Source organism: Bacillus cereus group sp. N24, from assembly GCF_016483345.1.
Taxonomy (GTDB): Bacteria; Bacillota; Bacilli; order Bacillales; family Bacillaceae_G; genus Bacillus_A; species Bacillus_A toyonensis.
In genome coordinates this window covers 1-57671 of sequence record NZ_JAEHCA010000021.1, presented here as the reverse complement: position 1 = coordinate 57671, position 57671 = coordinate 1, and the positions used below count along the sequence as shown (strand labels likewise).

Genomic DNA, 57671 nt, shown 5'->3' with positions numbered 1-57671 from the left:
CGTTATTAAAATGTATTTTTCGAATGTAAGACTTACTCTTTTATCAATAAAAATATCCCCTCCCTCTTTGTACACTTGACTTTTATTCCAAAAAATGTCCTTGAAACTAACCAGAAAAAACGCTAGATTTTTGTCAAGAGAAAAATGAATTCCCTAAATTCAATCCTATCATTTTGCTATTCAAAAATAGAAAATAAGTCTCTTCTCTCTAAACTAAAAATTCATTTCTTTGTCATTTTTTCAAACGAAATAAAGTGAAACTTTAATCAGTGGGGGATTTGTTCATCCCCCACTGATTATTAGCCCTCGCCAATCAAGCGTTTATGGACGATGTAACCTCTTTGCTTCAGCCTAATTTTGAGGTGGGATTTTTTACTTCCCGCTAATAGCGAGATAAATACAGAAAAAATACCGAGAATCCAATGGATTCTCGGTATTTTTAAATTATTTCGCTGTATGTTTTCTAACAGCTGGTAAAATTTCAGTAGCAATTAATTCAATGTTTTTCTCAATTTTATCAAATGGTACACCGCCGAAATCAATTTGTGCCATAAAACGTTGCTGTCCGAACAAATCATATTGATAAAGCATTTTTTCAATGATTTGCTGCGGGCTACCAATCATTAACGCATCACGGTAATCTAACGCATTTGTAAATTGTTGCTTCGGATACCCACCACCACGCAATGCAATCATTCCAGCATTAATATGGGGATAATATTCACTAAGCGCATCTTGTGAATTTTCTGCTGTATAGAATAAACTCGTTGTTGCAATCGGTAAACTCGCTGGATCAAATCCATTTTGCGCAGCCGCCTCACGATAAGCATCTACTGAAACTTTAAAATTAATAGCTGGTCCGCCAAGTGTTGTTATCATCATTGGAACACCTGCGCGTCCTGCTTTAATCGCACTTGCTGGCGGACCACCTACAGCACGCCAAATTGGTAAGTTATTATTTTTAGCTCTTGGAATAATCGAAGCGTGCTCAAGTGGTGCTCTGAACTGCCCATTCCATGTGACATGTTCCTCTTTATTAATCTTTAATAAAAGATCCATCTTCTCCTCAAATAGCTCTTCATAATCATTTACATCATAACCAAGTAAACTATATCCTCCAATACGAGATCCTCGACCAGCTACGACTTCAGCACGGCCATTAGAAATTAAATCAATTGTTGCAAAGTCTTCATATACTCGAACTGGATCTGATGTACTTAATATCGTTGCTGAACTTGCAATTTTTATATTTTTCGTTGCTTGCGCAATAGCTCCTAAAATAACTGTATGTGCTTGCGTTGTAAAATGCGTTTGATGGCTTTCACCGACAGCAAACACATCAAGTCCGGCTTCATCTGCTAACTTAGCTGTTTCAATTAGTTCATGAATTCTTTTCTCTGGAGTAATTTTCTCTCCATTATGTGGATTTAAAATATGATCCCCAATTGAATATAATCCAAACTCAATTCCTTTACTTGTATCCATACGATATTTTTCCATAGTTGCTCTCTCCCTTAATCAAGTGGTATTAACTTCTCTTCTATCTCTTGTCTTCTCTCTTCTAAAAATGGTGGTAAATCAAGTTCTTTTCCTAATTCTTCAACTGCTGAATCTATAGTAAAACCTGGTCCGTCAGTCGCAATTTCAAATAAAATCCCATTCGGTTCACGGAAATATAAACTTTTAAAGTAAAAACGATCAATAATCCCCGTCGTTTCAAAACCTTTTTCTTTCACTGCTTCATTCCAATAGTTTAGCTCTTCATCATTTTTCACACGAATTGCTACATGATGAATACTTCCCTTTCCAGGTCTTTCATTTTCTCCCTCTTGCTCTTTCACTAAAATTTCTCCGAAAGACTGACCTAAGACAGATTGATATATCCCTTCACCCTCAGAGAGAGATACTTCTTTATACCCAAACAAATCTGTTAACGTTTTTGATAATTTATTTAAGTCCCTTACAGTCATTTCAACTGTACCCATGCCTAAAATACGATGATTTTGCTTTACAGAAGATTCATTCCATGCAGTCCAATATTCTGGTACTTCTTCACCGTTATTATTTAACAGTACTAAGCGGAGACCGTCTGGATCTTCAAAATGCAGTGCATCTCGCTTGGCATATGTTGTAATTTCTCCATGTGTCACTTGAAGTGATTTAAAACGCTCCTGCCAAAATGTAAGGCTCTCTATTGAAGGTACGAGTAATCCTATTTGTGTTATCGCATTCGTACCATGAATTGTTCTCCCAACATTCGGCATTTCAAAAAATGATAGTTCAGTCCCTGCACTACCTGTCAAATCCCCGTAAAACAAATGATACATAAAAGGATTATCTTGATTGACTGTCTTTTTCACTCGTCGTAGTCCTAAAACATCTCGATAAAAATCATTATTCGTTTTCGCATTTTTTGTCACCATAGAAATGTGGTGGTGTCCTGGAATTGTATACATAAAGCTTCCTCCTTTTATCACTTGATTAGTCAATTGATTCTGTAAAAAAAATTACTCTTGCGGTAATTCTTTTTTTTCACTATGCTTATGAACTTTTGTCATTAACTCGTATAGTATTTTCTGTTCTTCCTCGTTCAATACATCATCAAAAAATGATGATTGAAATGCAAGTTGCTCTGGCAATGCTTTTTCTAAAGCTGCTTCCCCTTGCTCTGTAAGACTAATGGTTTTCGTTTTCCAATCTTGCTTTCGTACAATATATCCTTCTTTTTCAAGACGAGTTAACATTCGAGAAATACCGCCTTGCGTAACAGTAACCTTTTCAGCTAACTCCATTTGTGTCAACGGCTGGTATGTCCGTATTTGCAAAAGGACATCAAATTGGGCTGTCGTTAAATCAAACCGTTTTAAAAATTCATTTGACATTTGATTACTTTGATTCGTAAATCGTATTAAACGTAACCATATTAACGATCCTATCGTATTATCACGCATGTTTTATCACTTCCTAGCGTTTATCTTATTATCACTTTACTACGCAAGTGATAATAAAGCAAGGGGTAAAGTTAAAAAACATCTCACTATATTATCGTTACTGTTAGCTTTCCATTTGATTTATTTTTCTTAATTTAACATTCAACAAAATATCATCGTGAAATGTGTAGAATTTCATAAATAGTAACATTGTCCATTACATCTATTTCAGGCTTTTCATTATAAAAACTAAATTGACTATATCCCCACTTATCCAGATTATATACGATTACATTGCCTAAACATTTTTCTATGTTTTGCACATTTTTATTTAATCGCGTCTCAATCAGCGATTTATTTTGAGAAATACTCCCTACATATTCAACAACATATCTACTTTTTCTAAAGTCATTACTTACATTAACAACGAATGGAACACCTATATTTATTTGTTGCCACCCGAACGATTGTAAAATATTATCGTAATACCCTTCAAAGATAAATTTATTCATCCCTTCATGACCATTCCAAATATATAAAGGTGCATAGCAATTATAGAAATTCCCGTCCTTACCTGCCTCAGCAATTAAATAAGCCTTAAAATTCAACTCTTGAAAACCATCTGTTTTATGACCATTCTTTTTTACCCTTTCTCTAATAATCCTCATATCATAATCCTTTGGCAAAATGACCTTATATTGCATTCCAATCATGTTTATCACTCACTTTCAATCTTATATACATAATGATAAACCGATGGCTAACTAACGTAAAATAGGTATAAATTATGTTTGGTATCATTTATAATGATACCGTATAAGGGGCTGAAATGAATGGAAATAAATGATCTTATCATATTTAAAACTGTAGCGAATGAAGGCTCTATTAGTAAAGCTGCTAAAGAGCTAGGTTATGTGCAACCGAATGTAACGGAGCGAATAAAAAAATTAGAACAAGAGTTAGAAACGCCATTACTACATAGAGATAACAAAGGTGTTTCATTGTTACCTTCTGGTGACATTTTATTAGACTACACGAATAAAATATTAACTCTGTTAGAAGAAGCTAAAAATGAAATTAAAACGAGTGGTTCTTCTTATGTAATTGCGACATCACAATCTATTTTGACAAATTATTTAAGTATGCGCATTAAAGAAAATTTTAGGAGTTACCAACTATACATTGAAAGTAGTAGCCACTTACAAACACTATTACAGCACCAAAAAGTTGATATGGTCATAACTTATGAGGATTATCCTGACGCAGCGTTTAAAAAAGTATTCACCACTTCAATTTCTGTAGGTTTATTAAAAGCGAAAGAAAAGTGTACCATTGACTATTCAAAAGAACTTTTCTTCGTTAGTAATGACAAGAAGTGCCCTTTTAGAAATAAGACAATACAATTTTTAAAAGAAAACAATCTATCTCAGCGCCAACTTCAACAGTTAGATTCTTATTCGCTTATGGAAGAATTTATCGTTGAGGGAAATGGGATAGCTTTTTTACCGATTAAAAATGATAAGTTAGTAACAATTGAAAATGTTCCAATAGAGAAATTAGCTGTTCATTTTTTTACGAATCGAAACTTTATTAAGCATACCCCTGATGAACTATTTGAGTAATAGAATGACTTTGTTTACAAACTTTTTTCAAAATAAAAATCCCTCTTGAACGTATATAAAAGAGGGATTTTTTTTATATACAATTGATTTTTCACACGTTCTGCTCCACACCTGCGCTTTTCTCCTTCTTACTCCTTTTAACACTCTTCAACTGCTTAACCGTTCCAACTAACCCTTTCGGAAAAACTAGTAACACGATTATATACAATAACCCTAGAATAATCGTCCATCTTTCAAAAATCGGATACTCCGTCGCTAATTCTGATAAATAATATTTTAGTGATTCAATGATACCAGCTCCTGCAATGGCTCCGATTAACGTTCCAACTCCTCCAATCATTGTCATCAATAATGCATTTAACGTCATTTCAATTGAAAATACAGTCGTATTTACAAAGCGTAATGTGATGACGAATAGACCACCGCTAATCGCTGCAACTATTCCTGCCACTACACTTGCGATAATTTTATAATGAAGAACTTTATACCCAAGTGCTTCAACTCGTTGTTCATTTTGTGAAATTGCCTTTAATACTTTCCCAATTGAAGATTTTGTGAAAAGACGTAGCAAAATGAAAATATTGATTAAACATATAAACGTTACATAATAAAATGTAAAACGATCACGGAATATTTCTGGTACTCCAAATGTAAATCCATCTCCTCCGTGAGTTAGCCCACGCCATTTTTCAGCAAGTACGAAAAACAACTGTGAAATAGCGAGCGTTAACATTGCATAAAAATGACTTTTCAACCGTAAAGAAAGCAAGCCGATTATATAACTAACGATTGCTGAAACGATAATTGCCGCTATTATACCTATGAAAAAGTTTGTTATTGATACACCTTGCCGATCGAATAAAAGTGCTACCCCATATGCTCCTATTCCAAAGAACATACAGTGGCCGAACGATACAATTCCTGTATAACCAAGCAATATATCAAAACTCATTGCAAAAATAGCAAAGATGAAGATTTGAGTGAACAAAATTAACAAGCTCCGTGAATCATTTACGAACGGAAATACACTTAAACAAATAAGCATAAATACTCCAAAGTATACTTTAATTCGATTCGATGTGTTGTTCACCATTTCACCCCTTTTCACCAACAAGTCCAGTTGGCTTCACTATTAAGAAAAACAGTAACATTAACATATTGATTGCAAGTGATAAATCTGGCATGAAATATGCTGTAAAAGCTCCGGCTAATCCGACGATTAAAGAAGCGATAGCTGAACCTTGGACGCTACCTAACCCTCCAATTATTACTACAATGAAAGCTAAAATTGCATATTGCATACCCATTTCGGCGAAAACAACGCCTGAATATGGTGCAAATAAGAATCCACCTAACGCTGCCATTCCTGCTCCTAATAGAAAGACGAACGAAAATATAGCTTTCACGTTAATGCCGAGTGCTTGAACCATCTCCTTATCCATTACACCAGCGCGGATCATAAGACCTATCTTTGTTTTTTTGAGTAGTAATAGTAGAGCAATGTAAATTAGTATCCCAACTAAAATAACGAACAACCGGTATTTTATTAATATAACCCCTCCAAATGTATAGCTACCTTGTAACCATATCGGTAACTTTGCACTAATTGGATTCGGTCCCCAAAATATTTTTATACACTCACTAAGAACGAGCATTCCTCCGAGTGTAACGAGTAGCTGGCGAACATGGTTTCCATACACTGGCCTAATAAGAAATCGTTCTAATATAAAACCAAGCAACATTCCCATAGCAACTGCTCCAACTAACGCTAATACATAACTACCTGTCATATTAAATAACCAAACGCCTGTAAAAGCTCCCCATGCAAATAAACCACCATGTGCAAAGTTTAAAACGCTCATTAGGCCGAAAATAAGTGAAAGACCTGATGCTAATAAAAAAATAAGCATCCCTGTTGAAACGCCGTTTACAAATAAGTTTATTAACACATCCACGTTCTATCCCCCCGTATCAATGTTAAGAAATACCTAAATATTTATGACATGTTTCTTTATCCTCTCGCAGTTCATTCATAAAACCTTTATGCACAATACGCCCATTATCCATAATGTAAAAATAATCACCGATTTGACTAGCCATCATAAAATTTTGTTCAACAAGTAAAACAGTCGTTTTCTCCTTCATTTTCAAAATTGCTACCATTAATTTTTCTATCATAATTGGTGATAGCCCCTTACTTGGCTCGTCAATAAGCAATAGTCCATCACTATTAATAAACGCTCTTGAAATAGCCAACATTTGTTTTTGTCCCCCGCTTAAAAGCCCACTTTTCTTATTCCAAAACTGCTTTAAATCAGGAAATAGCTCGAGCATCCAATCTATTTTCTCGTCAACTTCTTCTCCTTTTCCACTCGCAAGTGCGAACGTCTCTTCTACTGTTAAATCATGAAAAATCCCTTGATTTTCTGGTACATAGCCTATTCCTTTTCTTGAAATTAAATGTGTAGATAATCCATTGACTTGCGTACTATCATAATAAATCTCACCATTTGCTATCCGATGAAATCCCATAACCGATCGCAACGTTGTTGTTTTTCCCGCCCCGTTTCTTCCAAACAGTACAGTAATCGTCCCTTTCTCAACAGTGAGTGATACCCCTTGTAAAATATGAAACTGATCTAAATACGTCTCTATATTATTCACTTGTAATAGAGCCACTATATAATCCCCCTAAATAAGCACTTTGTACACGCTCATCTTTCATCATTTCTTCTGGTAACCCTTCCGCTAATAACTCGCCATGAAATAAAACGATAAGATGGTCCGACAAACCTAGTACCATATCCATCTTGTGTTCGATGAGTACGATTGTGCTCTCTGGATGTTTTTTAATATTTTCAATCACTTGTAAAATAGCCGGAACTTCCTCAACTGAAATACCCGCAGTTGGCTCATCAAGCAGTAATACATCTGTCTTTAATGCTAATAACATAGCAAGCTCTAACTTTCTTTTTTCCCCGTGAGCTAAATCTTTTGCTAATACTCCCTCTTTCTCATGAAGTAGCACTGTTTTTAAAAGACGTCTCGCCTCTCCAGTTTGCTGCTTTAACTTAGCTACATTCGGGAAAAAACTGTAATAATCTTGCACGAATGATTGAACACTTAAACGTACATTTTCAAGTACCGTTAACTCTGGGAATATATTTGTAAGCTGAAAAGAGCGCCCGATTCCTAATCTTGTTCGGTCTGAAATCGATAATTTTGTAATCTCTTTTCCTTTAAAATACACTTCACCTTTCGTCGGAGAAATTTGTCCACTTAGTAAGTTAAATAACGTTGTCTTGCCGGCACCGTTCGGTCCAATAATTGAAATGAGCTTTCCCTTTTGTACCGTTAAATTAACATCTTTAATAACATGATGGTCACCAAAAGATACACAAAGATTTTTCGTCTCTAACAAATGTGTCACGAAATCCCTCCCTTTAAAGCTTTCAGTATGAAAGAAATACGTATAAAGAGGGTATCCTCTCTTTATACAAAAACAACAGAAAATTCAGTCTATTAATTTTGAACTGGTGGTTCTGTCTCTTTCATCGTTAATTCTCGCTCTAACACTGGTACCGGATAATCAACACCATCTTGCTTTTTCAACGTGATAGAATATAGCGTCTGCATCGCTTGGTGGTCTTTCTCTCTAAACTTCATCTTTCCTTTCGGTGTATCAAATTCCATTCCTTCCATTTTCTTAATCAATGTATTTACATCTGTATCACCATTTGTTTTCTTTAATGCTTCCACAATGGAAATTGCCGCTGACATTCCTCCTGCTGTAAATAAATCTGGTACTGCACCATTAAATCTTTTTTTATGTTCTTCAACTAACCAGTCATTCACCTTATTTTTTGGAAGTGCATGATAATAAACAGAAAAACCTTGCATTCCTACTAACGCATCCATCGTTTTTAATGCTGGTATATCCGGTGCACCAGTAGAGACTTTAATACCTTGCGCTTCCACATTCATATCTTTCAACTGTTTCCAAGGTGAATTTGCCCCTGCCCAAACGATAAATAAGTAATCTGGTTTTGAGCTAATGATATTTTGAATATTTGCCGTAAAATCTGTTGAATTCATGTCAGCGTATTGCTCGTTTACAATGTTTGCTCCTAATTTTTTCGCACCCGCTTTAAATGCCGCAATCCCTTCACGACCAAAAGCGTTATCTGGAGCAAACGTCGCAATCTTTACATCTTTTTTCGCAATTGCTGCTGCTCCTGCAATCGCATCTTGTGAGGAACTTCTTCCAGTTCTAAAAATATATTTATTCCAGTTCTTCCCGGTAATACTATCAGCAACTGCCGGTTCTACAACCATAATTTTTTCATATTCTTCAGCAAGTGGTAAAACCGCTAACGTATCACTTGAACTAGACGATCCGACTAAGAAATCAACTTTCTCTTCTTCTAATAATTTCGTAGCTTTCTTTACCGCTACATCGGCTTTCGTTTCCGTATCTTCTACTACAAACTTAATTTTTTTCCCTTCCACTTTCCCTGTTCCACCAGTTGCATAGTCTAACCCTAATTCAAATCCGTTCACTGTTTGCTTTCCATACGATTCTAATGGACCTGTTAATGATGCAAGAACCCCTACCTTAATCGTTTTTTCATCCTCTGTACTTGTTTTCTTTCCTGAACAAGCTGCCGTTATTAATAACGAACTTAAAACACAACCAGTAAACATTGTTTTTAGCCACTTACGTTTTTTCATCGACATTGTGATCCTCCCCATACTTTACTTTCTGATAGAATCAAACACGCCAAATTCCCCTGCCCGTAATCATGACTTTTAAACTATAAGATAGATAATGGAAAACTCTTGTAGTATCCTCTACATTCGGCACAAATCTATAATCACCTTCCTATTAAATGGAAACGGACATACAATCAATATATATTCCGTTATCCAATTGGAAATACTGTTTCATTACATTATTCATCACGAAAAAAGCTGCAATAATTAACTTAAGTTAATTATTGCAGCCTACATAAAAAGCACTTAATTATTTTCTACCTTTTCTAACCCTTCAACCAATTGTTTCTTATCTAGCCCTTCCCCGATTACTACCAAGTTTGTCGGGAAACCAAAATCTTGCTCCAGTAAAGTTGGTACGCCAAACGAATATTGGAATAGATGAGGGTATTTATCTCCATGGAATTTCACAAAACCTTTCACTCGATAAATACTATCTGGTAAATTCGAAAGCCATTCATATAATTTGTCTTGATCAATCGATTTCGTAAATTGATACGTCATCGTTTGTATATGTAAATGCTGTTTAACATGAAGTGTCTCGTGTTCCCCAGCACTCACAAATTCAGCTTCTTCTATATCATCTAAAGATATATTACAATATTTTGTTTCAAACAATTTCGCATGATTATTTATTGTTTTCACTTCTTCAAGTACTTTGTTCTTATCTTCTTCTGTTAGTAAATCTGATTTATTAATAAGAAGGTGACTACTAAATTTCATTTGCTCATGCAGTAACTGTTGCACATTTGCACTTAATATACTTCGATTTAACCATCTTACTGCATCTAAAACGACTACAATTGATTTCACTTCTAAGAAAGGTGCTAAAATTGGTGATACACATGCATCTAACACTTCAATTGGATGTGCGACGCCTGTTGTTTCTATGTAAATTACATCTGGTCTTTCTTGCTGATATAATGAATGCAATTGTATTTCAAGTTCTTCCTTTAACGTACAACAAATACATCCTTTTAGTAATTCTCTTAACACATTCTCTTTACCAATAATATCTGTATCTACTGAGTATTCACCAATTTCATTCATTAAAACAGCAACTTTTCTATTCTTCTTCTTCTCCGCTACTAATAAATTTTGTAATAATGTTGATTTTCCACTACCTAAAAAACCACCTAATATATGAATTTCCACTTTATTCATTTGATCAACCATCCATTTCTTTATTTCAAACGTATTCAAAGCGTAATAATTACGATTTATATTTATCATTTTATTAAAAGAATAACAATTTGTAAATATATCTACTATCTTCACTTTTCATTTACTTCATGAGCAACTCTAATTCCAGACTCAATCGCTCCCTGCATCCACCCATGTGTCAACGTTGTATGTTCTCCTGCAAAGTGTACGTTTCTAACCGGCGACGCAATATAAGGAAATAATTCTAGCTCTTGGCCTGGTTCAAAAGCTGTAAATGCTCCGCAAGAATACGTATTCTTACTCCAGCTAAAAGATTCCCCTGTTATAAACTCACTATAGACTACATTCCCATATATTTGCGCTAAATTTTTCAATGCGTAACGAATACGCTCTCTATGCGGGAGACTATCCCATGTTAAAGCCTCATCCGCCCACGTATAACTTGCTATAACGATAGCTGCCCCTGGTGACTGAATGCCATAGCTCGGATAATATGTAAAACGTATCGGTAAATCCGTAATAGATTTCCCACCATACTGCCCGACTCTTTCCCAAAATCTACTTTTGAACTCTATCGCAATTTTAGTTGCAGCAATATAATTTAATTCACGAATTGCTCGTCTTTTAAAATAAGAGAATAAATGAAATGGCTGAACTTCTACAAATCGTAACGCCGAAAACGGAATTGTGATAATAGCAATATCACTTGTTATTGTAAATGGATCTAACGTTTGTTCATGGTTTACTTGCAGCATCACTTTATTATCTTCTTGTATTATTTTTTCTACTTTATAGGACATAAAAACATTATCCTTTAGCTGTGGCAAAAATGCATTTGGTAATGCATCCATCCCGCCCGTTATCTCGTAATATTTCGCCGTTGAAGTAAAAAAAATCATTTCCCGTAATACTTCAATTAAAGACATTCCCATATATGCTTCCATATCAAGAAGTACACCAATCATATCTATTGCTCCATCCGAATAATACTCCATTAAAAATGAACCAAGCGAATACGTTTTATACTTTTTTTCAACGATAAACCAGTTTTTATTAGGATCCTTCTTAATATAATTTAGTATTGGTTCTAATACCTCAAGCATTAGCTCTTCTGCCGTTTTTCCTCTTTCTTTATCCAAAACCGGATATTCAAGTATACTTGGATCATTTTCAAACACATTCAATCTCGTTTGAATATGATTCGTATAAATGATATCTGCAAAAGTTTTATTTATAAAAAGGTTTAACGGTAGTTTAAATTTATGAATATACGCTAAAGTTAACTCATGCGTATCAGGAATTCTCATCGGTCCTGCATTAAAGTATAAACCCGCACTAAACGGTTCACGAATCGTATACACCCTGCCACCTATTCTGTTATTTGCTTCTATAATCGTTACTTCATGTCCAGCCTCTTTCAATAAAGAACCTGCAACTAATCCAGAAATCCCTGCACCGGCAACTGTAATTTGTTTGGGGTTATTCGTTTTGGCAAGCCCTTCATGAACAATTTGAAGCATTTGTTCCATCGATAATGGATTCCCCATACCATTTCCCCTTTTAAAAAGGATTTTACTGAATTATATTCAGTTAACTGAATTCCTATGTTTTGTTCGCAAATTTGAACGGATACATTTTCAAATACTTGAATATCTTTTATAAAATGTAATAAACTAGATATGAATCTATAGAAGTAGGACGTATTATCTTACATAATAAAATCAATGAAATTGCGAGGAATTGTGAAATGAAAAAAGGTATTAACCGTGTTGTATTAGTAGGAACAGGAGCAGTTGGATGTAGCTATGCTTACTGCATGATTAACCAAGCTGTAGCTGAAGAATTTGTTTTAGTTGATGTAAATGAGGCAAAAGCTGAAGGAGAAGCAATGGACTTAAGTCACGCTGTTCCATTTGCACCAGCTCCAACTAGAGTATGGAAAGGCAGCTACGAAGATTGTAAAGATGCTGATCTTGTAGTCATTACAGCTGGATTACCACAAAAGCCAGGTGAAACACGTTTAGATTTAGTTGAGAAAAACGCTAAAATCTTTAAACAAATCGTTCGCAGTATTATGGATAGCGGATTTGATGGTATCTTCTTAATCGCAACAAACCCTGTAGATATTTTAACGTACGTTACTTGGAAAGAATCTGGTTTACCAAAAGAACGAGTAATCGGTTCTGGTACAACGCTTGACTCTGCTCGTTTCCGCTATATGTTAGGTGAGTACTTCGACATTGGTCCACACAACATTCATGCTTATATTATCGGAGAACATGGCGATACAGAACTTCCAGTATGGAGTCACGTATCAGTTGGTATTCAAAAACTACAAACGCTTCTTGATAAAGACAACACATACACACAAGAAGATTTAGACAAAATTTTCATAAATGTTCGTGATGCAGCCTACCATATTATTGAGCGCAAAGGTGCAACTTATTATGGTATTGGTATGTCACTTCTACGTGTTACAAAAGCTATTTTAAACGACGAAAATAGCGTATTAACAGTTTCAGCATACTTAGAAGGTCAATACGGTCAAAAAGATGTTTATATCGGCGTACCTGCTGTTTTAAATCGCGGCGGTGTTCGTGAAATTTTAGAAGTAGAATTAAGTGAAGACGAAGAATTAAAATTCGATCACTCTGTTCAAGTGTTGAAAGAAACAATGGCTCCCGTTCTTTAATCGTATATTTCATTCAAAAAAGCAATCCAATTCATATTGGATTGCTTTTTTATATTTTTATTGTTCACCCTCAATCTAAACCGTAATATTATCCATAATAGAAAGGAGTGATTTTATGGATGATTCTTGGACAATTGTCATCCTCTTACTAGCTGTAGCGTCATTAATACTTTTTCTCTTTTTAATCATCAGAACGCTATTTCCAACTAAAAAATATGATAAGAATCTCGGGTTGATCCTTATTATTTTAAGCTTATTAGCAATACCGATAAGTATGTTCCTTATAGGAGGATGGGCAGGTATGGGGATTGGCATAATCGCGGTGCTTATTTTTGCTGCTGTTATTATAGCTTTAATTACAAATAAATTTATAAAACTACCTCCTCCAAAGAAAAAATAAGAAATACCCGATGTTTTCAAAAAAGACAACATCGGGTATTTCTATCACTTATTGCTTTTAATCAATTTATCATTATTTACGTCAAGTACATCTAATAAAAAGATAAAGATCGGTATCCCGATAATAAGCCCCCATATTCCGAGGAAATGCTCTGAAAAGATGAGAATCATAAATGTATAAAAGACAGGCAAATTCGTTTTTGCAGACATAAATTTTGGATTTAAAAAATAACTTTCAAGAGCGTGAATCACTGTAATGAACACTAGTATGTACAAAACGTACATAACCCCACCTACATTATAGGCAATGATACAAAGTGGAAACAGTGAAATGATTACGCCGGCAACAGGAATCAACCCTAGTAAGAAAATCATAACAGCTAATACGAGAAGCTGTGGAAATCCTAAAACGATTAATGCAATGACAGTCAGGATACAATTTACAACTGCAATTAAAAATTGTGCTTCAATTACTTTACCGAACGACCTTGCAAACCTTTCACCAAAATATGCAATCTCCTCATAAAAAATCTTTAGCTTACTCTCTTTAAACTTAGAAGTAAATGTAATAATACGATCTTTTTCTAATAAGAAAAATAAGCTTAATATTAGAGACAATAATATTTGTAAACTCACCTTTCCTATATTCGCTATCGATTGATAGATGACGTCTACACCTTGTTCTATATATTTTGATACTTCCATTCCATTAATTGTCGAAAGTGCATATTTAATGATCTCATTATCCGGTGGATGTTGAAAAAACAGCTTAAATTGATAAATCAATTGTGAAATTTGTATCGTTAGCACAGGTAAATATTTATACAATGTCGTGCCGATAAAGGAAACTAATATTATATACAAACATGCGATAACAATTTTTCGATTCACTTTCAATTTCTTTGAAATAAAACGTTGAAACCGATCCATTAAAAATGTCAGTATAAACGTAATTAATATTAAATTAATCATACTTTTTAATCCATATAATACAAGCGCTAATATTATTAAAACGAGAAACCGTTGAAACCCTCTACTTCGAAAAAAACTTTTCACTTCATTCATTAAGATTTAACCTCCCCCTTCTATGGATGGAAATTTGATATATTACAGAACGAACGTATTCATTGTAATACTATTACATTTTATGAACTTCTATAGACAATCTTTCTTACTAATTTGGAAGAATCCTTTTTTTCTTTTTTAATGTCGGATTTTTTATCTAATCCTTTCCTAAAAACTATTTTAAAATTCTATATTTTAGGGGAACGTCTATTTTTAGACTGTTGTTCATACGCATATCCAATATTGAAAAGTTCTTTTTCACCAAACTGCTTCCCTACAAATACAACACCTACTGGCTCTCTATTTTTATCATAACCTGCTGGTACCGCTAATTCAGGATAACCAGCTACAGCTGATAAAAGAACTTCATCGTTATTAATCATGACTAAAGCGTCCAATCCTTTTTCTACTAAATATCTATCTAGCTCTTTCCTTGCATTTTCTTGACTCGTTTGAACTACTTTTTCAAATTCATCTTTCGTTATAGCAGATTTTTCAGAGCCCTCAATTAATATTTGTCCATATTTCATTCGTCTTTTACTATCTTTTTTATTAAACGCTATAATCTCTTCTAACGATTTTACAGGCACATTTTTTTGCTTCGAAAGATAGTCGTTAACATTATGTTTGAACTCATATTCTAATGTTTGCAGATTATCTACACCCTCGCTACTTAACTGAATATCATCAGTCAATATCGCACCGGCATCTTGAATGTCTTTTCTAATCTTTTCTGCTACTGCTTTTCTATTTTCATCTTGTTGATCTACAGAAAAAAGAATCCCTATCTTTTTTCCTTTTAATCCATCTATTGATAAATCATTCGTATAATCTATTCTATCTCTATTTTTCATTTTTTCTGTCATAGCATCTTTTTCATCATAACCTACCATTGTATTAAATAACGTTGCCGCGTCTTTTACCGTTCTTGCCATTGGCCCTGCAGTATCAAGTGCTTCAGCTAATGGGATAATGCCAGTTCTGCTAACCATACCTAACGATGGACGTAACCCAACTACAGATTGCTGCGTCGCTGGTGCGACAATAGATCCCGTCGTTTCTGTCCCAATTGCAAGCGGTGCAAAATCTGCCGCAACCACTGTAGCAGACCCCGAACTGGATCCTGATGTATCAAATGTAATTGGACCGTACGGATTTAAATTTTGCCCTTTCTTCCCGCTATATCCACTTGGCATTGTAAAAGATAGATAATTCGCCCACTCAGACATATTTGCTTTACCTAAAACAAATGCCCCCTCTTCTTTCAACTTCTTCACAATCGTCGCATCTTCATCTGCAACCCAATCTTTTAAAACATAAGTGCCTGCGCTTGTCGGCATCACTTTTGCAGTTTGTACATTATCTTTTACGATGACAGGAATGCCGTATAAGTTCGATTTCTTATTTAACGACCTCTCTTTATCTAACTTTCGTGCTTGCTCTATTGCATTTGGATTAATCTCTGTAACAGCATTTAATGATATTCCATTTTGGTCATGTTCTTGTATTCTAAAGAGATAAATACTCGTTAATTCTTCATATGATAATTTTTCATCATCGACCATTTTTTGAAGTTCATCCACAGTTGCATTTACAACTGCTTTTTCTTTTATCTTTACATTATCTATGTTGATCCCTTTAAGCTGGTTATGTATCGGCTTTAACACTCTGTCTTTATCATATACAATACGCTCTGGTTCCTTTGGAAAATAATTTTTATACACGTAATATCCACCGGCACATACCAATAGGACAATACCTCCTGCGATAGACAACATTATCTTTACCCATTTTTTCATGTTGCTTCCTCCACTCTTACAGTTGCTCAGTTATACAAAAAAGAGAGTTACCTTTTACTTAACTCTCTCCAATCAAAATGTTAAATGAAAAAATGAAAGATTTCAATCTAATCACTTCTTTTTTTGCATTTGCTTCGCTAACATTTCTTTCACTTGATTATACGTTAATCCTGAATTTTTATTTAAACGTTTTACTTCCTCGACATCAGTACCTACCACTGTATATTTTTTCTCGTCATTCATTTTCCTACTTCCTTTCTTACCGGACTATTTGTTATATTTCTTCCCTAAATGCTCATAAATTAACACTAATACAAAAAAGGAAGCTGTTTCTACGCACAGCTTCCTTCTCGTTACATATTGTATTTCTTAATAAAATTTCACTACATCTTCAGTAGGTAAGAATGTTCTTTCTGCTGGCTGTTCATTTGGTTCACCAAATGGCATTTGACCTACTAAGCTCCACTCTGCTGGAATGTTCCAAGTTTCTTTTACTTCAGCATCTACGATTGGATTGTAATGTTGCAGTGATGCACCAATTCCTTCAGCAGATAATAGCATCCACACAGTATGTTGTAACATTGCATTACCTTGATGAGACCAGAATGGGAATTGATCTTTATATAACGGTGCATTTTCTTGCATTTTTTCTACAGTTGCTTGATCTTCAAAGAATAAAACTGTACCTACACCTGTATGGAAACCTTTTAGTCTTTCTACAGTCGCTTCAAAGTTTTCTGCTGGTACGCGTGATCTAAGCGTTTCTTTTACGATATCCCAAAACTTTTCATGCTCTCCATCCATTAATACAACCATACGGCCACTTTGCATATTAAAAGATGTTGGTGCGTGTAAAGCTGTTTTTAAAACTTCTTCAATTCTTTCTTTCGTAATCGCATCGCTTTTTGTTACTTTACGAATTGAACGACGGTTCACGATTGCTTCTTTTAAATTTGTTGTAATTGCTGACATTTTAATTCCTCCAAATATTTGTTTTATTATTTATTTTGTTATTTCATAACAAGCGAATTAGCAATATCCATCTGTATTACATTGCATGCCTTCAAATGAATTTGTTTTATCCTTTTCAATTTCTTTATCAATTACTCTTTCTAGCGTTTCTTTACTAGCAAGCCCTTGAATGACTTCATCACCAATCATGACAGTTGGTACCGCCATAATATTCGCTTCATCATATGCATGCTGAATTGCTTCTTGATGTTTTTCTTTATATTTTCGATTTACTAAAGCATCATTAAATTCAGCTTCAGGAAGCCCTACTTCTACCGCTAGTTTTGTTAACACATCAATATCTTCAATGTTTTGTTCTTCTTGGAAAAATGCGGTGAATACGCGGTGATGATACTCATTACCTAGTCCACGTTCTTTCGCAAATTGACATCCTTCGAAAGCTAAATGCGTATATGGATGTGGGGAAACACGTGGCAAACGCATATCAATTCCTAACTTCTTCGCTGTCGGAAGAATGAAAGCATCCCATGAACCTAATTTTTCTGGCTCATTCCATGGGTCTATTTTTGAATATGGACTTGGACGTAATTCAAATGGCATCCATTCAATCTCTACATCTTTCTCTTTCACTACCTCATCTAATGGACCTTTTGCTAAAAAACAAAACGGACATATAAAATCTGAGTATACTTTCATTTTTACAGTCATAACTTTTACACCTTACCTTTATTGTTGTAATCAAATCAGTTACATTAATGATAAAAAAATATAAATATGATTTAAGCATTCATTTTTTCTTGCAAAGTTTCAAACAACTGCCCCATCGTAATATTTCTCAAAACTTCTTCCATCGCGGATTGTGCTTGAATTAAAATAATTTCTAACACCGCTTGAATATTCGCGCCAATTGGACAATCTGGATTTGGTTGCTCGTGAATATGAAATAGCTTGTCTTCTTCGACTACGTTCACTGCATGATACACATCTAATAATGTGATTTCATGTAAATCCTTTAATAATCCCGCACCACCTGGCCCGCGATTTACGTAAACAAATCCAGCTTGTTTCAAGTACGACATAATTTTACGGATTACTACCGGATTTGTATTTACACTTTCAGCCATATAGTCTGAAGTACAAAGTGAAGATGGATTGTTTTTCAAAATAGATAAAATATGAACAGCTATAGAAAAGCGGCTACTAATTTTCATCGTCATCACCACCCTGATGTAATCATTATAGTTACAACTAAAAAATAAGTCAATCCTTTTCATAGATTTTTTTAAGTACATATAAAAGATGTCTCATTATGATATATGAGACACCTTTTTTTATTCTGCAAATAAATCTTGAAATTCTTCAATAAATAGCTGTACAGCAAGTGAAGAATCCTTTAATGAAGGAACAGCTAAAGCGATTTCTCTCCATACTTGTGGTTCCAATTCTCTCGTTTGTATATTCTTTGGTAAACTCGTCAAAGATAACTCAGCCAAAATTGCGAGTCCTAACCCTTCTTGAATCATATTTAAAGCTGTAGTAACTGTCGAAATGATATACTCAGCCCGAAGTGGTACGTTGGCTTGTTTAAACATATCGATAATGGGTGGTTCGTATCCGCCTTTACATAATATGATTGGTTCATTCTCTAAATCATTAATTGTAATAGAGTCCTTCTTACAAAGAGGATGATCCTCTCTTAAGATAACAACCATTTTGCCTTTCGTTAATGGGACAATCTCCATATCTTTATTAGGCAAAATAATAATTCCGATATCAACAACCCTCGATACTAACCAATCTTCAACTTCTTTAATCGTTCCTTCACAAAGAACGACTTCTAAGTTCGGATACTTCTCCTTAAAAAGATTTATCATTTTGGGCAAGAAATGTGCCGAAGCACTAGGAAAACTCCCAATTCGAATGGTCCCAATTTCGTGCCCTTTCTCCATCGCTACTTCTTGCTCAATTTTCTCAATTCCATTCAATATTTCTCTAATATGAACAAGAATTCTCTCTCCTACGTCAGTAACAATTAAGCCTTCTCTCTTATCACGTATAAGAATCGTAATATCTAATTCTGACTCAATACTTGAAATGGCATGACTGACCGCAGGCTGTGTCATATTAAGTGCTTTTGCTGCTTTCGTAAAACTACCTAATTCAACCGTTTTAATCAAAACTTGTAGTTGTGTAATGGTCATAACTAATCACTTATACCCCTTATAAAAAAGATTCATTTTATTTATCACAGTCGATATCATATCATAGTGAAATGAAATACAACAAGGAGGTCTTACCGTGACACAGCTTTCTCGAACAAAAACGGCCATAATCCTTACCTTTCTTGTTATTATGTGGGGAATTAATTGGCCTTTATCTAAGTTTGCCTTGCATTATACACCACCTGTTTTATTTGCAGGCGTTAGAACTTTAATTGGGGGATTCATTTTACTTATTTTCGCATTACCGAAATACAAAGAGCTACATTTAAAAGAAACTTGGCATTTATACGTTATTTCTTCTGTACTTAACATCATTATCTTTTACGGACTACAAACTGTCGGTCTTCAATACATGCCCGCTGGATTATTTTCCGCAATTGTATTTCTACAGCCTGTTTTACTCGGCATTTTCTCGTGGATATGGCTCGAAGAATCAATGTATGGCTTAAAAATTTTCGGCTTAATTCTAGGATTTATTGGCGTGGGAGTTATTAGCTCTAGTAGCTTAACCGGCCATATTTCTATCATTGGAATCCTTCTCGCATTAGGTTGTGCGATTGGATGGGCACTGGGTACAGTATTTATTAAAAAAACCGGGCACCGCGTTAATGCTATTTGGATGGTAACACTTCAGCTTATTATTGGAGGTGTTTGCTTAGTCGGATTTGGATCAGAGTTTGAAAGCTGGTCTAGTATCGCTTGGAGTATGCCATTTGTTAGTGTGCTACTCTTTATTTCGTTCTTTGTTATTGCAATGGGATGGCTCGCTTACTTCACACTTGTTGGAGCTGGTGAAGCAAGTAAAGTTGGAGCTTACACGTTCCTTATCCCTCTTATCGCTATTATTGTAAGTTCAATTTTCTTACATGAGGCCATTACAATGAGCTTGTTTATCGGTCTATTATTTATTGTCGTGAGTATTTGCTTTGTAAATATAAAGCCGAAAACACTTGCTGTAGGGCAACAAGTTGAAGTGAAATAAATAAACGTGAAAAAGAGCCTACTATTTGTAGGCTCTTTTTTATACCTTACTTTTTACGACGTACTACAAAAACAAACGTACTTACCGAAGATACAATCGCTAAAACTGATAACACAATTGCTATTGTTTGCATATTACTTGTACTTTCATTCTTTCCCACACTAGATACTTCCCCATGTTCCCCAGTTAAGGACTTACCTTTTGCAATTGTAGTAACTGAATGCGGTTTTTCAGCTTTCTCATCGCCTGTCCATTCAACAATTTCTCCGTCTTTATATTGTTGATATGCATCCCAAGCTATTTTTTGTTCTTTATCTGGATTTTTAGCAACGAAAGTAAATCGTTGGAACTGACCAGATAAAATCCCTTCTCCTGTTGCTTCCCATACTACAGTTTTAACTTTTCCAGCTGCATCTTTTTGCTCTTCCACTTTCCATCCTGACACTGGTTCATACTGTTGAAACTCAACGCCGGACGGTATTTTTAGTGTGACTTTTGTTGTTGCCACATTTTTTTCAACTGGTACCTTTATCGTGTAAGTCTCCCATGAGTTAGCATCCGAAGTTGCTGGTTGCACAGTTACGTGAGCGCTAACAGGTAACGAAAAAATTCCCATTGCAATTATTGTTGCGATCATTGTTGTTCCTAATTTTTTTATACGCTTCATTTTCTATTAACTCCTTTTCATCTGTAACGTCTCTTTATCCCGCTATTTGTGGGCAGTAAGACTCCTACCCCAAAATTCTGCTGGAGCAAAGAATCTGGGTAGAAGCCCTGCTGCCCCCGTAAAAGCCGATTGGTGAAGGCTAATAATCAGTGGGAGATGCCCCCTCCTACTGATTAAAGTTTCACTTTATCTGCCACCTACAATAAATTTATAATCAGTATCGAAGCTATCAAGAGATTTTGTTAACCCGTGAACTTGTATATTCCAATTTCCTGTCATGTTAATATACATACCTTCCGCTTCATATTCTCCCGGTGAAATTGCTGAAACTTTAAATGAACCTTTGCCCATATTCATATCTAACGATTGAGTCGTCAATATAATTTGTTCCATATTAGTAACAGGCTGTCCATTCTCATCCTTCAAAGTAATATGAAATGTATTCTGTCCTACCTTATTAGGGCTTACATGTAAAGTAAGTTCATATCCATTATCTAATTGTTTACTCTCTGTAAAAGGTCCAGTAGGAGGCATCAGCGGTGTTTGCACGTTTGTCATAAAAGCTACGATTATGAAAACGATAATTCCAATGATCAACTCTATTTTCAGCGTAGCACCTAATCCTTGCCGGGCTCGCATTTTCCCTTTCACATAATGAATAATTCCCAATATCCCCATGAAAACGAATAAAAGTATCTTTGCTAATAATGCTAATCCATACTTCGTATCAAATAGGGAATGAATCGTGGGAATAAAAAATGTACTGTTAAAAAGACCCGTTAATACAATGACTATGACAGCACCTGTTGCCCATGGTGAAAAACGCTTAATTGCATCCCAATACGTAGTCCACTTGTCATCCTCTTTACGTAAAAGAAGAATAATTGATGATAGACCGCCAACCCATAACGAAGCTGCGAATAAATGTAGAAAGTCCATAACGACAGCAATGTCTTTAAACTTCAAACCAAATGCGTGACTATTAAAGGCTTTCATAACGAGTAACCCAATAAAAAGTAATATTGGAATGCTCCATACTTTAAACGATGAAAGTTTCTCACGCTTCACAGCAAAATAAGTAACAATGATAAGCAGACTAATAAGAGCCATTTGAGTGATCCATACATAACCAAAAACAGATAGTTGCAATGTTTCTTTTAATAATAGTGGATCAAATGCTTCTAACCACGAAACATCAGCATTTATTTTCGCTTGCAATGGTAGATTGCATAGTAAGCTAATGAATATACCTATTAATGATATCCATATTATTCTCTTACTCCTTGAGTGAACTTCTATTACATTCCCTTTATATATAATAAGATTAAAGAATAGAACTCCTAAAAATAGTGAGAAACTTGTATATAGAACCCCGCGTTCCATAATCATATCGATTTGCGGGACATACCCCATCTCTTCTACTTGTACATCATCTGCTCCCGCTTCGGTTAACCCAATCTGGAACGGAATAACTCCTTGAATTGGATGTCCATCAGCTGAAATAGCTTTCCACTGAATAGAATAGAGACCGTCTTTAAGATTCTCTTTTACCCCTGCCTCTAATAGTTTTTTGTTTCTTTTATCAATATGAGCATCTTTTAAATCTACTCTTTTACCTGAGGTATCTCTTACAAACAATGTATTAAAATGTGAAACTTGTATATCCTCATCAAATTCGATTTTCACGACAGTTGGTGCTTTTTTCAACGTTTCATTTTCCATAGGATTTGATTTCACAACATACGCATGAGCAGACGCGCTTTTTGGTATCAATATAATAAGCACACATGCTATTACTAGCCATGCCCCTAACCTTCTCATTACTTTCACACTCATTTCACTTCTTTCTTCTTCATCACTACACCTTTATTACTTTATACTTCCTAGTTTGATTTTCTGACGAAATATTAACCTGATTAAGTATAAATTACCATACAATATAATACTTAATTTCTCCCCACCTTTAAACTACTAATATAATAGTAACTACTCTAATTGAAATAACTTATATTTTTAAAGTCGATTGTAATTATATCATAAAATATATTTATGTAAGTTCCCTAAGAAGAAAAGTTCTCGTGAATCATTTGTGAAGAAAATGTGAAATACATAAAGTGAAACTTTAATCAGCCCTCACCAATGGCGCTTTTACGGGCAGTAAGACTCCTACAAATAGCAAGATAAATTAAAAGGTGTTACGTAATAACGTAACACCTTTTAAAAAATATCCTTCTTCTATTTCTCTTCCGGATAATCACAATACTCAATAATCGTTCCTTCTGTATCCGCTGGGTTAAGGTAAATTAATCGTCTACCATGTTTATTCATTCGAAGTGTATGCTCTAATGTTCGAATACCTTGTTCTTTTAATTCTTCTAAAGCTACATCTAAATCATCGACACGATATGCAACGTGATGAACACCTTTCCCTTTTTGTTTTATAAATCGGGCAATTGGTGATGTTGTATTATTCGTCGGTGCAAGTAGTTCAATTCTATCTCCATCCACTTCTATAATAGCAACTTCACTTTCCACACCTGGTGCTTCACTTACGTAACGATCTATTAATTTCCCCGATAGAACCTGTTCATAAAAACGTATCGTACTATCTATATCACGAACTGCGATTCCGATATGATCAATTGTTTTTTTCATTTTATTTCCCCTACTACTTTATTTTTTACTCCTTATTAATAGTAACAAAAAAAGTTATAGAAACAAGTTCTATAACTTTTTCAATTAACTTATTTTTTTGTCCGCTCTAGTTGCAGGTTGAACTTGGTTTTTCACTTTTAAAACGCTAATGCCATATCCGATAAATCCGCCGATAATCGCTGGGAAGATCCAGCCTAATCCTACTTCCTGCATCGGAAGGAATTTAGTGAACACTTGGCTTACTACTTCAATGTTAACTCCAGCTGCACTTAATCCATCGAATAAGCTGATGATAAATGTTACAATTAAACTCACTTGATAAACTTCAGCTCTTCCTTTAAATAGTGAATGGAAGAATGTTAAGAAAATCAATACAATTGCTAGTGGATAAATTGCTGTTAATACTGGAACAGAAACTGCGATTAATTGTGTTAATCCTACGTTTGCAACAATTGCACTAAATACACATAGCGTGATTGCAATTGCTTTATAAGGAATATTTGGGAATAACTTATGGAAGAATGAAGAACATGCTGATACAAGTCCCACACTAGTTGTCAAACAAGCAACTGTAATCATTAATCCTAATAATACTCCACCATATGATCCGAAATAGTAATTAGAAACTTTCGCTAATACTTCTCCGCCGTTCTCTAAATGTCCAAGCTTCGCAACACTTGAAGCTCCCATATAAGAAAGTGCTGTATAAATAATTGCTAAAATAGATGCTGCAATGATTGTCGCTTTTGCACAAACGACCATAATCTGTGTTTTCGTTTTCGCACCTTTTTCTTTAATTGCATTAATGATGATGATTCCGAATACGAATGATGCAAGCGTGTCCATTGTTAAGTATCCTTCTTGGAATCCTTTAAAGAATGCATGTGATGTATACCCTTCCACTGGTGCTTGCATATCTCCAATTGGATGAATAAAAGCAACGATTACTAAAATACCGATGAATGTCAATTTAATTGGCGTTAATATTTTTCCAACAATATCGACAATTTTCGCAGGATTTAGCGAAAAAAAACAAGTGATGCTAAAGAATATAATTGTGAAAAGAATTAAAGGTGTAGAACCCAATCCTTCTGGCATAAAAGGCTTAAGACCAATTTCATAAGAAACATTACCCGTTCTTGGTATTGCAAATAACGGACCGATCGCTAAGTATAAAACTGTTGTAAACACAATCCCGAATACTGGGTGAGCACGACTTGCTAATGACTGTAAATCATCTTTACCCGAAAAACCAAATGCTAGTACACCTAGTAATGGTAATCCAACACCTGTTACTAAAAATCCAGCGTTAGCAATCCATACATTCTCTCCTGCCGATTGACCTAGCATAGCTGGGAAAATTAAATTTCCGGCTCCAAAAAATAGTGCAAATAACATTAATCCAATAACTACTATGAACGAAAACGGTACTTTATTCGCCATAATATAACCCCCATTCAAATTTCCTTATCTCATTTTCCAATTTTAACTAATTGAATTTTCTGAATATTTAATTTGAGTATCAACTATTCTTGAACTCATTATAATTTGTTATATAATATTTTGCAATACTATTTTCAAACTTTTCTTTTATTTTATGAATATACATTTTTTAACATAGAATATAGACTAAAAAACCAACATGGTCATCCATGTTGGTTTTTCCATTTACTATCAGTAATTAAAATTTCGCAGCTACTTTTTTAACGTTTTCTAAACCTTCTTCAACAATTTGTTGTGAGCGATCTGGATATTGATTGTGTCCTTCAATTACCACTGTTTCTGGATTTGTAATTCCCCAAAATCCAAGTACAGTTGTTACATAATTAACCGCCATTTCCATAGGAGCCATTTGCTCTGAAGAATAATCTGAACCACGAGCACCTAGTACAACTACTCTCTTATCACCAGCTAAACCTTCCGGACCATTCGCTGTATATTTAAACGTTTTTCCAGCTTGAGAAAGGTATGAAATATATGTGATTAATGGTGCGGGTACTGTGAAGTTCCATAATGGGAACGCAAATACAACTTTATCAGCTTCTAAAAACTGATTTAAATATTTATCTACTGTTGCTACAGCCTTTTCTTCTTCAGCTGTTAACTCCATTCCTTGACTGCGTTTATATCCACCTGAAATTGCGATATTTCCGTAATAAGGAAGATCTAATGCAAATAAATCTAACTCTGTAATTTCTGTATTTGGGTTCGCTTCCTTATAAGTACTTACAAATGTTTCATACATTTTTGAACTAATTGCTTGCTCCGCTGGACGATCGTTCGCTTTTACAAATAATACTTTTGACATAGTTTTATTCTCCTCTACTTTCGTAATTTCTTCTTTTTTACCAAATAATGAGCTAAATAGTCCCATTTGCTTCACCTAATCTTTCTTTTCATATTCATTATTCATCATCATAAAAATTCTTATTCTAAGAAAAAGTTCCAATAGAGACCTTCATTTCAGGAATCTATAACTTTTTGTTATTCAATTACCTTATGTAAGTGATTGTAATATAGTAACTTACTTTAGTCAAGTAACTTTTAATAAAAAAATAAAATCTCGAATTAAAAATAATAATTAAACACCAAATACGACTTTATTACTTGTATAATTAACTTAGAGAGGGAAATTCATATTTAGAAAGGATTTATTCATGAGCACTATAGAAAAGATTCAAACTTTTATTATTCTATTTGCTGTTACATGTGGCATTGTACTCGGACAATTTAATATCATACATATGTATTCAGACAAATTTATTGTCCCCTTCTTATTTTTCATGCTATATGGATTATTCCTCAGCATCCCATTGAAAGAGATTAAAAACGGATTTCGCAATTTAAAATTTGCCGGAACAAGCCTTACCATTAATTTTTTATGGACGCCTTTCCTCGCCTGGGGATTAGGTGCATTATTTCTTTCAGATCACCCAGCACTTTGGGTTGGGTTTATAATGTTAATGGTTACTCCATGTACAGATTGGTACTTAATATTCACTGAAATAGCGAAAGGAAACGTAGCACTTTCCACAGCGATTTTGCCTGTAAATTTAATTTTACAAGTATTATTGCTACCCGTTTATTTATTTTTATTTGCCGGTGTAATGAAGACTGTAGCGGTTTCTATTCTAATAGAAAGTATCGTAATCGTTATCGTCTTACCATTTTTACTTGCACATGCTACAAAATTCATTATGAATAAAATGAAAAAAGCTGAAACACTCGAGAATAAAATCATTCCGTTTTTCAGCTCTGCTCAAATTGTATTTTTAAGTTTAGCAATTGTAGCGATGTTTGCATCACAAGGTAAATATTTACTCCAAAATATGAATGTTGTTTTATTATTACTCATTCCTGTTCTATTGTTCTTCATCATTAATTTTTTACTAGGACAATTTATCGGGCGTATCCTGCATTTATCTTATAAAGATACAGTAAGTTTAAGCTTAACAACATTAGCAAGAAACTCGCCTGTTGCGCTCGCTATTGCTGTGACTGCTTTTCCAGACGAGCCTCTTATCGCACTTGCACTCGTTATTGGACCGTTAATTGAGTTACCAGTACTTGCTTTTGTTTCACAAGTGTTGTTACTTATTAAGAAAAAACGGCAATACGCATAATAAAAAGCGTCCCACTTTGGGACGTTTTTTATTGTCGAGAAATTATATAAATGCAAAATTGAATTATCGGCTCTAAAAATTTTATACATTATAGAAGATTGACTTTTCGTTACATTAACAGATCCTTTTTAATTAAAAAGGATAGGAAAAGTAAATATAACGAACGCTGCCCAAAGTCCGTAGATTGGCAAATACTTCGTAACGGCATCTTGGATAGGTAAAGGTCCGGATTTATTTTGTAGAAAACGCATATAAGAGAGCATAATCCAAATTAGATTTGTCCAAATCAGTATATTTACTCCTAAAACAGCAAGTCTATTAGGCGTAATACCATAGGAAGAAAGTCTGAACACGATAGCTGACAAAGCCACACTGTCAATAATAAGCGCAAGAACAATTAAGACAAAATTTATATAATCTGAAATGTTCTTTTTCTCATCTGAGTCGCTCTCAACAATGGAAAATATAGTAACAGCCAATACAACAAGAAGTATTCCGTTGAAGACCATCAAGAAATTGCGGTCCAAAAATGGATTTTTCCCAACCCATATAACCGTTATAAGGTAGATCAACAAGGTGATCAGGACAAGCGGACTAAAAATTTTAGCTATATAGGGGGTAATATTTTTAGCAAACTTAAGATTCATTGATACTAAGTATGCAGCCACAATAGCGAGAGCGGCAGCACCAAATAAAACAACATTACTAAAATAGAACTCTCCTATATCCAAGTCAACAAAACTAAATAACCGCATGGTGAATACTGCTAGTATCATTCCGCTAACTGCCATGCTGGCGTAAAGAATACAATATTCCAAATTAAATTTAATATAAGCTAACCTTGTACTGCCTTTTGAATATTCATTTCCTGTAAACGCAAGCCCTACCAATACCCATAAGAATATAGGAAGGTGTAAATAAGCAAGGATAATACTGTCTTTATCATTTAATGGCAGCATATTAAGATAAAGCCCAGAAATTAGGAACAACGCTGCAAGGGAATAAATAATACTTTTTTTCGGAGTATTATTGTAAACAAAATAGGCAGCAATAAAAGGGATTATACCAAAAGCCAGATTAATCGGAGCAATTGCTTCCTGTTCGACAAAGTGGAAAATGATTCTGGTGCTTAATCCGGCTAGAATAGCTAACATGCCCATGAATAAGAAACCCTTTTGAATCAAGGAGGGCTTTCTTGTATTTCCCTTCTCCTTGAAATGTAATCTTTCATACCAAATACCCAGAACCTGAGAATCCGGATTTTGTTCCCATGCTTGTGAGAATGACTTTTTAAAAGCTTTCGGGTCTTTTCTATACATTCTCTCCAACTCATGAGGGTTATCCATATTTTCAATAATCAAATTGTGACTGTTCATAGTTTTACCTCCTCTATAAAAAACAACGTTGTTACCTTTTCCATAAAAAGCAACTCGCTTTTTTATTCTGATTTTGATTTTAATATAAATTTTATTGTTTTACAATAAAATTTTATTATTTTAGGTGATATTTTTGTTGTATATTTTTATTCCAAGCAAAAACAAAAAGCATTCCTCATTCAAAGAAATGCTCTATAACTTTTTATAAACATCGGTGTAAGCTACAGTCAGTTTTGAAACTTCCTCAAGTAAAGAACTTTTTATCCCGGCTCAATTTTTCGTAAGATGTCTTTATTACTTGATTGAAGACTATTTTTGCTTTGTTCATATCTCCTAATCAACCATTTCCCAAAATTGAGATGCTACTTTGGAAATTCTTTGGTCTTTTAATTTTACTATTACAGGTTCTAAATGAAAATCAAATTGTTTCAATTCAAAAAGCGTTGTATGTTCTAAAAATGATGATGTGTAATCCATTCTTGGAATAACGGATAATCCTAGTCCTCTACTAACAAGTGCTACAACCATCCGTATATCTTTACACTCGATAATGATATTTGGCTTGACTTGATGTTCATCAAACACCTTGAAAAGGTCTTCATTGAAGGAGAGCCCTTCCATTGCTCCTAGCATAATGAATGGGAACTGGGCAATCTGTTCAATCGTCACATGCTGTGATGAAAACGATGTTGCCCAACTTGATGGAATAATCACAGCGGTTGGTTGTTTTTTTAATATTTTCATCTCATATTGTTCACTATTGCCCAATCGTAAAAGTAAGGCAACATCAATTTCTCTTTGTTCTAGTTTTTTTAATAATTCTTCTGAATTTCCAGTTACTATTTTTATTTTGACATTAGGGTATTGTGTTCTAAACGTACTAACATAGTCAATGAGCATATTCGAACATGTAGACGATACACCGATACTTACTGTTCCGCCTATACCTTGTTCAATTTCTTGAATTTGCTGCTTTACATCTTGAATTTGCATTAACATTTGATTGGCATATTGGTATAGTATTTCACCTGTTGCTGTAAGCTCCCATTTTTGACGATATCGATGAATTAAAGTTGTGCCAAGATCAGTTTCAAGCTTTTTTAATAATTGGCTAAGCGGGGGCTGCGCGATATGGAGCACTTCTGCTGCTTTAGAAATGCTTCCTTGTTTCACAATTTCTTTAAAGTAATATAATTGCCTGAAATCCATTGTATCTCTCCGTCATATGTTTTTTGATATGATTAGTTTATCATATATATATTATTCATATGTCGAATTTGGCATTATATTTAATTCTATAGCTATAGTCTTTATATTGATAATATTAACTAGAAAGTGAGAGATACTATGAATCATTGGAACAGAACCTTGAAGCGCATCTTCTTATACGTGCTCGGGTTGTTTTTTATGTCGATTGGCATTAGCATGTCGATTCAAGCAGGATTTGGTGTATCGCCTGTGTCATCATTAGCATATGCAAGTACGCTAACGATTGGTTTATCGATTGGTGTGACAATGGCGCTTGCAAATGTTTTATACATTATTATTCAAGTGATATTAAGTAAACGAATGGAGTTAAATGAATTTGTGAGTCAATTCATTATTTCGTTTTTATTTGGTTTTTTCATGGATGCAACGCTCTTCCTTGTCCAACTTTTCCCTGCACCTGAAACTCTCCTTGCTCGAAGTGTATATTTGATTGTTAGTTTATTTGTTATAGCGGTCGGTTTAATGGGCTATACAACAGCGAAACTACCATTAATGCCGTATGATGCATTAACTTATGCAATTAGTGAAAAATTTAATTTAAAATTCGGTAAAGCAAAAATTTTGAGCGATTTAATAAACATTTGTGTAGCTGGTGCACTCTGTATAATTTTCATTCAATCATTAGGCTCAATAGGAATCGGCACACTAATTGCCGCCTATTTTATCGGCAAAATTTTAGGGTGGATGATACTGTATTATCAACCACCTCTCCAACAATGGGTATTTAAAACAGAAAAGGCTGCCTAAGGAATCATAATAAAGTACAGGAAAAATAGATGAATCAAATTCCTCAGCCGAAATCAAATAATGAATTTTGCACCTTATCAAGTGCCAGTCCACATTAGGAATGGCACTTCTTTATTACTGCCTTTTCTTTGACCTTCTATCACTTTGGTTAAATGCTAAAACAAACATTGTATTAAAACTAAACTGCCGTTTAGTTAAAGAAGGATCTTTAAACAACTTTTTTATATTTTAAAAGACTTTATTGTAAATTAAATAACTTTATTGCTACTTAACGCTATTTCATACCATCTTTTCAAACAATTATTTCAAATAAATTTTAGTGCTAGTATACAAAACCCTGTAAATATAAAATAAAAAAGCATGACATAAAATTGTCATGCTTTTTCTTTTCTATCTATATTTTCAAATCGAATACAGAACATTTTACTCGGGAAAGAGCTTTGTCACTTCTTGAAACTACTTAATTCTCAAACACAAAATTAATCTTATTATCTTTCCACTCTAACTTCGCATCAAACGTTTTCTCGCCCTTTTTAAAGCCTTTAATTAAATCGGTCTTCTCACCTTTTAAGAGCTTTGTCATATTCTTTTGCGAAATTGTTTTACTTAATATTTTCTTTGAAATGGTAAAGTCACATTGTGTTGTATTGTAATTGGAACAACCGTAAAACGTAGATTTATCAATTACATCACCATCGCATTTTTTACAACTTCCAACCTTTTTACCTGTCGTAAATTTCGATCCTTTTCGCTCAATCGATTCAACATGTAATCCAGTGAAATCCCATTTCTCCGACATTTCTACCGCATCTTCAATAATTTTAGCTGATAGCTTTTTCGTTTGTTCCATAAATGTAGCTGGTGAAGCGGTACCTTCTCCGATTTCTGCAAGACGTTGTTCCCATTTTGCAGTCATTTCCGGTGAAGCTAGTATTTTGTCGCCGATTGCTGTAATTAATACTTTTCCCTTATCAGTCGCATACACTTGGTTTTTCTGCACATCTATATATTTACGGTCTTTCAGCATCGTAATGATGCCGGCACGAGTCGCTTCCGTACCTAAACCTTCTGTTTTCTTTAATACTTTCTCCAGCTCTTCATTCTCTAAATACTTACCTGCCGTTTTCATTAACGTAATAAGTTGTCCTTCTGTATAACGCTTCGGTGGCTGTGTTTTTCCTTCTTTCACTTTCACCTTTACAACTTTTCCTTGGTCACCTTCAGCTACAATTGGAAGAATCGTTTCGTCATCTTTATCGTCTTGGAAAATAACTTTACGCCAACCTTCTTGTATTTGCTGTTTTCCTTTCGAAATGAACGCAGCACGTTCGTCTACAAGAGTTGTAATTGTTGTGTAGTCAAAGATTGCTACTTCATAATGCGCCGCAATAAGTCGTCTTACGATCATATCGTAAATTTTCTTTTCATCGCCTGATAATTTGCTTGGATTGGTAACTTGTTCTGTCGGTATAATTGCGTAGTGATCTGTAACTTTCTTTTCATTCACATAACGCTTATTGTTCATAATCGATTCAACCGGAGCCGGTAATAAACCTTTATATTCATCAAACTGACTTAATTTCTGTAAAATATCAGGGAACGTCGCTGCTTCTCCTTGTGTAACATAGTTAGAATCCGAACGTGGATAAGAAACTATCCCTTTTTGATATAGTGCTTGCGTTATATCAAGCGTCTTTTTCGGCGAAAATTTAAAAGCTTTATTTGCTGTCGCTTGCAGTGCTGATAAATTAAATAAAAGCGGCGGCTGAAACTCTTTACGCTCCGTTTTCATTTCCTTCACTTCTGCCGGTTTCCCTTGACAAAAAGCCGCAATTTTATTCGCCATATCAGGGTCTTTTAAGCGGGATTCATTATCCTTCTCCCATTTCCCATCATATTTCTTCCCTTCAATATTAAAGGTTGCGAACACTTCCCAAAACGGCTCTGACTTAAAGTCTTCAATTTCTTTCTCACGCTTTACGATTAATGCGAGTGTCGGTGTTTGTACACGTCCGGCGGAAAACACATCATTCATTCCCTTTTTCTTTAGCAAAATGCTAAAAACACGCGATGCATTCATACCAACAACCCAGTCGGCGCAAGATCTTGTATATGCTTCGTAATACGTATTAATCGTATCTGCTTCATCTAGTAAGTTTTTAAATCCTTGATAAATGGCTTGCTTCGTTAAAGATGAAATCCAAAGACGTTTCATCGGCTTTTGCACGTTACAAAGATTAATAATGTTTCGTACAATTAATTCCCCTTCGCGCCCAGCATCGCCTGCGTGAATAATTTCTGTTACCCCCGGATTATGTAACAGCTGTTTCACTACATTAAATTGCTTATACTTTGACTTTGTTACTTCAAATTGAAAACGTTCTGGAATCATCGGTAACGTATTAAGTGACCATTTTTTCCACTCTGCATGATAATGTTCTGGATTACATAACTGCGTCAAATGACCAATTGCCCATGTACAGTACGCTCCATTTGGAAATAACTCATTTGCTTCTACTTCTAAATATCCATCTTTTCGGCGATATTTAAACTGTGAAACAAGAGCCAAACCTTGATCTGGTTTCTCGGCAATAATTAATTTCATTGTATAACTCCCTATCTGTATTCCAGTGTTACTTTCATTGTATTTATGTTTAGAAGCGATGATAAAACAACAATCTTATTTATCATTCGCGGGTCGCTCCCAAAAATGGGATAACTATAATATTATACGCTTTTTCTTTATTGCTTCACAATAGGTAGAGTTGCATTATCCAAGTATCCTCTCTTAATTCGTCTTTCGTAACATTGTAATTGGTATTTCTAGATTTCATGATTTTATAAATAATTCTAAATCTATTCACATCTAAATTAGCTACTACATTTCAAAAGATGAGATATCTTCTCTTTTCTATATGTCCTTGAAGTAAAAAAATGTGATTTGATATTACGATTAGTTCTCATATAAGAATCCGTCTCGCTCCAAACATAATTATGTTTGGAGCGAGACGGATTCATTTACTCAAGATTTTAAAATATGGGTTGAGGACTCTCCTAATCTATCCCATGCTGTGAATGCTCAATTAAAAGTAACAAAATTACATTTTTTAAATATCATACTTTTATTTCAAAGTTATACACGTTTAGTAAACCTTATGATCCGATACACAATTATTGCAGTAATCGAAATAATAAGAGCGGTTATCAAGCCAGATTCTCCAATCCAAATCTCTAATTGATATCCTGTAGTTGCACGTGCAAAAGGCCCTTGAATAATAGCATTCCAAGTGGTGTGGATGATAACCGACGGCCAAACACTACCTGTGATAAGTCGTAAATAAGCTGTAATATAACTGAATGGTACAATACAAAAATAGATGCCAAGTACAGAGAGAAAGACAGATGTTCCCTCTACATATAGACCAGCAATAACAATTGGGACATGCCATGTTGCCCATATTAATCCACTAATAAGGATTGGACGTGAAAATTCCGCATCGACTAGCCTTGTGAGCATATAACCCCGCCAACCCATCTCTTCTCCCATAACTGGGATTAAGTTAAGCAAGCTTCCTAAAATTCCGCTCAATACTACTATAAAAATGAAACGTAATGGTATCGGTAGATACTGAAGTCCAAGTATATTGTAGATAGGTTCTAGCATACCACCTTGTGGGAGCTGAAACCTCGCAAATCCGCTAAACCAGGCAATCGAATATGTAATTCCACATATTATCATAGGTATTATCAGGGCCAAAGCAATCCCCTTCCATATCTTTAAGTTATCTAGACTAAAAGATACATCTTTAAAGCCTTCTCGCAGTATGATACGAGTTAGAATAGAAGAAATTGCAGGAGTAAACATATATACCACAATTAGCGGCATGCTTTTCGTAATCATTATTACTACATTTAAAAGAATAGAAGTAATGAACAAAATACTTAAAAACAGTTGAAGTCCTTTTTTAGCACGTTGGACTTTATCCATATTGTGGAATGATTTTGCATGTAATATCATTGTAATCCGTCCTTCCCCTTTTATTAATTTGTTTATCTAATCAACTTCCTGTCATTTCGAGAAATACAACACAGAATGAAGATGTTTTTTCATATTGATTAATCAATCCCCCCCTCTTAAATTCATAATCTAGCCTTACTTACGATTCAATCATGTAATTATTCTTCATAAGTTGTCATAACCGATAGTACGAAACTGTAATGTTTAACCTATGACCTGTGTCAAATAATCTTGTGACAATATGTAACTAGAAAATATGATATGGAATAAATAAAAATTGAATTACGGCAATTGATTCGTGCAAGTACATGAATCAATCTTGCTTTTGAAAATAATTCAATTGAGGTGAAAAAAATGAATAAAAAAAAGAGGTATTGTGGAATGGTTGCAATGGTTAGTACAGCTATATTAGTCGCAGGAGGTGGAGAAGTAGGAAAAGCACAAACGGTTGCAGTTGAAGATTCAGCTCAATCAATCCAAAAAAATATCGTTAAATCAATACAATCACAGGCGCATCCATTAAAAACGATAGAACCGTCAAAACCATTTGAGGATTTAAAACCACTTAAGAAAATGATTGGGAGCGCACAATATGTAGGATTAGGAGAGAATACTCATGGAAGCTCTGAAATTTTCACTATGAAGTTTCGACTTGTGAAATATTTGGTTACTGAGATGGGTTTTACAAATTTCACAATGGAAGAAGATTGGGGAAACGGATTAAAGTTAAATGAATATATACAAACAGGAAAAGGAAACCCTAGGGAGTTTTTGAAATTGTTATATCCTACTGATGAAATTATTGCCATGATTGAGTGGATGAAAGATTATAATGCTGATCCATCCAATAAAAAGAAAATCCAATTTATCGGACTTGACTTAAAAACAATGGACCAAAGTGTCTTTAATAAAGTAATTGATTATGTAAAGCAGCATCGACCAGATTTGCGGGCAGAAGTAGAAGAAAACTATAAAGATCTTTCTTCTTTCACTGGAAGTATACAGGAATATATGAATCTTGCTCCTGAAATGAAAGCAAAGTTCAAGGCAAACGCTGAGAAAGTAGCCCAATTACTAAAAGATGAGAAGGAACAGACAAACAAAGATGTAGGTTCATCCGAGTACATCTGGGTAAAAGCAACAGCGAATGCAATAGAGAAATTTACCACAATGCTGCTTTCTAATGACTACCCAAATGTAATAAAGCTACACGAGCAATACTTGGCCGATCATGCAATGTGGGCACAAGAGACATTTGGTGGTAAAACTATGGTATGGGCACACAATATTCATATGGCTAAAGGAATTATCGATGAGAAATTATACCCTGATGCTGCGGGGCAGTTTTTGAAGGAACGTTTAGACAATAATTATGTCACAATTGGTAGTACAACTACGGAGGGAAATTTCACTTTATACAGCGAATATAATCCTTCCACCGGAGGTAAGATTGCAACAGATACTATTCCACAAAATGTAAAAAGTTTCAATTACACCCTCGGAAAAGTACCATATAAAATGTTTTTATTGGATAACCGTCACCTTAAAGGACATGCAGAGAAATGGGTTAGAGCAAAAAGGCCATTACTAAGTATAGGGGGACAACTCCTCCCAGACGGTTCGTTATACTTTGATACTTCATTGCTTGAGCAATTCGATATTATTTTTCATATCCGAAAAACAAGTCCATCTCATATTAAATAAAAGTACAAAACAATCCCTTCTTGCTGATCCAAGAACGGGATTATTTTGTAGATGATTAATAAAATAATCTTGTTTTTAACTAAGAATAGGCTAATCCCCCCTTTTATCATCATGTAAAAATGTCATATGACATTTTTACACTAGTGAGTTTGACAAAAAAAGCAGTATGATGCGGTTATTACATAGATAGGAGCGATGCACTTTATGAGATCAAGATTCATCCAGAATGGTTATTTTTTATTACTAACTTTCATTACAGGTTTGTTTTATTTTTGTTTTTACTTAATAGCTCTGCTATTCAGTTTCACCCTTTCATTTACGGTAGTTGGGATTCCATTAATTATACGCGTACTACAAACTACCACAACTTTTATCCAATTCGAGCGCATACAAACGAAAATTTATACTGATATTTCGACAGACTCTTACAATAGAAGTGTAACAACGGATACATCGGACTGGGCTCAAGTGAAATTAGGACTTACGGATCGCCGCACTTGGTCTGCTGTCTTTTGGTTAATGCAGAAATTTGTGATTGGCATTTTCAGTCTCATTAGTGCAATCATTTTTTATGTAATGCCACTTATGTTCCTGTTAGCACCACTATTGTATCGATACATCGATATGAATATTATTTTCATACAGATAGATACTTTTCCAAAGTCACTCCTTATAATGTTTATGGGTATAGTGTTTACCGCCATAAGTATTAAAATGGTAGATGGTTTAACGAAAAAATTTGGAGGTTATACACGCAGTATGATTCAGCAACTAAATCGATAGAAGTTTGTAGTCTACGAATAGTAGGCAGTTTAAACTTAAAAATATAACAATGCAAGAAGGATTATTCTATAATATAGGAAATGAGAAAGAAGGCTACTTAGGGGGTAAATGAATTGTTTGATATGGTTAAATATTGGTTTTGGTATGATTGGATTATGTTAGGAATCCGTCTACTTGTTAGTGTGTCTACCATCCTAGCAACATTAAATTTTCAGGATGGTTTAACATTACCACTTTGGATTATTATTCTTTGGGAAATTATTGCCTTCTCTATTCCATGGGTAGCCTTGCTGTTCAATTACAAATATTACTTATTCACAGAAATATTGCTATATGGTGGACTATGTATATATTTAACCTCTTTATTTCCAGAAGCTTACAATATTTTTCTTATATCGGTGTTTCTTATCGCAGCAAATAGTAAGCATTTGTCCTATTATTGGACAGCTCCAACAACAGTTTTTGTAATAACCGGGATTTTCTATGCAGTTGCGCCAAGTAATAGCTATTGGATTATGGTCACCTACTACGGATTCGCTTATGTAATGGGATTCGCTTTCCATTTATTAATCATCAATCATAAACAAAATGAAGTAATTCGTAAACAAAACGCGGTACTTGAGCAATATATGTCTCAAATCGAACGCATTACACTGGCCGAGGAACGAAACAGGCTCTCTAGTGAGCTTCATGATACAGTAGGCCACGCCTATACTTCCATTATTATGGGGATGGAAACGTTGCGAACCGATCTTGCTACCGAAATGGGTGTACAGAGGCTAGATTCCCTGCTTGAAATGGGACGTAAAAGCATCGAGGACGTGAGAGGTTACCTACATCAAATGGATCCTCAATGTCAATCGCCTTCCTTGATTCAATCTCTACAAAATCTTGGAGCTGAATTTCAGGAGCACGCTCAGGTGGATGTAAGCTTCCGAACATTCGGAGAGGAATATCAACTGTCTCGACAAGCGAAGATAGCATTCATTCGTTGTTTACAAGAGTCCCTTACGAATGCGGTACGTCATGGTCAAGGGACTGAAATTATAGTTTCATTGCAGTTTGAACAACAATATACGAGATTAGAAGTGCAAGATAATGGAAGGGGAAATGTAGAATGGCAGGAAGGCTTCGGTATGAATACGATGAAAGAGCGGGCAATGAATTTGCAAGGTCAATTGTCTGTATATACAAAGCCAGAGGAAGGAATGCTTGTTACATGTACCATACCGCGACAAACTGAAATAAAAGATGGACTTATTCGTTTGTTAATTGTCGACGATCAGCCATTTGTTCGAGAAAGTTTGAGTACACTACTCGACAGGTATGAAGATATAAATGTAGTCGGTTTGGCTGAAGATGGCGATCAAGCCATCGACTTGTGTGGGCGCCTTCAACCTCACGTTGTACTCATGGATTTAGATATGCAGCAAATGGATGGAGTCGAAGCGACAAAAAAAATTAAGCAACAATGGCCACATATCCGCGTATTGATTTTTACAACGTTTCAGGATACGAAACAGGCGTTGGACTCGCTTCGTAACGGTGCGGATGGTTTTTTACTTAAATTCATTGAAACGTTAGAGCTAGCTAATACGATCCGACTTATTCATAGCGGTGGGACGCTGATTGATCAAGGTATGTCTCACAAAATATTTGAGCAGTTTGATGAGCAAAACGAGACACCACAATCAAAAGCAACTGCTTATGAACTAACAGCCAGAGAAATAGAAATATTGCAGCTAGTAGCAAAAGGACTTCGATACAATACGATAGCTTCAAGGCTATATTTATCGAATGGTACGGTCAGAAACTATGCTTCCTCGGCTTACACAAAGTTAGGAGTACGTAACAAGGAAGAAGCTGTCCAGAAGGCTCTAGAAATTGGAATTATCGAATGAGAAAACAGTTTGTTATTTCTTTAGAGCTAGCTAAGCTGTAGTTACAAGATGCAGTAAGGAATAAGACTATAAATCTAATTTTTTATCGTTTTTGGTAGGCAATTTTGAATAAGTTTATCCTGTTTTCAAATCTTTAAATAGCCTTACTACATTCAATATGTAGTAAGGCTATTATATTCTATATCAAAATTAAACATCTTTATTATTACTATATCGAAACTAGTTTCACGTCTTTTCACCAGAAGCCAAACAATACTTCTCATACCTATTAAAGATCTTTGTCTGTTTTTATGTTAGAGATTGAAGAGATGAAATAATATCTTTGTCCATTCTTTGGCTTCTTTTTGTAAAGAATAATAAATAAGTAGAAAGTACTCTTTTATGATATAAATCGCTTTATATTCGCTTCATTCTCGTTTCTTCTTTGGGAGGAGTAATTGGCGTATTTGAAACATGGCGGAGGCACAAAGCAGGATGCTAATTTTATTTCGATCTCCCTTGCACCCAAGTAGCAATATCATTTATTACATACTCAGGGATATTAGCAGGACTATAATATTCATCCGGTTTACTTAATTCTCCATCTCCTTCTGTAAAGAAGTGATTTAACTTTGGATATAGTCGATAATCAACGTTATCTCGTTCTTTTAATTGTTCTTTCCAAAGAGGAATTTCGATTTTTGATTGAACTTGATAGTCTCTTTCTCCTTGAATAATTAGAAGCGGTGTCTTTTGTTCTTTTGACATTTCTGCTGCTTTAACTTTACGAATAGAATCCCAAAATACTGCTGATCCTAAATAAAAACCTTTTGGAGGATTCTGACTAGAGAAGTTGGGATCATTTAATAATTCAAATTGCGATTTGTAAAATTTATATTCATCCGGTTTCATTGCTCCAATAGAAAAAAGATACTCAAATTGATCTAAAACAACATCTTGAATCGTACGGGCTGGTCCTCCCATCACAATCGCCCCAGCAATATTTTGATTTTGGTCTTTTTCAATCATTTTCGGAAGCATCATTCCACCTTGACTATGACCAAGAATATAAATTTGATTCTTATCTATCAGAGGTTCATTTTTAAGAAAATGAGTCACAAGAAGAGCATCATCTGTTGTCTCTTTATCCACTGTATAAAAAGGACTGGATTGTGTTTTCAATCCATGTTCATAAGTTCGTTTATTATAGCGAAGGACAGCAATTCCTTTTGAGGCAAGACCTTCAGCTAAATCACGAAATGGTTTTAAAGCAAACGCTGTTTCATCCTGATCGGTTGCTCCAGATCCTTGAACAAGAATAACCGCTGGGAAAGGACCCTTCCCCTTCGGAACAGACAATGTTCCTGGTAATGGAAACGCACCACTTCCAACCACTACTTCTTTATCAACAAAGGATTCCGGCTTACTATATGACGGACGCTCTGCAACTGGACTAAACGACATACTAAGTTGAAAATCATCTATTTTTCCAGATGGATCTAGCTTAATTAATAAAGGTACTGTAAATTGTTCAAAAACTAATTTAATCTCTACATTTGTATGAACAGAATTTGTCTCTTTTTGTGTTACCTCTCCAATCTCCATAAAAGAACCTGCTTGTAATTGCGCAGGGAGTTCCTTCCAATAACTCTTCAGCCATTCTTCGGATATTACTTTCTGTAATGATCGAGAAGTTAAATCAATTGCAGATTTATAGTCTTCTGTATCCATATAACGGATAAATGAAAGGGTAGTAGCTAAAACAGGATTTTCACTTTCAGTATTGTCTATTTTTTTTATATTGTTGTTTGTTTCCTTTAATGTCGAAATAAATTGGTGATTGAACGGATTTTTATATGTACCAGGATATAAGCTTGATTTTAATACATCCGTATTCCGTCCCTCATACAAACTTAAATAATTCACAAAATTTTCAGGTGAAATTACTTCCTCCGCATATGAAACTGAAGGAATAGCTATTGTACAAATTGCACTAACAAGTAATAACCTATTCCCTATCCTTCTTTTCGTGCTCATATTTATTGATTCTCCTTTCGAGGTTAAATTTTTTTATACAGCTTGCCCTGTACTATAAGAAAAATTAAAATTATCAAAGAGATTAATAGTCTACTTTACAATCCCCCCCTAACAAATTAAAAAGCTACTATTAACAAACTTCAATAAAAAATGCCTTCTCCCTCTTTTTTTTGACTGGATTTTTGAGTGGCATGGAAGGACCAAGCTGAATCACATGTAGCCGACCAAAGGCATACAGGTAAACCGGCATCCAAATTAAAATTTTTATGATGTATAAAAATAAAAATAGAAATTCCTATTTTTGAGTAATAAACGTAATCATTTGTAGTACAGAAAAGGATAGATAAGGCTAAAATGCCTTTATCTATCCTTTTCTATCACATATAATGTGAAGGTTTTTTGTTTTGGGGTTGATTTGTTTTCTTAGCTTGATAGCGATGGGGTACCACCAAATGCCCATCAAATTAAGAACTTGCTTTACCCCAAAATTTTTTCAGAAAAATTGTTTTTTGAACCAAAAAAGTATATTTTCAACTATAAAAACTATGACAAAATTTATCCGGATTCCTTTTTATCTACTTGCTAAATTCAGCAAGTAAAATATTTTTAAAAGGGTCAGGACTATCAGCTTTAAGGCTGTTCAAATTGATGGCCAATGTATGCTTGCCTCCAAGTGTGCCCCCAGCAAAAGTTATAAATCCAGGAATGCTTCCTCCATGCCCCCATATCGATACACCGTTTGAAAGCTTCATTTTGAAAATTCCAAGCCCGGAATCGCCAAGTTCATCTGTTCCTGTAGAGACTGTTGTAAGCATTTGCTTTAGTTGCTGTTCTTTCAGTAATTTGCCCCCAAGTAAATAAGTGAAGAATTTGTTTAAATCATCAGCTGTAGAAATCATATCTCCGGCCGAGCTCCCCATACTTGGGTTATAATAAGTAACATCTTTTGGCTCACTTGCTCCGTCTAATTGGATATATCCACGGGCATGCTTGGTTCCTGGAATAACGCTTGAATTTCCGGGTAAGAATGTATTCGATAATTCAAGTGGTTCAATAATTCGATTTTCAATTTCTTCCGCATAGCTGTTCCCAGTTACTTTTTCAATAATAATCCCTAGTAATACGTATCCTGTATTTGAATACGACCAGCTCTTTCCTGGAGCAAAATCTGGAGGCATGGATATTCCCATCTTTACTAATTCTTCAGCAGTATAAGATTTTTTTGTATCCATGATATTAAAATCCTTTGACGTTGTGTAATTAGCAATACCACTTGTGTGGTTCAATAATTGCCGGATAGTAATCTGTTTATCATCATATCCATTTCCTTGAATGACACCAGGCAACCATTTTTCAATGGAATCGTCTAGATTCAAGCGGTTTTCTCCCGCTAATTGAAGTATAACTGTTGCAGTGAACGTCTTTGTCACGCTGCCAATTCGAAATCGAAAATCTGTTTTCATTGGTTTCTTGGTACTTAGATCCGCTACCCCAGCTGCATAACTCCATGTTTTTCCGCCCTCAGAAGTTTTAGCAAGTATCCCTGGATATCCAAGTTTCAATGTATTCCGCATTGCCTCTTTGACGGAATTTCGATCTCTTTGGTTGCTTGTTGGTAACGAACTAGATAGATTTTGAGTGAGCTCCGCTTTTACACTTGAGGTTGGAGTTGTATAAAACAGGGAACCTCCAGTTATTAAAAGGGCTAAACCTGTAAATATAATTTGACGATGCTTTTTCATCAAAATATTCCTCTCCCCTATTCATATTGTATAAATGTTTATTTTCTGTTTGGAACTAATCACACAGCTTTCTTCTTAACCAACTGCAAAAGGACGACATTGAATTAGTAATCACTCTTATATCCGTTATTTTACAAACGGCTTTCTGACCTAAAAAATAGTCTATCCTTTGTTTGAGATGTATGTTAACTTTTGTAATGTCTCGTTTCCTCCATACAAGTCTTATTAATTGATTTGTTTCCCTATATAAATATATGGTCTTCCTCCTCTCACTCTTCTTTACATTTTAATCATACACAATGAAAATCTCTTTTTTCTTACCTCTTCCTTACAAATTCCTTACTTTCAAAATCACTTTTATAATTGATTATTTTTTATTTTAATAACATTTAGTTGTATTAATTTGATAGGAATTTGACAGCGCACAAAAGTTTCTTTATTCCAAAAAATAAATTTAAATACATATTACTATTTAATATTCAATATCTTACCTATACATGTTCTAACATTATTCCTTATCATCTACAGCTTTCACGCTAAAAATAAGACACTTCATCATGATGACGATTAAGTATTTTTGAATTATGTTAAGTATGAGCATGAAAAATCTTTAACAAAACATCAGTTATTCTATTTCCTAAGAGATAAACATCGTGATGTAGCAATCCTTTCCTTTTTTCTTGGTAGTCGTATTCGTGTAAGTGAATTGGCCGATCTTCGTATGGAAGATATAAACTTAAAAGAAAGGCTAATTGATGTAATACGAAAAGGAAACAAAGAAGACTCTGTATGGATTACCCCAATTGCATTAAATGCCCTTGAAAAGTATATGGAAATTAGAGATAACAAATATGTTCCAGGAAAAGAATTAAAAAATGTGTTTTTATCAAAGTATAAACATACTGCACAGCCTCTTTCCGTTAGGGCTATCCAAGATATAGTAGAAAAATATACTAAGGCCTATGGCAAAAAAATGTCTCCTCATAAATTAAGACACACATTGGCAAATAAATTATATATGGAAGAAAAAGATTCGTTACAAGTGATGCAACAACTTGGGCATAACAGCCAAGATACGGCTTTATTATACACACAGCTTGGAGAAACAACTATTAAAGATAACTTAGGCGGAATAGGAAAAAATAAATAATAAAAGTTCAGCAATGCAAAATTGCTGAACTTTTATTATTTCTCCTGCTAGAGTTAATAGTGTTTTTAAATATCATGCATTATCCATTACATATTTAATTTTATTATATAAAAAATATATAGTTAAAATTCTACTTTAATTGGTATATAAAAACTCTCTCTTGTTAGATTAGATAAATGGAAAATTTTAGATTCCTACAATTATTGTTTACGTTAAATGTGAATTTAACGAACACTTGGGAAAATGGGGATTAACCCCTTCCCCCATCTGTTGTAGAATGACATGAAACTCTAAACTATTTAAACAAGAAAGTTTAAACTAAAATTTTTTAGATTTACAGAACTAAACTCATCAAAAGTCAGCTCTTTTTCATTTTTTTGGTGATCACTCTTTTAAGTTGATAGCGATGTGGTGATACCCGTTTAGAACGATATCTTTGCCCTAAAAAAAATCGAACCATAAATTTGCCGGCAAGCTTATGGTTCGATTTAAATTATTTACTTTTAGTAACTACTCAGCCCCTCTATGAAAAAAAGCCAGAAAAGCATCTTTTTAAATGGGCGAGAGGGACTGGCCATGCATAGAGGCGGTCAGTGCCTTTTCCTGCCACGCGCAAAGCTTTAAAACAAAGAAAGGCAGCGAGGTGTAGGTCCATTTTTATCTTCATCGCTGGAATTATACTCCTTACCAAACTTCTAAATAAAATGTATAGCTGAGTAGTTACCTTATTTTTCAAAAAAACATTCTGACTATTTCTTTTTCACTTCTTCTACAAATTCCCATGTCTCTCCGTTATCTTTTGATTGATAAAGTGCACTACTATCGCCATTGTAGTCTCCATCTGCCCCTTGTCCAACTAACATATTAAAAACCCCATCTTTCTCATATGGCATACTAGGAGAATCAAAAGGGCTTATTGCGGACTGTGTATAATCTAATTTCACTTCATACGGCGGATATTCTACCTTTTTGAAAGATACCCCCCCATCATCTGTGCGATATAACTCTCCCTCATTACCAGAAGGTCTAACTGCTCCTAAAAACCCAAGTTTATCATTTATAAAAGTGATTCCTGCTACACTACCAATCCCCCTATTAAATGGGTCTGGATTAATAACCTCCCATGTTTCCCCTTCATCACTAGTCCTGCTTAATGAATAAAAGGCGCTCCCTAATGCTTTATCTATCATATTTAGTTTATAACCAACTTCTTTTGATAGGAAAAACTGTTCTTTTTCATTCTTTAAATCTTGTTGTTTCTTCTCTTTAAGCCTCTCTTCATTTGGAGGCGTCTTTGATTTACTCCAACTTGCGTCACATATTAAGTTATATCTAGCAGGTACTAGCTCTTTCTCTTTTCCAGGGACAAATATAGATACAGTATATCCAATGATTTCTGAAGCTGCTTCTTTAAGACTCTGCCCCTTACCATCCTCAGTAATATTAATAATTCCCTCTGTATTGGATCCCCAATTTCTTTTTCCATAATAAATCAACCCATACTTACTTTCATTCCACTTTCTAACCGTTTGCTTAATTGGAATCGCATTAACCGTTTTAATTAAAGGTTCTACTAATTTATCATCATCATAATCAGGCTTTGCATATCCGTCTCGTATTATAGTAATATCTTCTGATTTCTTATTATTATAAGAGATTAAATAAGTTTCTTCTTTCCCATAAACATTTTTCCCATAAACAAATGTATCAAACGCTGTGATTGTTCCATCTGAATGAAATGTAAGATCAAAATCAGTTGCCATATACAATTTCTTTGGCAAAGGATATTTTTTATTTATATCTTCAAAAATACCTTCTACTCCAGATTCATATATATTATTATGTTTAAGTTTAACTGATCTTTCATGTTTTAACCTTTCTATAAACCATGCCAATTTGCCATTATAATTTATTGCACTTTTATAAATCTGCATCCCATAAAATGATGAAATTGCAACAATAATGATAATAGAAACGGATCTCCATGCTATTGAATTAGTTAATTTTTTAGTTTCATATTCTCTATTTTTTATTACCCGGATTGTAGTAAATGTAGTCATGGATATAAAAAGTACTATACATAATAACAAAATATAAATATTATAATTCATCCTTCCGTACTTACAGTATAAGGCTAACTCATAACAAAAAATCCCGTATACAATTATTAGTATTGGATTTGTTACTAATGACAGAAGTATCCTTTTTGCATTTTCCTTAAATATAGAAATCACTCCTAATTACATGAATTACTGATATTAAGTATACTTTATTGTAAAGTAACAAAAAAGCTATTTAATCTTGCCGCCAAAAATACAATAGACATCCGTCTATGTAAATGGCAGATGTCTATTAAAGCCGTTTAAAAATTTAGTTGTTTCATAGACAATGGACTTTTGAGTGAATACTAAAGTTGCTTCATTTGAGAGCTAAATATTGAAAATGAACCCTCATATATTAATTCATTCCCCTCAATGATATTTATCTTTCAGATTTTGTTGATGCTTTGTATAAAAAAGATTCTAAAAAGGTAATTATAATTGAATTAGAGAAAACACGCGAAGGTTGGGAAATTAGTAAATCATAGATAAAAACGTCCTATATTTTAATAGGACGTTTTTTCTTCTATAAATAATATAGTTGAGATGTATTGTACTCATAATTATAAATGTTTTTTAATTATGGACATTATACAAGTCGACCAATTCTCCAATATCTAAAAAGGACGGTTTAACTACTTACTTATATCTATCTATAATTCACTAAACCTACTTCTCCTCATACCATGGGTTTAAATGAATTAGTACTTCATATATTTCTGGGTTCTGATTTATAATAGTAGTTTTTATATCCCTACAAATATCATGTCCTTGCTGAATGCTTAAATGTGCCGGAACACTAATTCTAATATCAATTAATACATAGTGACCATGATCACGTGCGCGCATTCTATCAATTCTTTTTACAAAAGGATGGGCCTGAATTACTCTCTTATATTCACTACATTTCTCGGTAGGAATACCACCTTCCATTAATATATATATTGCTTCTTTCCCCATACTAATCGCTAACTTTAATACGAAAAAGGAAACGATAATACCAGCTAAAGGATCCCCATAAGCTGCATATGGAATGGAATAGATATTGTTTATCAAAGCAATACCAATTCCAATTACAGCTGCAATTGAGGCATAAACATCAGCAAGATGATCATAAGCAGTTGCTATAAGCCCGTTGCTTCTTGTTTTTCGACCAATTCGTATTGTGTATACATATAAAATTTGCTTCCATATTAATGAAATAATCGCTGCTATAAAAGCAATTATATGGGGTTCTGTCGCTGGTTCAAATAATGACTTTATTGATTCATAAGCCATAAATAAAGCCGCTAAAATTAAAATCACAGCTACAATTCCTGATGATATAACTTCTGCTTTACCATGTCCATAAGGATGATCTTCATCAGCTGGCTGGTTTGAAATTTTCATTGATCCCAATGAGGCTACGGATGCTACAACATCGGCAGCATTATGAATCCCGTCGGCTAATAATACCTGACTTTTGAATAGTAAACCGACTATAATTTTGATGAGAGTCAGAAATATATTGCTAATTACACTAATCCATGCTGCCAATAAGGACGTTTTTTGGTTAGCATTCATAGTTATCCCCACCTTAACTTTACTCTTGTTTCAAAATATTATTGTTTAATTCAATTGTTTAGTTATAAGTCTATATCTCATCATTTTAATTTCTTTCATACATTACCAAATAATAAGTATGTGGGTCTATACAAACATTTTCTCCTATCAGTAAAGGTTAAAAGCATAACTTACTTTGTTCTTTTATCCTTATTTGTTATGAAGTGTAAAAAAGAGTGACACAAAATGCCATATGCCTTTTATTATTCCTTTTACGTTTAGTATTGGAGTTACTTTAACATCCTTAAAATAGTAATTATGATTGAATAAAAAGACGAGAGTTGGAAATTAGGAAATCATAGAAAAAACGATTTATAAGATGTAATATTGAACCTAAAATAATTAAAGATAAATAAGATATACTACACGATGACGCATGTTGTTTAACAATGTAGTTTTAAGGTGTATTATCCCTTTGCTTGATACACCTATTGTTTATGTTTTTTATCACCCTTTTATCATTACAAACATCAAAGCGACTAATGTGTTGCTTTGATGTTTGATGAAATGTCTTCAGGTATGATTTCTAATTCACTCTGCACATTAATCTTTACTCATCTGATCACAACAATTATTTTTACAGGTTGTCCATTTCACATAGCTGTAGCAAATACTATAAGATTAAAAGCATATAATTGAATATGAGTGTAAGCTGTATACATTATTTATCCTTCTTTTAACTTCTTGGAGATTTTCCATATGATTGAGTATCTCTATACGCTTTTCTTTAATGAATGTTAAATGATAAAACTTTCAATTTTATTACACTCTTTGTATGTTAGTTTTTAAACTTTAATTAAACCTTCATTTATTTAAGAATTTATAAATCAGTTGAAATATTTGCATCAAATTCATCTGATTTTTTAGTATCTATTTTTTCCCCATCTATTGTCACCCTTATTTCTTGTTTTTGGTTTGCTGTTACTATCCAAGCATTCGGTAAATAACGATCTTCATGGGATAATGTAGAAGGTGAATTTATAACCTTTCCTCCTAAATATAGCGTAGCAGAAGAACCTCCATCCATAGCCATTGCATTTATTGCTCCTTTTTCATATAGAATATCTTGACACTCTTTTAACGTAGCTCCTATGCTATGTGTCTGCCTACCGTCAATCACTAGAAACATTATTGTGCCATCTTCTTTTTGCGCCATAATACTTCGGGGAGCAGAGCCCCAACCACCGTCTCCTTCTGTAATCATTTTTTCTCCATTAACAATTAACTGTGGCATAAATCCTGCTGCTGAAACGACTTGTTTATCCAAAAGTTGTTGGGTAGAATAATTCCCTGTTATCATTTGTCCAAACTTTGTTAAGCCCGTAATAATTGTAGGGGTATTTTTATCTATATTTGTATCAATTGCTTTCCCATTTTCTATTACTATTCCAGTTGCAATATTTCCTCCACCCCTTCCTGTTTCATCGGCAAATCCACTTGCATTCACAGCAACAAGTGCATGATTACGTTTTGCCATTACGCTAATTTTTTCTCCTCTTTTATCGCCCTGTGTTCCTTGATGGCTAACAAGTTTAACATTGAAAGGGTTACTAATAGTGACTAATTTTCCTTCGAAAAGAAAGCGACTATCTTTGTTACTTTTAATCGTTTCTACGTCAATTTTTAATGGCTGATTTTTTAATTCTTCTAATCTTTTTCCTGCTATTTTTTTATAAATATTCTCATCACTATTTAACCATTTTGGATGATTAATTCTATCTTGTAATTTATCTAGTTCCTTTTGGGATAGGAATGTATATTTCGCATATTGTGGATGCTGAGAAGTTAGTATACTCCCAGCAATTGTTACACGAAAATCTCGGCCATAGTTAGTACCAAATAATATTCCTATGCCAATAAGCATGAAAATAGAAAGAAGAAGCAAAATTCGTTTGAAGATTTTTTTTAGATGTTTCATAGTTATATCCTCCGGCATTAATTACATTCAATGAATCCTTTAAAATATTATTTACCTAAAGACAAAAGTGTTTGTTCCCCTTATTCCCGAGTTCCCCACTATGTCTTAGCAAGCAAGGCAAAATACTTATTCTACATTTCTTATTTATTTCAGTGTATATTTACAAATTTAATAACGTTTTTGCAACCAAGAAATATATTACTAATCCTGTTCCGTCAACAAATGTTGTAATAAATGGACCAGAAACGACTGCAGGATCTAATTTAAATTTTCTCAAAATCAAAGGTAAAACAGCTGCGACAAGCGAAGCCCAAATAACAATAAATAATAAAGTGATTGCTACAACTTGTGCCACTTCTGTTCCAACCCCTAACATATAAGCACGAATGAGCCCAGCTACCCCAAGTGCAAGTCCGAGAAGCATGCCAATTGCAAATTCCTTTTTCATTACACGGAAAATGTCTTTAAATTTCACCTCTCCAATACCGATTGCACGAGTAATTGTTGCTACAACCTGTGTTCCTGTATTCCCTCCAGTACCTACTAATAATGGAACAAAGAAAGCAAGGGCAACTACTGTTTCAATTTCGTCTTCAAAATACTTTAGTACTGTACCTGTATATGCCTCAGCAACAAAAAGAAGCAATAACCATGGTAGGCGTTTAAAGAAAATGCTCCAAATACTAGATTCAAAGTAAGATTGATTTAATGGTTCACTTCCGCCTAACTTTTGGATATCTTCTGTAGCCTCTGCTTCCATAACATTCATTACGTCATCAAATGTTATAATACCAATCATTTCATTATTTGCTGTTGTTACGGGTATTGCTGCTAAATTATAATTCAGTAGCTTTTTTACAACTTCTTGCTGATCAACCTCAGCGGGTACTGAAATCACCTCTTGAATCATGATATTAGATAATATCTCTTCATCTGCTGCTAGTAATAATTCATGTATGGAAACGATTCCCTTAAGATAACCATGACTATCAAGAACATAAATATAAGAAATTGATTCTACATTTTCAGAATGTTCCCTAATGTACTTCAATGTCATTTTTACTGACCAATTCCCTCTAACTGCAACATAATCACTTGTGACAAGACTTCCTGCCGTTTCAGGTTTGAAAGCCATTAACTTTTTTACATTATGTTTTGTAATTTTATTTAGATACGCCATTAATTGAGCTTGTTTTTCCGGATGAACCGCTAGAAGTAGATCTACTGTTTCATCAATCGGTTGTAAATTTAGTAATTTTTTAGCTTTGTTTTCAGATAAGTGAATTAAGATATTATATTTTTCTTCTATACTCAAATGTTGAAGAATTTTTGAGCTTTTTAATACAGGAATCTTATCTAGTAATATGACTTGATCTTCAATTGAAAACCGTTTTATTTCTTGCGCAACATCATACGACGGATGACGTAAAACTTTATCTGCATCCAAATCATTTTGGGTTACAAGTAATTCATTTAATAATTTCTTCATGTTAACTCCTCCTCATATTGCTAAGGGAGACTCTAGAGTTTCATGAGTGGTTTTGTATTATTTTACCTGTCTAAATTTTGATTAGAGCATTAATAGTTACATTGCAATCAATTTATTATTTAGAACTACCTCCTTTTTGAATATAGACAAGATAAAAATAAATAACATTAAACAAAAAAAACCTTACTCAAAAAGGAGTAAAGGTTTTTTTACAATACAAATAAATGATTATTAAGACAGCTCTGCAAAAATCCCAGAGGTGTCCTTCTATCAAATCGTATACCACTCCCTCGTTGAGTTTTAGCACTGTATAGCATAGGTTTTTATAACCAGCTACATTAAAAAGGGCCTTAATCCGACCGTTCCTGTTGACCCATTGGCGTCTCTCGACATTTTTGGGCAGCAGCGTTTCTCTATACAGGAGCCTCACCTAACAAAGATTATTGAATTACTTCAAAATTTAAACCAGAATTTAATATTTGTCAACTAACTTTCGATTTGATTCATAAAAAATTCTTTTTTAGAGAAATGTAATTAGATTCTATTACAAATTTGAAATTCTGCTTAAAAGATATAAAATTTAAATACAATTAGTTCGAAAAAAAGTTATAAAACATATGAAATTTCGTATAAGAAACTTATTGTTTATAATTAATTTGTAACTTTATAGCAGAAGTTGCATCATTAATCATACCGTACTTCAAAAGAACATTCTTCAAAAAATCTTATTTTATGATTAAAATCTTCTTTACTGTTTATCAAATTTATATGGTTAAACTACTTAATCAAATTATACATTCCAAATCGCAAATATGTATCTATATGAGACAATTAAATACAATTTCTCATATCATTTCTCAAAGATTTATAAAGCAATAAAGAATATAAAGTTAGCAATACGTTACTTGACAGGCAAAAAAAAAGTATTTATGCTGGCTACACGAAACAAACACATAAAATTTATATTGCTAAACCTGTTAGGTGAGGCTCCTATACAAACACAGGCTATTGCCCAAAAATGTCGAAAGACGCCAATGGGTAGAACAGGAATTGTCGGATTAAGGCTCTTCTTAAGATAGCTAAGTAATGAATTTCCATTACTTTACGTTGTATAGTGCCAAAGCTCTACTAGGGGGAGAAAAGCTTTATTTAGTCATGCCATTTTCAAATCCCCCTAGTATGTAACTAGGGGGATTTTTACGTAAGAAAACAGGGTGTAAGCGATAGAATCTCTCAAAACAAAAATACTATTTATTAATTGGTGAGAACAAGATTCTATTCATTAGCAAATGTAATATTAAGTGTTAATGTAAATCAGGAGGATATAAAAATGAAAAAAATATTAAAACTCGATTATCTATTGCTCCTCCCTCTATTCATAACATGTACTTTAGGTATTATCATGATGTATAGCGCGAGCTCCATTGTAGCTGTTCAACATTACGGTTATAACAGTAGGCACTTTGTCGATTCTCAATTAACAAAGCTATTTTTAGGAACAATTGGGCTAATATTTTGTGCTATTCTCCCATATGAAATATGGAAAAAACGAATAGTCTCAACCTGTATTATGATTGGGGGGATTTTTTTGTTAATTATGGTTTTATGGAAAGGAAAGGTCGTAAATAATGCTCAATCTTGGATCTTTGGAATACAGCCAGCTGAATTTCTTAAATTAGGAACAATACTTGTAACAGCCCGTTTTTTTGCATTGCGACAAGGACCAGTTAAACAAACTTGGTTTGGGGGCGGAAAACTTTTATTTTTTTTAGCTACAATTTTTTTCCTAATCTATAAACAGCCAAACTTAGGATCTGCCCTTTTAATATTAGGTATAGGTTGTAGCATATTTCTTTGCTCGGGAATAAATATAAATCTATTAATTAAAAGAACTATACTCGGTTCTATTTTTTGGTTACCTATTTTATATTTTTTGATTCAATTTAGTTTGTCAGAAGTTCAAAAGACACGTATTACTACGATTCTCAATCCCTTTGTTGATGCACAAGGGAATGGATATCAGCTTGTAAATTCTTTTATTGCCATTGGCTCAGGAGGAATTATTGGACGTGGATTCGGAAATAGCATTCAAAAAACTGGTTATCTCCCAGAACCACATACTGATTTTATAATGGCAATCGTTTCTGAAGAATTAGGATTTATTGGTGTATTCATTATAATGACCGGAGTATTAGCTATAGTTCTTCGCTCACTAAAAATTGCACAGCTATGTGAAGATCCCTTTGGAAGTTTTATAGCAATTGGTATAGGCTGTATGATTGGTATGCAATCTGTTGTTAATTTAGGCGGTATTACGGGAATACTTCCTCTTACGGGTACCCCATTTCCATTTGTAAGTTTTGGTGGAAGTTCTTTAATGGTTAATTTAATAGCAATAGGAATACTACTTAATATTTCAATTTTCAATAAAATTAAGTTTGATAATCATAATATATGATTATCGATATAAAATTCTATTTTTAATGGATGAATTCTTTCTCGTTTTGGACAGACTGATTCCGTAAATCAATCTGTTGTTTTTTCATTAGAATTATTGCTAAACAATAAAATAAACACAGTAAAAAAAATATAACATTGTAAAAGTCCGTGGCAAGGGATGAAGCATTCACAATGGCTGAGAAAATATATATATAATTGGCTGGCCTCAATTCTTAAAATTCTCTTTATTATATAGATAAGCATAAAAATATTAGGAAGTTAATAGTAATATATATCAGATAGAAATTATTAAATCAAAAGAAAAAGCAATCATTGAAAATATAAAGCATTAAAGACAAGGCAAAAGATACACGAAACACCTCCTATTGTTAGACTGCCTACAAAAGCAAATAAAACCTGTTGTTTGGATTTATTTTCCTTTCATTTAGTTATTGTACTAGTAATTTATTCCATTCCAAAGATAGTGATGGCTACTATCATTCTTCTAGGAATACAGAATTATTAATGCATTCATTTTTGGATATTTATCAGTTCCAAGTTAACAATTCTAAATAAAATTACCCTTTAGGAAATTAAAGTGGAATGATATTTGCCAACAGGAAATTTTGCTAAGAAAGGACAGGGAATAAGACTATTGGTAGAGCTTTCACTGGAATTAATTGTGAGATTAACGTAAATTGCAAGAGTACGCTCGTAAAATTATGATATATATAAATCAAATCGGAGTGAATACGATATGAGAGCGGTCGCGAAAAAAGTAAAAATAATACGTTTGCAGGATGAATATTGTAAAAATTGTAAATATCAAACGGATGTAGAACAGTATTGTATTGAACAATGCGAAATAGGAAAAAAACTTATTACGCTGGGTAAAAAAGAATTTAGAAAGAGATTGACAAAAGTAAAAACGATAGAAGAAAAATGGGATGAGAAGTGCAAACAAGCAATAATTTTATATAATCAAGGAGTAAATTATCCAGATATTGCAAAGGAAATGGGGTGCCACGTGAGTAATTTGTATAAAGAGCTCAAAAAACGCGGATGGTTACAAATGTAAAGTCATGAAATAAATCCCCGAACAAGTTATACGATTGGAACATCCTTTGTATTTGATATGAACTGTATACTTGCTTATTTTCAGCAATTACAAAACAAACTATTTCATTTATATGTTCTAATTTTTGATTATCTAAAATTGGTATTTCACACCTTCTCATTTTTGAGGAAGGAGTCTTCTTTCGGAAAACGATAAAATTTTAACATTAAATTTCGGGGTTATAATTTCTAAAAAAAACACCCGTTCTGATTAAGGACGAGTGTTTTTCTTTTTAGGTTATCTGACAGGGGTAAACTTCCATGAGCTAGGTTTTTGTTTTTTTTCACCTAGTACAATCCAATTTTTCTTTGCATTTATATTCTCATAATTTAATGGATAGTCATCTGTAAAAATATTATATTCTGTAGGATTATCCAGGTTAATTTTAATTTTAAAATCAGCTAAACTATCAGATTTTTGAGCAAGGTGAATCCAACTAGAATAATTGGACCAATTTAAATATTGGAATTGGTCGTAATTTGAGTGCTTCATGCGAAGATATATACTCTCTCCGTGGTGTAGCTTTGCATCATTTTCTTTGTAGAATTCAAACTCTATAGGTGTACCAAATAAAGCATTGTTTTCTTTATTTGCAAGTGTGACATAATCGTAACGATTTGCTAAATACCATTCAAAAGTTAGACCTTGATAAGGAGATTCACTTGGTACGATATAATAGTTTTTCCCTGCTTCTATGACATTTCCTTCAATATCATAGATTAATGCAGTCTCTATACTTGGAGCTTTCACATTTTTAGTAAAAGTTTTAAACCAAAGATTTAAGAAACCTGCTGTATTACGCTGAGCTTCTCCTAAGCTCCGCTGCACAGCTGGGGTAACCATTTCTTGCCACAATTGTGCCTTACCACTATTATAATACTTAAATGTTTTATCATTAGTAATATTTTGGATTTCAGGTTTAGCTACTCTAGCTGCATAATCAATCCATTCTTCAGGTGTAGATAGAGAATTGTTATAATTCCCTCCAGTATTGACTGCAAATTGATTTTGAATGGTTGTAACATAATTTTCAAAGTAGCTATGATATTTTATAGCTCTCGTATCAATTGCGGTAAAATTTGCTGCATGCATAGGTTGAGTAGCATCTGTAAAGTAGTGCGTGGCTACTCCTAAGTAATAGAAAGCTTTTTCATAGTCCTTATTTCGTAAATGTTCTCCAGATTCATAAAAGTATTTCTTACCTTGTGTAAGAGCCGTTGGATTTGTTTCTCCTCTATAATTTTCTTTAGTATCAGGATCATAAAAATGAGATTTCCATCCGCCTTTAAAAACGCCACCTATTCCTGTACCACCATCGTTAAACTCTGCATTATAATCTGCATCATACAATCCTTTAGAAAATAAATCTTTATATTGTGGATAATTTAAAAAGTCCACAGCCTGCTTATTTGCTTCAATATTAGATTCTGTTTTCATAATTTCAATAGCTTGTTTTGCAATCCATAAATGTGTACTTTTATCAGAATGATACGGAGCTTCTGCAGACCATCTTGCAGTAATAGGATCATTCTCATTTAAATCAATTTGATCGAGATGAGCATAGCTACTTTGAGGACATACTCCTAAAATAGTTAAAGTCACTCCAGCTATACATAGTGTTGATACGATTTTTTTCATTTTATATCCCTTTCTAAATATAAAGATTCTTATGCGGACATTCATCTTAATAACCACAGTTAAATAGCTCTAATAAAAGAGCAATGAGCAAAGGCTAACTGCTTAATTTTTGTCTTAAAGGAATACCACCACACATCGATCAAATTAAAAGTTTTAAATTGATCCTAAACAATAATTTTCCTTCTCTACCTCTAGTTATATATAAAAGCACGTCTTATTTAAACATATTTTTTTATGTAATTTTGCATATCCAAATATAGGGGATGAAATAACCTTCCATATATAAATGGATAGCATGTTCCATCCCTTCATGTTTCTTCCCACACTTACGAGGACAACCCCGCTGTCCCCCTTTTTTAACAATGTCTAATCCGACTCTTTGCTTTTCTTTCAATAACTCTCGTTCCCATTCAGCAACACCTTCAATAATATGAAGGAGCATTTTTCCAGTTGCTATTCTTGTATCAAAATTATAATCCAGACTAACTATATGAACATTTCGCTTTTCCAAGTTTTCAGCGAGTTCTAACATGTGTTTTAAATTTTTAGCTAATCGATTCATCCGAGCTTCAACAACTATATCTTTGGGTTCCACCACACACCTATCAAGCTAAGAAAATATAACTACTCCCAGAACTAGATTTTGTCCTGATATGTAATAAAAAGCTCTTTTTTCATTTTGGGATTGATTTGTTTTCTTAAGTTAATGGGCATGTGGTACTACCCCACATCCATCAACTTAAGGTATATTTTTATACAAAATGCGGTCTTTCCATATAGTTTTTTATTATCTTTTATAGATTTTATAAAAGTAGGCATATCAAATAAACCCTGACGGGTTTTAATTTTTTTACTATGCTACCTGATGAGTAGAAGTGGTATACTCATAAATAACACCCAAAATATCAAAGACTGTCTTTTTCTCGTATCGATGAGATTTTCGTCCGTTGTGCTGTAGGAGGTTAAACAGACGAAGGAGAACCTTTGATAGCTCTTGGGTGTTTTTGTGTAATGCTTGATGAAAAAGTAAAAAATAATCCTTAATTATGTACATCGCTTTATATTCACTTAGCTCTTTCTGTTTCTTACGTAACAGGA

The 57671-nt window shown here is 33.9% G+C and carries 46 protein-coding genes, 4 pseudogenes and 2 riboswitches; of the genes and pseudogenes, 13 read left to right on the top strand and 37 right to left on the bottom strand.

Features of this window, described 5'->3' with window-relative positions:
* Positions 1–444 precede the first annotated feature (444 nt).
* The 4 genes from JDS95_RS23590 to JDS95_RS23575 form a co-directional block, all read right to left on the bottom strand.
* Positions 445–1500 (bottom strand): LLM class flavin-dependent oxidoreductase, encoded by a 1056-nt coding sequence (locus tag JDS95_RS23590; protein WP_199690812.1) that lies wholly within the window; start codon positions 1498–1500, stop codon positions 445–447.
* 14 nt (positions 1501–1514) lie between these two features.
* Entirely contained in the window at positions 1515–2456 is a 942-nt protein-coding gene (locus tag JDS95_RS23585) for a ring-cleaving dioxygenase (RefSeq protein ID WP_085449914.1), read from the bottom strand.
* 51 nt (positions 2457–2507) lie between these two features.
* Complete coding sequence (locus JDS95_RS23580; protein ID WP_001205517.1) at positions 2508–2951, bottom strand: MarR family winged helix-turn-helix transcriptional regulator; 444 nt, start codon at positions 2949–2951, stop codon at positions 2508–2510.
* Positions 2952–3103: 152 nt separating this feature from the next.
* A complete protein-coding gene (locus JDS95_RS23575) occupies positions 3104–3643 on the bottom strand; it encodes a DUF4865 family protein (protein ID WP_085449915.1) in 540 nt (179 codons plus the stop codon).
* Positions 3644–3763: 120 nt separating this feature from the next.
* Between JDS95_RS23575 and JDS95_RS23570 the strand changes: the two genes are divergently transcribed.
* The gene (locus JDS95_RS23570; protein ID WP_000404974.1) at positions 3764–4552 is read left to right on the top strand and encodes a LysR family transcriptional regulator; all 789 of its coding nucleotides are present in this window, start codon (positions 3764–3766) and stop codon (positions 4550–4552) included.
* A 91-nt stretch (positions 4553–4643) separates the two neighbouring features.
* Here the strand turns inward: JDS95_RS23570 and JDS95_RS23565 are convergent, their stop codons facing one another.
* The 7 genes from JDS95_RS23565 to JDS95_RS23535 form a co-directional block, all read right to left on the bottom strand.
* Positions 4644–5597, bottom strand: a complete 954-nt coding sequence (locus tag JDS95_RS23565; protein WP_002093784.1) for a branched-chain amino acid ABC transporter permease — start codon at positions 5595–5597, stop codon at positions 4644–4646.
* 49 nt (positions 5598–5646) lie between these two features.
* Positions 5647–6507: a branched-chain amino acid ABC transporter permease gene (locus JDS95_RS23560; RefSeq protein WP_000382809.1), complete on the bottom strand. Its 861-nt coding sequence runs from the start codon at positions 6505–6507 to the stop codon at positions 5647–5649.
* A gap of 22 nt (positions 6508–6529) precedes the next feature.
* Positions 6530–7231 (bottom strand): branched-chain amino acid ABC transporter ATP-binding protein, encoded by a 702-nt coding sequence (locus JDS95_RS23555; protein ID WP_001196710.1) that lies wholly within the window; start codon positions 7229–7231, stop codon positions 6530–6532.
* Entirely contained in the window at positions 7209–7982 is a 774-nt protein-coding gene (locus tag JDS95_RS23550; RefSeq protein WP_000149304.1) for an ABC transporter ATP-binding protein, read from the bottom strand. Before JDS95_RS23550 ends, JDS95_RS23555 begins: the two co-directional genes overlap by 23 nt.
* Before the next feature lie 92 nt (positions 7983–8074).
* A complete protein-coding gene (locus JDS95_RS23545; protein WP_199690811.1) occupies positions 8075–9289 on the bottom strand; it encodes a substrate-binding domain-containing protein in 1215 nt (404 codons plus the stop codon).
* A gap of 282 nt (positions 9290–9571) precedes the next feature.
* Positions 9572–10489 (bottom strand): CobW family GTP-binding protein, encoded by a 918-nt coding sequence (locus JDS95_RS23540; RefSeq protein WP_001044964.1) that lies wholly within the window; start codon positions 10487–10489, stop codon positions 9572–9574.
* 110 nt (positions 10490–10599) lie between these two features.
* Complete coding sequence (locus JDS95_RS23535) at positions 10600–12036, bottom strand: flavin monoamine oxidase family protein (RefSeq protein ID WP_199690810.1); 1437 nt, start codon at positions 12034–12036, stop codon at positions 10600–10602.
* A gap of 200 nt (positions 12037–12236) precedes the next feature.
* On the opposite strand from JDS95_RS23535, the gene JDS95_RS23530 reads away from it, so the two are divergent.
* Entirely contained in the window at positions 12237–13181 is a 945-nt protein-coding gene (locus JDS95_RS23530) for an L-lactate dehydrogenase (RefSeq protein ID WP_000715319.1), read from the top strand.
* A 115-nt stretch (positions 13182–13296) separates the two neighbouring features.
* Complete coding sequence (locus JDS95_RS23525) at positions 13297–13581, top strand: YesK family protein (RefSeq protein WP_000342831.1); 285 nt, start codon at positions 13297–13299, stop codon at positions 13579–13581.
* Positions 13582–13625: 44 nt separating this feature from the next.
* Here the strand turns inward: JDS95_RS23525 and JDS95_RS23520 are convergent, their stop codons facing one another.
* The 7 genes from JDS95_RS23520 to JDS95_RS23495 all read right to left on the bottom strand — a co-directional run bounded on the left by JDS95_RS23520 (position 13626) and on the right by JDS95_RS23495 (position 19617).
* Entirely contained in the window at positions 13626–14645 is a 1020-nt protein-coding gene (locus tag JDS95_RS23520) for an AI-2E family transporter (RefSeq protein ID WP_001006593.1), read from the bottom strand.
* Positions 14646–14833: 188 nt separating this feature from the next.
* Entirely contained in the window at positions 14834–16444 is a 1611-nt protein-coding gene (locus JDS95_RS23515) for an amidase family protein (RefSeq protein ID WP_144467149.1), read from the bottom strand.
* Between the two features lie 111 nt (positions 16445–16555).
* Positions 16556–16687 (bottom strand): hypothetical protein, encoded by a 132-nt coding sequence (locus JDS95_RS31580; RefSeq protein ID WP_000997344.1) that lies wholly within the window; start codon positions 16685–16687, stop codon positions 16556–16558.
* Positions 16688–16813: 126 nt separating this feature from the next.
* On the bottom strand, positions 16814–17416 hold the full coding sequence (locus tag JDS95_RS23510) for a nitroreductase family protein (protein WP_144467148.1): 603 nt from the start codon (positions 17414–17416) through the stop codon (positions 16814–16816).
* Between the two features lie 57 nt (positions 17417–17473).
* Complete coding sequence (locus JDS95_RS23505) at positions 17474–18124, bottom strand: DsbA family oxidoreductase (protein WP_000216689.1); 651 nt, start codon at positions 18122–18124, stop codon at positions 17474–17476.
* 71 nt (positions 18125–18195) lie between these two features.
* Entirely contained in the window at positions 18196–18627 is a 432-nt protein-coding gene (locus JDS95_RS23500) for an Rrf2 family transcriptional regulator (protein ID WP_000704073.1), read from the bottom strand.
* Positions 18628–18747: 120 nt separating this feature from the next.
* Positions 18748–19617, bottom strand: coding sequence for a LysR family transcriptional regulator (locus JDS95_RS23495; protein WP_000156754.1), 870 nt, complete (start codon positions 19615–19617; stop codon positions 18748–18750).
* Positions 19618–19714: 97 nt separating this feature from the next.
* Here JDS95_RS23495 and JDS95_RS23490 point away from each other — a divergent pair, with 97 nt between their 5' ends.
* Positions 19715–20620, top strand: coding sequence for a DMT family transporter (locus JDS95_RS23490; protein ID WP_000192823.1), 906 nt, complete (start codon positions 19715–19717; stop codon positions 20618–20620).
* A gap of 46 nt (positions 20621–20666) precedes the next feature.
* Here the strand turns inward: JDS95_RS23490 and JDS95_RS23485 are convergent, their stop codons facing one another.
* The 5 genes from JDS95_RS23485 to JDS95_RS23465 form a co-directional block, all read right to left on the bottom strand.
* On the bottom strand, positions 20667–21287 hold the full coding sequence (locus JDS95_RS23485; RefSeq protein ID WP_061529881.1) for a YcnI family copper-binding membrane protein: 621 nt from the start codon (positions 21285–21287) through the stop codon (positions 20667–20669).
* A 186-nt stretch (positions 21288–21473) separates the two neighbouring features.
* Positions 21474–23123 carry a copper resistance CopC/CopD family protein gene (locus JDS95_RS23480; protein ID WP_000114316.1) on the bottom strand — a complete coding sequence of 550 codons (1650 nt, stop codon included), beginning with the start codon at positions 23121–23123 and terminating at the stop codon, positions 21474–21476.
* Positions 23124–23522: 399 nt separating this feature from the next.
* Complete coding sequence (locus JDS95_RS23475) at positions 23523–23942, bottom strand: VOC family protein (RefSeq protein ID WP_000750859.1); 420 nt, start codon at positions 23940–23942, stop codon at positions 23523–23525.
* Between the two features lie 84 nt (positions 23943–24026).
* The gene (brnQ, locus tag JDS95_RS23470) at positions 24027–25385 is read right to left on the bottom strand and encodes a branched-chain amino acid transport system II carrier protein (RefSeq protein ID WP_001284763.1); all 1359 of its coding nucleotides are present in this window, start codon (positions 25383–25385) and stop codon (positions 24027–24029) included.
* Between the two features lie 238 nt (positions 25386–25623).
* Complete coding sequence (locus tag JDS95_RS23465) at positions 25624–26316, bottom strand: FMN-dependent NADH-azoreductase (RefSeq protein WP_085449919.1); 693 nt, start codon at positions 26314–26316, stop codon at positions 25624–25626.
* A 283-nt stretch (positions 26317–26599) separates the two neighbouring features.
* On the opposite strand from JDS95_RS23465, the gene JDS95_RS23460 reads away from it, so the two are divergent.
* Positions 26600–27565: an arsenic resistance protein gene (locus tag JDS95_RS23460; RefSeq protein WP_097837281.1), complete on the top strand. Its 966-nt coding sequence runs from the start codon at positions 26600–26602 to the stop codon at positions 27563–27565.
* A 128-nt stretch (positions 27566–27693) separates the two neighbouring features.
* On the opposite strand, the gene JDS95_RS23455 is transcribed toward JDS95_RS23460, so the two are convergent.
* Positions 27694–28941, bottom strand: a complete 1248-nt coding sequence (locus JDS95_RS23455; protein WP_199690809.1) for a DUF4153 domain-containing protein — start codon at positions 28939–28941, stop codon at positions 27694–27696.
* Between the two features lie 333 nt (positions 28942–29274).
* A complete protein-coding gene (locus tag JDS95_RS23450; protein ID WP_000347549.1) occupies positions 29275–30150 on the bottom strand; it encodes a LysR family transcriptional regulator in 876 nt (291 codons plus the stop codon).
* A gap of 138 nt (positions 30151–30288) precedes the next feature.
* Between JDS95_RS23450 and JDS95_RS23445 the strand changes: the two genes are divergently transcribed.
* Positions 30289–30957 carry a YczE/YyaS/YitT family protein gene (locus JDS95_RS23445; protein WP_033660475.1) on the top strand — a complete coding sequence of 223 codons (669 nt, stop codon included), beginning with the start codon at positions 30289–30291 and terminating at the stop codon, positions 30955–30957.
* Between the two features lie 460 nt (positions 30958–31417).
* Here JDS95_RS23445 and topB read toward each other — a convergent pair whose 3' ends face one another.
* Both topB and JDS95_RS23435 read right to left on the bottom strand, forming a co-directional pair.
* Entirely contained in the window at positions 31418–33562 is a 2145-nt protein-coding gene (gene topB, locus JDS95_RS23440; protein WP_000766748.1) for a DNA topoisomerase III, read from the bottom strand.
* 528 nt (positions 33563–34090) lie between these two features.
* Positions 34091–34975 (bottom strand): CPBP family intramembrane glutamic endopeptidase, encoded by an 885-nt coding sequence (locus JDS95_RS23435; RefSeq protein ID WP_000600477.1) that lies wholly within the window; start codon positions 34973–34975, stop codon positions 34091–34093.
* Between the two features lie 381 nt (positions 34976–35356).
* On the opposite strand from JDS95_RS23435, the gene JDS95_RS23430 reads away from it, so the two are divergent.
* The 3 genes from JDS95_RS23430 to JDS95_RS23420 all read left to right on the top strand — a co-directional run bounded on the left by JDS95_RS23430 (position 35357) and on the right by JDS95_RS23420 (position 39363).
* Positions 35357–36679 carry an erythromycin esterase family protein gene (locus JDS95_RS23430; RefSeq protein ID WP_000226291.1) on the top strand — a complete coding sequence of 441 codons (1323 nt, stop codon included), beginning with the start codon at positions 35357–35359 and terminating at the stop codon, positions 36677–36679.
* 204 nt (positions 36680–36883) lie between these two features.
* On the top strand, positions 36884–37462 hold the full coding sequence (locus tag JDS95_RS23425) for a sensor domain-containing protein (protein WP_001257621.1): 579 nt from the start codon (positions 36884–36886) through the stop codon (positions 37460–37462).
* A 113-nt stretch (positions 37463–37575) separates the two neighbouring features.
* Positions 37576–39363 (top strand): helix-turn-helix transcriptional regulator, encoded by a 1788-nt coding sequence (locus JDS95_RS23420; RefSeq protein ID WP_085449921.1) that lies wholly within the window; start codon positions 37576–37578, stop codon positions 39361–39363.
* Positions 39364–39659: 296 nt separating this feature from the next.
* Here JDS95_RS23420 and JDS95_RS32185 read toward each other — a convergent pair.
* From JDS95_RS32185 to JDS95_RS23410, 3 genes and pseudogenes are all read right to left on the bottom strand, one after another.
* Positions 39660–39845, bottom strand: a pseudogene (locus JDS95_RS32185) (IS4 family transposase); the annotation flags it as partial.
* 1 nt (position 39846) lies between these two features.
* Positions 39847–41379 carry an alpha/beta hydrolase gene (locus JDS95_RS23415; RefSeq protein WP_000105173.1) on the bottom strand — a complete coding sequence of 511 codons (1533 nt, stop codon included), beginning with the start codon at positions 41377–41379 and terminating at the stop codon, positions 39847–39849.
* 575 nt (positions 41380–41954) lie between these two features.
* A complete protein-coding gene (locus JDS95_RS23410; protein ID WP_085449922.1) occupies positions 41955–43121 on the bottom strand; it encodes a serine hydrolase domain-containing protein in 1167 nt (388 codons plus the stop codon).
* A 550-nt stretch (positions 43122–43671) separates the two neighbouring features.
* Between JDS95_RS23410 and JDS95_RS23405 the strand changes: the two are divergent.
* Positions 43672–44271: pseudogene (locus JDS95_RS23405) on the top strand (tyrosine-type recombinase/integrase); the annotation flags it as partial.
* A 749-nt stretch (positions 44272–45020) separates the two neighbouring features.
* On the opposite strand, the gene JDS95_RS23400 reads toward JDS95_RS23405, so the two are convergent.
* Entirely contained in the window at positions 45021–46505 is a 1485-nt protein-coding gene (locus tag JDS95_RS23400) for a WD40/YVTN/BNR-like repeat-containing protein (RefSeq protein ID WP_085449924.1), read from the bottom strand.
* A gap of 263 nt (positions 46506–46768) precedes the next feature.
* Between JDS95_RS23400 and JDS95_RS32180 the strand changes: the two are divergent.
* A pseudogene (locus JDS95_RS32180) lies at positions 46769–46858 on the top strand (DUF4878 domain-containing protein); the annotation flags it as partial.
* A 181-nt stretch (positions 46859–47039) separates the two neighbouring features.
* Here the strand turns inward: JDS95_RS32180 and JDS95_RS23395 are convergent.
* The 3 genes from JDS95_RS23395 to mgtE form a co-directional block, all read right to left on the bottom strand.
* The gene (locus JDS95_RS23395; protein WP_000993338.1) at positions 47040–47933 is read right to left on the bottom strand and encodes a cation diffusion facilitator family transporter; all 894 of its coding nucleotides are present in this window, start codon (positions 47931–47933) and stop codon (positions 47040–47042) included.
* An 859-nt stretch (positions 47934–48792) separates the two neighbouring features.
* The gene (locus JDS95_RS23390; RefSeq protein ID WP_000681581.1) at positions 48793–49890 is read right to left on the bottom strand and encodes a phosphodiester glycosidase family protein; all 1098 of its coding nucleotides are present in this window, start codon (positions 49888–49890) and stop codon (positions 48793–48795) included.
* 160 nt (positions 49891–50050) lie between these two features.
* Complete coding sequence (gene mgtE / locus JDS95_RS23385) at positions 50051–51379, bottom strand: magnesium transporter (protein WP_000735191.1); 1329 nt, start codon at positions 51377–51379, stop codon at positions 50051–50053.
* 277 nt (positions 51380–51656) lie between these two features.
* Positions 51657–51824: riboswitch (M-box (ykoK) riboswitch) on the bottom strand.
* A gap of 521 nt (positions 51825–52345) precedes the next feature.
* Positions 52346–52522, top strand: a riboswitch (M-box (ykoK) riboswitch).
* A gap of 187 nt (positions 52523–52709) precedes the next feature.
* Here mgtE and JDS95_RS23380 point away from each other — a divergent pair.
* Entirely contained in the window at positions 52710–53837 is a 1128-nt protein-coding gene (locus JDS95_RS23380; protein ID WP_000722108.1) for an FtsW/RodA/SpoVE family cell cycle protein, read from the top strand.
* A 738-nt stretch (positions 53838–54575) separates the two neighbouring features.
* Entirely contained in the window at positions 54576–54896 is a 321-nt protein-coding gene (locus JDS95_RS23375; RefSeq protein ID WP_001202919.1) for a helix-turn-helix domain-containing protein, read from the top strand.
* Positions 54897–55172: 276 nt separating this feature from the next.
* On the opposite strand, the gene JDS95_RS23370 is transcribed toward JDS95_RS23375, so the two are convergent.
* The 3 genes and pseudogenes from JDS95_RS23370 to JDS95_RS23360 all read right to left on the bottom strand — a co-directional run.
* Positions 55173–56573 carry a zinc dependent phospholipase C family protein gene (locus tag JDS95_RS23370; RefSeq protein WP_144467147.1) on the bottom strand — a complete coding sequence of 467 codons (1401 nt, stop codon included), beginning with the start codon at positions 56571–56573 and terminating at the stop codon, positions 55173–55175.
* 232 nt (positions 56574–56805) lie between these two features.
* Positions 56806–57171 carry a recombinase family protein gene (locus JDS95_RS23365; protein ID WP_307837996.1) on the bottom strand — a complete coding sequence of 122 codons (366 nt, stop codon included), beginning with the start codon at positions 57169–57171 and terminating at the stop codon, positions 56806–56808.
* Positions 57172–57426: 255 nt separating this feature from the next.
* Positions 57427–57671: pseudogene (locus JDS95_RS23360) on the bottom strand (IS4 family transposase); the annotation flags it as partial.

Excerpts from the sequence above, each read along its gene's own strand:
- JDS95_RS23500 (WP_000704073.1), bottom strand. The coding sequence starts at position 18,627 with ATGAAAATTAGTAGCCGCTTTTCTATAGCTGTTCATATTTTATCTATT.
- JDS95_RS23445 (WP_033660475.1), top strand. The coding sequence starts at position 30,289 with ATGAATCATTGGAACAGAACCTTGAAGCGCATCTTCTTATACGTGCTC.
- JDS95_RS23580 (WP_001205517.1), bottom strand. The coding sequence starts at position 2,951 with ATGCGTGATAATACGATAGGATCGTTAATATGGTTACGTTTAATACGA.
- JDS95_RS23585 (WP_085449914.1), bottom strand. The coding sequence starts at position 2,456 with ATGTATACAATTCCAGGACACCACCACATTTCTATGGTGACAAAAAAT.
- JDS95_RS23415 (WP_000105173.1), bottom strand. The coding sequence starts at position 41,379 with ATGAGCACGAAAAGAAGGATAGGGAATAGGTTATTACTTGTTAGTGCA.
- JDS95_RS23450 (WP_000347549.1), bottom strand. The coding sequence starts at position 30,150 with ATGGATTTCAGGCAATTATATTACTTTAAAGAAATTGTGAAACAAGGA.
- JDS95_RS23590 (WP_199690812.1), bottom strand. The coding sequence starts at position 1,500 with ATGGAAAAATATCGTATGGATACAAGTAAAGGAATTGAGTTTGGATTA.
- JDS95_RS23375 (WP_001202919.1), top strand. The coding sequence starts at position 54,576 with ATGAGAGCGGTCGCGAAAAAAGTAAAAATAATACGTTTGCAGGATGAA.
- JDS95_RS23515 (WP_144467149.1), bottom strand. The coding sequence starts at position 16,444 with ATGAAAAAATGGGTAAAGATAATGTTGTCTATCGCAGGAGGTATTGTC.
- JDS95_RS23535 (WP_199690810.1), bottom strand. The coding sequence starts at position 12,036 with ATGGGGAATCCATTATCGATGGAACAAATGCTTCAAATTGTTCATGAA.
- JDS95_RS23530 (WP_000715319.1), top strand. The coding sequence starts at position 12,237 with ATGAAAAAAGGTATTAACCGTGTTGTATTAGTAGGAACAGGAGCAGTT.
- JDS95_RS23430 (WP_000226291.1), top strand. The coding sequence starts at position 35,357 with ATGGTTGCAATGGTTAGTACAGCTATATTAGTCGCAGGAGGTGGAGAA.
- JDS95_RS23525 (WP_000342831.1), top strand. The coding sequence starts at position 13,297 with ATGGATGATTCTTGGACAATTGTCATCCTCTTACTAGCTGTAGCGTCA.
- JDS95_RS23435 (WP_000600477.1), bottom strand. The coding sequence starts at position 34,975 with ATGATATTACATGCAAAATCATTCCACAATATGGATAAAGTCCAACGT.
- JDS95_RS23465 (WP_085449919.1), bottom strand. The coding sequence starts at position 26,316 with ATGGGACTATTTAGCTCATTATTTGGTAAAAAAGAAGAAATTACGAAA.
- JDS95_RS23370 (WP_144467147.1), bottom strand. The coding sequence starts at position 56,573 with ATGAAAAAAATCGTATCAACACTATGTATAGCTGGAGTGACTTTAACT.
- JDS95_RS23425 (WP_001257621.1), top strand. The coding sequence starts at position 36,884 with ATGAGATCAAGATTCATCCAGAATGGTTATTTTTTATTACTAACTTTC.
- JDS95_RS23455 (WP_199690809.1), bottom strand. The coding sequence starts at position 28,941 with ATGAACAGTCACAATTTGATTATTGAAAATATGGATAACCCTCATGAG.
- JDS95_RS23505 (WP_000216689.1), bottom strand. The coding sequence starts at position 18,124 with ATGACTGTAAAAATGAAAGTATACTCAGATTTTATATGTCCGTTTTGT.
- JDS95_RS23480 (WP_000114316.1), bottom strand. The coding sequence starts at position 23,123 with ATGAGTGTGAAAGTAATGAGAAGGTTAGGGGCATGGCTAGTAATAGCA.
- JDS95_RS23495 (WP_000156754.1), bottom strand. The coding sequence starts at position 19,617 with ATGACCATTACACAACTACAAGTTTTGATTAAAACGGTTGAATTAGGT.
- JDS95_RS23390 (WP_000681581.1), bottom strand. The coding sequence starts at position 49,890 with ATGAAACATCTAAAAAAAATCTTCAAACGAATTTTGCTTCTTCTTTCT.
- mgtE (WP_000735191.1), bottom strand. The coding sequence starts at position 51,379 with ATGAAGAAATTATTAAATGAATTACTTGTAACCCAAAATGATTTGGAT.
- JDS95_RS23575 (WP_085449915.1), bottom strand. The coding sequence starts at position 3,643 with ATGATTGGAATGCAATATAAGGTCATTTTGCCAAAGGATTATGATATG.
- topB (WP_000766748.1), bottom strand. The coding sequence starts at position 33,562 with ATGAAATTAATTATTGCCGAGAAACCAGATCAAGGTTTGGCTCTTGTT.
- JDS95_RS23510 (WP_144467148.1), bottom strand. The coding sequence starts at position 17,416 with ATGTCAGCAATTACAACAAATTTAAAAGAAGCAATCGTGAACCGTCGT.
- JDS95_RS23460 (WP_097837281.1), top strand. The coding sequence starts at position 26,600 with ATGAGCACTATAGAAAAGATTCAAACTTTTATTATTCTATTTGCTGTT.
- JDS95_RS23395 (WP_000993338.1), bottom strand. The coding sequence starts at position 47,933 with ATGAATGCTAACCAAAAAACGTCCTTATTGGCAGCATGGATTAGTGTA.
- JDS95_RS31580 (WP_000997344.1), bottom strand. The coding sequence starts at position 16,687 with ATGAATGACGAGAAAAAATATACAGTGGTAGGTACTGATGTCGAGGAA.
- JDS95_RS23520 (WP_001006593.1), bottom strand. The coding sequence starts at position 14,645 with ATGAATGAAGTGAAAAGTTTTTTTCGAAGTAGAGGGTTTCAACGGTTT.
- JDS95_RS23545 (WP_199690811.1), bottom strand. The coding sequence starts at position 9,289 with ATGTCGATGAAAAAACGTAAGTGGCTAAAAACAATGTTTACTGGTTGT.
- JDS95_RS23475 (WP_000750859.1), bottom strand. The coding sequence starts at position 23,942 with ATGAAAAAAACAATTGATCATATCGGAATCGCAGTTCGTGATATAGAT.
- JDS95_RS23570 (WP_000404974.1), top strand. The coding sequence starts at position 3,764 with ATGGAAATAAATGATCTTATCATATTTAAAACTGTAGCGAATGAAGGC.
- JDS95_RS23380 (WP_000722108.1), top strand. The coding sequence starts at position 52,710 with ATGAAAAAAATATTAAAACTCGATTATCTATTGCTCCTCCCTCTATTC.
- JDS95_RS23410 (WP_085449922.1), bottom strand. The coding sequence starts at position 43,121 with ATGAAAAAGCATCGTCAAATTATATTTACAGGTTTAGCCCTTTTAATA.
- brnQ (WP_001284763.1), bottom strand. The coding sequence starts at position 25,385 with ATGGCGAATAAAGTACCGTTTTCGTTCATAGTAGTTATTGGATTAATG.
- JDS95_RS23565 (WP_002093784.1), bottom strand. The coding sequence starts at position 5,597 with ATGCTTATTTGTTTAAGTGTATTTCCGTTCGTAAATGATTCACGGAGC.
- JDS95_RS23485 (WP_061529881.1), bottom strand. The coding sequence starts at position 21,287 with ATGAAGCGTATAAAAAAATTAGGAACAACAATGATCGCAACAATAATT.
- JDS95_RS23540 (WP_001044964.1), bottom strand. The coding sequence starts at position 10,489 with ATGAATAAAGTGGAAATTCATATATTAGGTGGTTTTTTAGGTAGTGGA.